Source organism: Flectobacillus rivi (genome assembly GCF_030056655.1).
In the GTDB taxonomy this organism is placed as follows: Bacteria; Bacteroidota; Bacteroidia; order Cytophagales; family Spirosomataceae; genus Flectobacillus; species Flectobacillus rivi.
The window spans coordinates 403,699-458,139 of the sequence record NZ_JASHIE010000003.1 but is presented as its reverse complement, the minus strand read 5'-3'; the positions used below and the strand labels follow the sequence as shown (position 1 = coordinate 458,139).

The following is a 54,441-nucleotide window of genomic DNA, read 5'->3' as shown; positions in this document are numbered from 1 at the left end:
TAAAGAACCCTAATTCCGATTTAGTTAATCTATCGTACAAAATCATCCGGGTGTTCTGTAAGCTTATAAAACAAAAGTAGTTTATAGTCAGAAAGTTATAAAAATCATCGGGTAGAGTAACTATAACTTATAACCTAAAGCCTATTAATTCAATTTTTGAGTATAAAGTATTGATATTTAAATTACAACTCATAATTCAGCACTAATACCTAATCACCGACAAAGTCACTCCAATAATATCCTGATAAACAGCTTTGTCGGCTCCTGACTTAGCAGCAACTCTAAGCCCTGAAATCGTATTAAATAGAAAACGAGCTAAGGCTTTTGCATCACTTTTTTGGTTGATTTCTCCTAAATCCTGTCCTTTTTTGACAAGAAGATAAAAAGCGTCTTCTATGTCCTGCATATTGTCTTTCACAATTTTCTGAATTTCAAGATCATGAGGTGCGAGTTCAATCGTACTATTTGTCATAAAACAGCCCTTGTGACAAACGGTATTTACACTTTCATTGGTCAACATTTCGAAAAGCTGTTCAATAGTTTGCAAGGGATGCGACGATTGCTTCGCCATGTTAATTAATGCACCCGCAGATTGTTTGCGATATTGCTCTAAGGCTGATATATACAATTTATGTTTGTCTCCAAAAGTATCATATATACTCGAACGACTCAAACCTAATGAATCGACTACATCTTGCATAGATGCCCCATTATAGCCTTTAAACCAGAATAAATCTATTGCTTTATCCAAGATTTCTGTTTCGTCAAATTCCTTTGTCCTCGCCATAATATGTATTGATTTAGTGTAGCAAAATAGCTTTGCTGAAAGATTTCCAACAAAGCTATCTAATCGGAACGTTTATTCCAAATTTGGATAAAAAAATTAGTTCAATATAGGGTTTACAGTCAAGCCTCCATCTATGACAAGTTCAGTTCCTGTGATAAATGAAGCATCTGAAGAAGCTAAGAATACGACAGCTTTACCAATTTCGTTGGCTTGTGCAAATCTGTTCAATAGGATTTTCTTGCCAAGTATTTCGCCAAAACCAGCTACTTCTTCGTGACCTAAACCTAATTTACCATAAAGAGGAGTTTCTACTGGACCAGGAGATATGGCATTTACACGAATTTTTCTTGGCGCTAATTCTGTAGCAAATACTCTGTTGAAGGCCAAAATCGTGGCTTTGCTACCAGCATACACACTAGAATTTGGCATACCAACATGGGCATTGATAGAGGTATTGAAAATAATCGAGGCACCGTCATTTAAGATAGGTAAGAATTTTTGGAGTGTGAAGAATACGCCTTTGACATTGACATCCATAATGCTATCATAGTGTTCTTCTGTGGCAAATTCCAAAGGTGCGAATGAGGCAACGCCAGCATTTAAGAAAATGATGTCGACTTTACCATAAGTAGCTTTTACTTCCTCTACCAATGCATCAATAGAGGTTAAGTCACCTTGATCTGCCACGATGGCTTTGGCTTGTAATTCTGAAGCAGCCGTTTCTAGCGAGGTTTTGTTTCTTCCTGTTATAATAACTGTTGCGCCTTCTGCACTTAATTCTTGAGCTGCTGCGTATCCGATACCGCTGTTACCACCTGTAACGATTGCGATTTTATTTGATAATTTGTTCATTTTATTCGTTGTTTTAGATTTTAAAATCCCTTATTGGAATGTTTGTTCCGTAAAGGTAATGTATTAGGAACGATTGTTCCAAATAAAATCGAAAAAAAAATGAAAAATATTTTTCTGCAACACATGAAGAGGAAAATGAAGACTGTATGCCGAATGAGAGATTATTACATTTCTTTCGAAAATAGAGGCATAACAATAGTCTCTTTTGATGAAAGGAAAGGCTTTTTGAAAGGAGCTATATCTTCACTGGATGATTGTTCAATGATGGTTCCGCCAGCATAATACCATTTGATGGTGGTTTCAAAAAGTAATTGTTTACGACTAAATAATTTTTGCCAGCTAGGTTTTTTGTTGAATTGCAAATAGGCAAAGCTCTGGCTTAGCAGTATTTCAAATGATTTTTTGTATTCTTCAGGACAGTTTTCGCTATAAATGATTTGTTCTGTATTTGCCAAAGAATCTAATCTGACCACCACGAACCAAGCGGTTTCCAGAATACGGTAATTGTTTTTGTTCATCAAATCATAGAGCGTTCTTCCAACCCATTGCTCCGAAGACTCAAAGTTTTCCATCACAGCATGTAATTGAAATACTAGCTGACTTTTCTCCGAATCAGGAAAGGCTAATTGTGCTTTTTGTTGCCATTTTTCTAAAGAAGTTTGAGCGGTCGAACCTTGAGCACATCCCCAAAATGAAGGAAGAGATAGTATGAGAAAAAGTTTAAAAGAATAAGACATAGACAGAGTTTTCAAAAGTAAAGGTATCTGCAAAGGTAAAGCTTGAATTTCCTCTCGCTCTTTTCAAAGCATGTAACCAGAAAAACGTCATCCTCCACAGGACGGTATCTTCACAAAGGTATCCTACATTTGTAAGATCATAACCATCTCTATCATGAATACCTTTATTTATAGAAACCTATTTTTCCTATTTTTAGGAATCAGTCTTAATTCATTTGGGCAAGTAAAACGAAATTCTACGACCGAACAAACGGTCTTATCCAACGGCAAAGTAAGCTTTACTTTTCAGCATAAAAATGCTGATGTAAGTGCTGTTTCGTATGTAAAGCATGACAATGTTTTAGGAAAAAATGGTCGTTTTTACCTGCTCGGACCAGGTTTTTCGATGGCTCCTAGTGAGTTTAGAGTAGTTAGGGAAAACTCTGATTTAGTCGAAATTGCTTTCAAACACGTTGCCAGTAATCATTTCACTTACGATTTACATTATATCCTCACCAAAGAGACTTCAGGGATTTATTGTTATTTGGTGCAATCTCATGCAAAAGGCGATTCTATAGCCGATTATGGACAAACTCGTTTTGGTATTCGAGCAGATGAGCAATTGTTTGATTATCATTTAGTTCGAGATGATATTCAAGGTAAAATGCCTCCTATGAGTGCGCTGACGCAAGAAATCCAAGATTGGACTTACCGCTTACCCGATAGCTCAGTTTATACAAAATATGATTTTAGCGACTATATCGATGGACGTTATGTGCATGGTATGGCTGGACAAAAGTCTGGTCTGGGAATGTTTATTATTCAGGCCTCACATGAATATCTCAATGGTGGTCCCACTAAGCAATATAATACCGTCCATAGTACGCCATTTTTGATGAATATGTTCAATTGTGGACATTATTTACTGGATAAAAGAAAAGGAGATAATCTTATCAAAGACAACTGGACGAAGCTCAATGGTCCCTTCTTGATTTATTTTAATGAGGGCAAAAATATCAAAGCTATTTGGGCTGACGCCAAAAAAAAGGCGGAGGAAGAAAAAGTAAAATGGCCTTATTCGTGGATGAGCGATAAAGAATATCCATTAGAACGTGGAGCTATAAAGGGGAGTGTGCAGATTAATGGAAAAGTTCAAGCCAATGCCAGAATCATTTTGGCAAATCCCAATTTTGATTGGCAGGCTCAATCTCAAGGGTATATTTTTGATACTCGAAGCCAAAAAGATGGATCGTTTTCGATCAATAATGTTCGTGCTGGAAAGTACACTTTGTATGTAGTTGCTGAAAATGTGATGGAGGAATTCCGACTTGACAACGTTAAAATAGAGGAGAACAAAACGCTTGATTTAGGGAAAGTCAGTTTTCAACCAAGTAATAGCGCCACGACTTTATGGCAAATTGGAACAGCAGACCGCACAACCAAAGGATTTGGTTTTAGCGAACGTAATCGCAACTATCAGACTTTTACCCAAACTCCTGAAAACCTTGATTTTTATATAGGAAAAAGTAAAATCAAGGATTGGTATTATGCCCAAACAAAAAATGGTTCATGGAATATTCATTTTGATTTGCCTGATTCACTTAGCAATACCAAAGGCGAATACGTGTTGACTATTGGAGTGGCGGGCGCTAGTAGAAATGCTAATCCAGAAGTGTTGATTAATGGTAATTTGATTGGAAAAAGAGCATTTGGAAACGATGCAAGTATTTATCGTTCAGCGATTTTGAGTGGTTATTACCAACAATGGGAAATACATTTTTCAGCAAAATATCTAAAGCAAAAAGGTAATACGCTTTCTTTTGTGATGAAAAATCTCAAACATGGGGCAGGAATCATGTACGATGCTATTCAGTTGGGAATTGCTCCGAAGCAAAAACTAGTTTTTCAAGATGATTTTTCCAGAAAAGAATTAGGCGAAAATTGGATTACCGAATGGGATAAAGCCAAAGGTTCTTCGTACGGTATAAAAGACGAAAAATTATGGGTGGATACCCAAGGCGGTATATCGGCTTGGCTGAATCAGAAACTCCCACAAAACGTACGAATTGAATGTACGAGAAATGTGGTTGTGGAGGGTAGACCCAACGACAGACTTTCAGATTTGAATTTCTTTTGGAGTTGCCAAGACCCTAAGTTCGAGCGTAAATCTGATGGTAATTTTGCGACGTATGATTCATTGGCTTTGTATTATGTTGGTATTGGAGGAAACTACAATTCAACTACCAGATTACGAAAATACGATGGGAGAGGAGAGCGAGTTTTGTGGCAGGAAAAAAATGATAAAGCACATTTGTTGACGGAAAACTCCGTTTATAAAATTGTTTTGGAAGTAAAGAAAGGACAGGTATCAGTATGGGTAAATGGAGAACCGTATTTTACTCAAAAAGACCCTAATCCACTAGGAGGAGGCTATTTCGCTATTCGCTCGACCAAATCACGCCAATGGATAGATGATATAAAAATCTATGAGTTATTGGACTGAGTTTATTCAAAAGACAAAAGGATACAGATTTAAGAATTGGAATCCTTAGAAATAACTCGTGCTGGCTAGGAAGCCAGCACGAGTTATAAAATTATACGACAGAAAGTTTTTTGTGGTTGACAAAAAGTGTATTTTTGTGTAAAACGTCAACTAATCGATTAACCCCATGAAAGAAATCGTATCTTCAAAAATCAAACAAGCTAGAATTCTTCAAGCTATGTCTTTACAAGATTTAGCTGATAGGATTGGTGTGTCGAAGCAAATGATTTCAAAATATGAAAAAGGAGATTCAATTCCTTCAAGTAAAATGCTTATTAAGCTGGCAAAAGCACTTGAAGTGAAGATGGATTATTTTTTCTTGTCATCAAGTGTTGAGTTAGGTGAGATTAATTTTCGAAAAAAGAATTCCTTTTCAATAAAGAAAATAAATTCCTTGAAGGAAAAAATTAAGATTGAACTATCTAATTATCTCGAAATTGAAAACATACTTCAAATCAATAATTCCTTTGAAAATCCTATAAAAAGGAGAAAGGTTAGTGCCACTAATGATATTGAAGAAATTGTATCAGATTTAAGAATCGAATGGGAAATTGGATTTGATCCCATACATAATATTATACAATTGTTGGAGGATAAGGAAATCAAAATTATAGAAATCAATGAACCTGAAAATAATTTTGATGGTCTAGCAACCATTATTAATGGAAAGTATCCCGTTGTAGTGCTAAACAAGACCTTTAGTGTTGAAAGAAAGCGTTTTACCCTGTTACATGAATTAGGACATTTATTATTAGAATTGCCTGAGTGTGATGTGAAATTTGAAGAAAATATATGTAATAGATTTGCGGCGGAATTTTTATTTCCCCAAAATTTAGTGATAAAAGAGTTTGGCAATAAAAGGGAGTCTATATCTTTTAGAGAGCTAGTGGAGGTGCAGAAAAAGTATGGAATTAGTATTCGAGCAATTATTTACAGATTAAAAGATGCAAATATTTTTAGTGAAAATAGACTTACTGAATTCTATAAAAAACTCAATTTTAATCCTGCCTTGAAAAAAGAAATTGATCAAGAAAGATTTCAATCATCAGAGGTTTCTCACCGCTATGAACAGCTTGTGTATCGAGCATTATCACAAGAGTTAATTTCGATAAACAAAGCCGCATCTTTACTAAATGTGAATGTAAATGAAGTATTAAAAAGTTCGATAATGTAGTAAATAGACCTAGATGAGAATAGTAATAAATGATGCAAACATTTTAATAGATTTGATTCATCTCGAATTGATTCACCTTCTATTTGAACTTAAACACTTAGAGTTAAAAACCACAGATTTTGTGTTTGAGGAATTGGAGGAACACCAAAGAGCGATTCTACAGATTTTTATTGATCAAGGGACTTTAGAGATAATTGAATCTGATGAAATGGATTTAGAGCGTATATATAACCTTTTGATTCAAACGAGTGGTTTAAGCTTTGAAGACTGTTCTGTGTGGTATTTTGCTAAAATTAACGATGGTATTCTTTTGACGGGAGATGGGAAGTTAAGAAAGCAATCTACTCAAGATGGAGTAGAGGTAAGAGGCATTCTATTTGTTTTTGACGTGCTATTAAAGACAGGTTTAATGAATTTTAGTTATGCCATTCTAAAATTGAATCAATTGTATCAAATCAATACTAGGTTACCTATCAAAGCTAAAAACGAACGAATTGAATTTTGGAGCCGTGAAGAGCATATTATTTACTAATTTCAACAGAATAATACTTGTAAAAGGACTCTAATTCATATTTAGTTGGATAGTGGTTAGAGAAATAACTCGTGCTGGCTTCCTAGCCAGCACGAGCGCAGGATTACCATTTAAAATGTAAAAACGAGACGCCTTGTCTTGGCAGTTTCATCTTGATTTGGGTCTCTCCATTTTTGGGGGTTATCCATTCTGGAGAAGTAAGTAATTGCAATTGTCCTGCTTTTTCGAGTATCGCAATTTGTTCTGCGGTGGGTTGTTTGGGCGAGCCCATCGTTTTCCAGACTTCGTAAGCATTACTATTTTCTTTGTCGATGCGATAGTGTAATAAAGCCACTTTTCCCGTAGGTAATCCTTTTACAGATATTTCTACTGTTGCGTCTGGGGCAGACACATTATCGTCATGATAATTCCAGACCATTACTCCCGCAGAGTTTGTACCCTTTGAAGCTAAAGCATTAATATCTGCAGCCTCTCTCACGCTTTGGTCTCTAACTTTCTTGAAATCATACGCTAAATTTTGCTTCACTTCCACACGATTTCCTTCCATCATTCCAAACATACGGAATACATTTAGTACAGGTTTATCGACACCATTCGTAGCTAAATCTCTGAATCCACGAAACCATGCTTGATCTTCAAATTCAAATGACCATGAAACTGCTCCCAACAAATTTACGCCTCTAGCTTCTGCCAATTCGTATTTTCTTGCGAAAGACGCCGCCGTATAACTTGAGTACATGGTTCCGTTACGATAGGCATTTTGGGGATGTAAATCTTCTGAACAAGCTGCACAGCCTTCGGGGTCTGATTCTCCAATGATAATCGGCAATTTCTTCAGCGTTGGATAGGAGGCTACAATCTCAAATCCTTTGTCAATATCACGGAGTTGCGTTCCCATATTCATTTGAACATGTCCGTTCACAATTTTGGGCGCACCCTTGGCATGATACGTAATAAAATCAATTGGTGAACCTGTTTTACCTGTAACATAGTTTTTACCTTTGGTAACATGGTCTAAAAATGTTTTCAAAAATGTAGCCGACTTATCCCAGTCTGGTCCAGTTACTTCTGGTCCACCGACTTTGGCGGTTGGTAAAGCACGCTTTACTGCATCTGCCGAGTAATCATACAATTTGATATACTCCTCCGTTGTGCCTTTCCAGTAACCAATGTTTGGTTCGTTCCAAAGTTCCCAATACCAGCTTTCCACCTCTTTTTGACCATATTTCGCCACCGAGTGTTTTACCCATTGATAAACCAATTCAGCCCATTTGTTATAATCTTTAGGTGGATACGCCCATCCTGTATAAATATCATAATAATTATCTCCTGGTTTCCAGTAGTGACGATATGGGGTCGGATGGCTCGAAAGCGCTTCTGGCATAAAACCAATTTGAGCGATAGGTTTCATGCCACGTTCGATATAAGTATCAAAAATTTTATCAACGATAGTCCAGTCATAAATAGGGTTTCCGTTGGCATCTTCTGTATAAGCGTTGGTAGAACCCCACTTCAAAGCGGCCGTTCCGTCGCCTGTCACCAATAAGCTGTGTGCCCTTACATAAACGGGTACTTTACTTAATTGCGAGATTTCCGTCAGTAATTTTTTGCCGTCTTTCATATAGGTATAGTTAGGTTCGTCGTAACCAAACCAAGCCCATATTGGCTTCATGGGAGCTTTTGTCTTAGACAAATCAACCTGAATTGACACAGGGGTTTGTTCCTGAGCAAATACTGGAACTGTCATCGCCATAAATTGGACTGCTAACAACAGTAAAAATGATGTTTTTTTCAAGTGCATTTTATTGATTTAGAAATGTGAGTATTTTCCTGATGTGGTTGTGTAGAATTCTAGACAATTCGGCTTTTGAGAGCTATAAAAAGCAGTAAAAAATAAGGGTTTGGGCTATACAAAAATATCTAAATAGTGTACTTCATCAGATATGGGCATAATACCGTGCTTTTGTAAACAGTTGAAATAGAGGCTATCACCTGTTTTTAGATGATAATCTATTTCACCGACAGTCATCTTCATTTCTCCACTAATGATATAAATGAATTCCTCTCCTTCGTGTTGCAAGAGGTGTGGTTTTACTTCTCCTTTTCGAGCCACAAACAACATCGGTTGCATTTTTTTCTGATGATATTCTTGTCCAAAAGGATAAAAGAAATATCCTTTTTCCGTCTGTCTGAGGTTATCTTCAGCTTTTTGTTTGGTCGTCAGAATGGCATTTAAAAAGGCTTCAGTTTCCAATAAACTGGAAATAGTCGTCCCCAAAGTATGGGCAATTTTAATCAGAGCCGCCACCGAAGGAACCGTTTTATTATTCTCGATTTTCGAAATCATACTTTTCGATAATTCACTGCCATCTGCTACCTCTTGTAGAGTTCTTTTTTGATTCGTCCTTAATATCCGAATGCGGTCTCCGATATTCATTGTATTTGTTTCCTCCGACGACATAAATTTCTACTCTGTTTACTATTTGTGTTATCTTGTTTATTTGTATTCAACTAAGTTGAATACAAATAAACAAGATAAACCATCAATAATGCAAGCAATTCTAGTATTATTTTACGTTTTCTGTCTGGATGTTGGTAAAAAGCATTCCTACGACTCAAAGTGAAGAAGAGAGTCTTGCTTGTTGGGATGTAAGGTATTTTATGTTTCCATAATCTTTTTGTTGCTGAAGTAGGCAATTGGGACAAGCGTAACGACTATTTAGGCAGTTTAAAGGGTATAAAAAAACCTGCGTTGTTGGCAGGTTTTAAGAGAATTCTAAATGTTAGGGATGGCATCTGATAGGGTATTACATAAGATTAAAATGCTATCGACCCTTGTTATTTTATCAGTCTTAGACGCATTAAAAACAAACTCATTGCGCGAAAATGTTTCTATAGTATCAATATATTCAAAATGCTCTGTTATTCTTTGAAGTAGAGGGTCAAGAACTGTTTCACCGTTTTCATTTATTCCTGTATATTGATAATCAAATCCTGATGAATTTACCTCATGTGCTAAATCTGGACGACTATTAGCAATCAATCTTTCGCAGAGCTTTATTTTTAAAGATTTCATTTTATTTTCCATCTCCTTCAATTCCGTTTCATTTTTTCGAATAAATTCTTCAATGCTTTTGTAATCATCATGAATTTCTTTGAATTGTTGAAAAAAAGAAATGAGTTCATCTGCTTCTCTTTTTTTACCCAGTAAGATGAATCCTTTATAGAGTTCCAAAATATTTATGTTCTCTAATTCTCGAAACGAATAATCATCATGGAAATTTATTTCAAACATTCTCAGACTCATACTTCCTCTTTTAATTTCAAGCCTATATTTTAAGTTAGGCAAATAAGTTGTACTCAGTCTTTGAAGGTGCCATTTGAACAAGTTTAGTTGAACTTTTATTTCTTCTTCATGTTTTCTTTTTTCAGTATTAACTTGATAAATCTGGATAATAATTGCCACTATAGCACCAATAAATGCAAGACCAGATAGGAATGCATTTAATGCCCCATACATATCTCCAAAAGTTCCTCTATTGAAATCACCTGACTCTTTCCCCTCTAGAGTTTCGAAAAGAAATTTTATCAATATTGGATAGACAAAAAATATCAAAATGATAAAACTGACTACAATCCACATAATGAATCTTGATAATTCTTGATGTGACTTAATGGCTTTTCTAATTAAGGCTACAGGACTTTCCATGAGTGAAATATTTAAAACGGTACACTAAAATTCATCTGATAAAGTTGGTTGTTAGTTCCCAGTTTTCTTACCTTGACCACATCCTTTCCAAAGATGTTTTGCAAGTCGTGTAGAGTAGCCTCTAGGGTTTGCATATTGCAGAACTCGGCAAGGTGCCAGTCTAGGTGTCGTTAAAGTGGAAGTAAAAACGGTTATCCTTCAGAATTTTCCTGTGATAATACGTATTTAATCCTAAAATCCAATAATCTTCCTGCTATCTCTGTTCAGGGCAGAAAAATTGCTTTGAAACTATGAACAATCCGAACCAACAGGCATTACACCCTCACAGATATACGCCCATACGTTTGGCGGTGTGAGCAGTCAAATGAAGTATTAAATATAATTTGTCTATTTTGCTCGTTTTGGTGTGGCTGCGCTTGATAGATGTTAATTCATCTGAATTGGTGAGTGCTGGCTAGGAAGCCAGCACTAGCGAGGAAAATCTAGTTATAGGTAAATATCAGGACATTTATAACTCATTAGTTCAGGAAGTACTCTATTATATATTTTCACAGACACCGAATCCAATTGCTCTGCTTCAATACATCCTTTTAACCATTTTATGTAGTCTTCATATCTAGAATCCTTACTATATTTCATCAATAATATTCTTCGCCCCAGAGTTTCTATGCTGAAAGCAGTACTAAAACCATTATGAATTTCTATTTGATCATAATCCCCAACATATCCAATACCTTCGTGATATGGGACGTCCATCTCATCGTATTTTCGATTTATTGATTGTACATCAGGGTAGGAGTTAAAAAAAGGAAGAAATTCATTTTCAAAATAATCTTTAAATGTAACTGCAAAGGAGTTAACCTGAATAATTTGGAAGAAATCTTTCTTGACATTTTTAGTTGGTCCAACTAATGTCACTTGCCCTTGAAATCGACTTTTTTGTAACGATTCACTCAAAAAAGGATAATATATATCCACACATGCTTTTTCTAAGCTTTTAACTTTAACAAAAGTAAATATATTATCCACGTGAACCGTACCCCAATTTGCAAACGTCAGTTGAATCAACCAAATCATATCTTTACTGGTTTTCTGGATAGTTCCATCTTGCTTTATTTTGAAACCAAAACCTGATAAATAAACACCCAAATGCCTATCCATTTCCTTTAAAAAATCTTTCTTTGTCATATATTTTGATAGTTCATTCTCTTTTTTGATACTGTTTTAATTGATATAGTAATCAGCAAGTATCAGTTCGGTATTTTAAAAAGTAACCTTGCATTAAGTTAAAGGATTAGAATCCTTTGAATTGGTGAGTACTGGCTAGGAAGCCAGCACTAGCGAGGGTAATTAAAAGAATGAACGTCTCTTGTAATTTACTCCTAATGGCTTTAAAATTCGTTCTTCAAATTTATTTCGTTGCTTGATAGAGTCAAAAAAACCGTAATCGTGATTGACATCTTTCCATTTTCCTAATTCAATACCATCATTTAGGCTTACAAGGGCAAATTGACAATGTTTGCGATCAACACCCCTTACCCATGTTGCAACAATTTGATTCTCTTTCTCATAATAAAAGTAACACATAATCCAATCATTCCCCTCGCCAATAAAACTATCGGTTAAACCTATTTTTGAGCTAATATCAAATGTTGGGTTGTTTGTCCTGAATTTTTTGATATTGCCAATCAGTAAAGGGCTACTAATATCCATTTCATAAACTTCAGCGTATGGGTATGAACCTGGACTGAATAAGCTACCTAACTTATAGAAACAAAATATTGTTATTGCCATTGTCATTAGAGTTATTATTATGTTCTTTTTCATTTTTTAGATGGTCTTGATGTAAAGCCGAGCGTACAACTTTTGATTTTTTAATTTCCAAATATGAAATAATTGAACTGTAAAATTGTCTTTTCCCACTAAATTATTTAATATTTCCTTCTAAATTTGCATGGCTATCCCACAGAACCCAACAGTTCTGTCATTTTTTTTACTTTTATTTGTGTCAAAATGACACATTTATTCCCAAGGTATTAACAAAACTTATGAAAAAAACTCTTATCACTGCGCTGACTTTATTGGCGAGTGTAACCTTTGCTCAACATAAAGCTGATTTTCATCAATGGGCGGCAACACCTCCAATGGGCTGGAATAGTTGGGATTGTTTTGGTCCGACAGTAACCGAGTCGGAGGTAAAAGCCAATACAGATTATATGTCCAAAAACCTCAAACAGTTTGGTTGGGAGTATGTCGTGGTGGATATTCGCTGGTATGTATCCAACGACAAAGCGCATGGCTATAACCAGACTGACCCTCAATATAATATCGATGAGTATGGTCGTTTGTTACCTGCCGAAAATCGTTTTCCGTCTACCAAAGGAGGAAAAGGTTTTAAGCCCTTAGCCGATTATATTCATAGCAAAGGACTCAAGTTTGGGATTCACATTATGCGTGGTGTGCCAATTGTGGCGGTCGAAAGAGGCTTGCCTATCAAAGGCACAAAAGTGACTGCTAAGGATATTTATTCTCCAGCAGACCAATGTCGTTGGTTGCGTGATATGTACACGATTGTGCCCGATAAAGTTGGTTCACAAGAATATTATAACTCTATTTTTGAGTTGTACGCTTCTTGGGGATTGGATTTTGTAAAGGTCGATGACCTTTCTTCTCCGATTTATTTCGAAAAAGAGGTCGAGATGATTCGTAAGGCAATTGACAGAACTGGTCGTAAAATTTTGCTAAGTACTTCACCAGGCGAAACTCCTATTGACCACGCAGACCATGTGCAAAAAAATGCCAATATGTGGCGTACTGTTGGCGATTTTTGGGATAGCTGGGAGCAACTCAAAGAGCATTTTGAAGTGTTTGAGCGCTGGAATAAATGGAGAGCCTTTGGGGCGTATCCTGACGGAGATATGTTGCCAATGGGTCGTATCGGTATCCGTGCTGAAAGAGGTAATCCTCGTATGAGCAACTTCACCAAGGATGAGCAATATACACTCATGACGCTATGGAGTATCTTCAAATCTCCCTTAATGTTTGGTGGGAATTTCCCTGATAATGATGCGTTTACGAATGCTTTAATTACTAATACTCGTGTGTTGGAGGTCTTGAAAAAAAGTACTAATAACAGACCTTTATTTACGAAAGAGGAAAGCGCTGCTTGGGTAGCTGATGCTCCTCAAAAAGGAGAAAAGTTCTTGGCGGTATTTAACAAAGCCGACCAGAAAATGGCAGTAGAAGAAAAGGCTGTATGGAAAAGTGGACTTATTTCAAGAGATACGCCAAATCAAAGTCAATCGTTGGATATTCCTTTGAAAGGGGCGAAGACGCTCTATTTGGTTACTACAAACGGAGGTGATAATACGGATTGGGATCATGGCGATTGGGCAAATCCAGTTTTGTACAATGATAAAAACTCTCTATCGCTTACAGAATTAACATGGAAAAAAGCTACTGCTGGTTGGGGTAAAGTTCGAGTAAATCAAGGTGTGTCGGGTAGTGATTTAGTGGTTAACAAGAATAAGGAAAAAGGGATAGGAACTCACGCCAACTCGGTCATTGAGTTTGATATTCCTGAAGGATATACGCATTTCAAAGCTTTGGTAGGGGTAGACAATGCTGCTGCTATGCAAAATGTGGGAGCTACTATGCAGTTTATGGTATTTACCGAGGATCCTGCTGGGCCAGTCGTTCCCGAAAAATCAGCGATTTCGATTGATTTGAAAGCGCTTGGGTTTATTGGAAAATGCCAAATCGTTGATTTATGGTCTGGAAAAAAAGTGGGTGTTTTTACAGGTACTTTTTCTCCAGAAATTAACCGCCACGGAGCAGGGATGTATAAAATTATTCCTGTCAAATAATCTTGATTTTAACCTTTAACCGAATATCAATTTTATGAAAAAACTACTTTTTCTCTTGTGCTTTTTTACGATAAAACTCTCAGCACAAACTATTAAGCAAGATTCTGTTTACCTTTTTTCTTATTGTTCCTTAAAAAATGATGGCAAAATTGGCTTACAACTTGCGTGGAGCACTGACAAAAATACATGGAACTCCATTGGAAGCGATTTTGGTGTATTGGGTTCTGATTATGGTACTTGGGGTGCTCAAAAAAGAATGTTAAGCCCATTTTTATGGATCGGTGCGGACGGACTTTGGCATTGTGTTTTTTCGGTAAATGAAAAGGATAATGCCTTGGCACATGCTAGTTCGGTCGACCTAATCGCTTGGGGACGTCAGAGTTATCCAGTGTTTACAGGAAGTGAAAACTGCTTGCTACCAGAGTTTACTTACGATACCAAAACGAAGCAATATCTTATTTCTTGGTTGAGTAAAAAAGGAGATATGACAGAGGTTTTTACCACAACAACCAAAGATTTTAGAAGCTATGGAAAAGAACAAAAAGCGTCTTTGTCGGCTCGTTTAAATCTTAGAACCGAAGTTAAATTAGGGGAAAAAACCGAAACAGGTTTGGTGTATAAAGTTTCTTCAGCAGTTGTCAATAAGCTCTTGAAGCATTTGGATACTGAAAAAGAAAGACAAAAGTTGTATCGTGAAAACTTGTATGAGGATACTGTAAAGCTAGCGAATTTAAAGCCATTATCGGCGCAAGTAAATGTTGATTTTCAGAAAAGAAAACCGATTAGTTCAACCTTGATGGGTATCTTTTTTGAGGATTTGAATTATGCAGCCGATGGTGGTCTCTATGCCGAATTAATTCAGAATAGAGATTTTGAATATAAACTTTCCGAAAAAGGAGGTAAAGATAAAACTTGGACGGCGACAAAAGCTTGGCATACAACGGGTCAAGCCAAACTGACTATAGACTCTATACGTCCAATTCATTACAACAATGCTCACTTTGCCGTATTGACTACCACACAAAAAGGCGATGCTTTAGTAGCAGAAGGTTATGAAGGGATTGCATTGAAGGCTGGAGAAGGTTATTATTTCTCTTTATTTGCCAAAAATATCAATGGAAAAAACAGCAAACTTTCGATTCAGTTGAAGGATGCATCGGGTAAAGTTTTCGCTGAAGGGGCTGTGAATGTGAAAGGAGATGTTTGGCAAAGGTATGAAATTAGTTTATTGGTCAAGGAGTCAACCGCCAATGCTGAGTTATCGATTGTTCCAGAAACCGCTGGGCAATATGCTTTAGATATGATTTCGCTTTTTCCGAAAAAAACCTTCAAAGGTCGTCGCAATGGACTTAGAGCGGATATTGCACAGGCTCTTGCCGACCTACATCCACGTTTTGTGAGATTCCCTGGAGGCTGTGTGGCACACGGCAATGGTTTGGATAATATTTACAAATGGAAAAATACGATTGGAAAGTTAGAAGAGCGCAAACCGATGTTTAACCTTTGGGGCTATCATCAAAGTATGGGTATTGGTTATGGTGAATATTTTCAGTTTTGTGAAGATATAGGAGCCCAACCTTTACCAGTGATTGCGGCAGGCGTTTGTTGCCAAAACTCAAGTGTGGGTGGCGCTGGACAACAAGGTGGTATCCCGATGGAACAAATGGATAGCTATATCCAAGATATTTTAGACTTAATTGAATGGGCGAATGGCGACTTGACTACCAAATGGGGTAAAGTGCGTGCCATGAATGGTCATATCAAGCCCTACAACTTGAAATACATCGGCATTGGAAACGAAGATTTGATTACAGATTTGTTTGAAGAGCGCTTCAGAATGATTTTCAAAGCCATCAAAGCAAAATATCCAGAAATCGTAGTAATCGGAACTGTTGGCCCTTGGTCGGAGGGAACTGATTATGTAGAAGGCTGGAAACTAGCGAATGAAATCAATATTCCGATGGTCGATGAGCATTATTATCAATCGCCAGGCTGGTTTATCAATAACCAAGATTATTATGACAACTATGACCGTAGTAAATCTAAAGTTTACTTGGGCGAATACGCAGCACATATCGGTGGAAGAGCCAATAATTTGCATACTTCCTTGGTTGAGGCACTTCATTTGAATAGTCTTGAGCGCAATGGCGATGTGGTAAGTATGTCGTCGTATGCACCGTTATTGGCAAAAGAAGGACATACCCAATGGAAACCTGACTTGATTTTCTTTAATAATACCGAAGTAAAAACTACGGTTGATTATGAAGTTCAAAAGCTATATGGCGTTCATGCTGGAGAAAGCTATATTGCGAGTCAGTTGGAGTTGTCGGATAATGATTCATATCTTAAAAAACGAATTTCTGTTTCGGTTGTTGAAGAGAGTGAAACCAAAGATTTGATTATCAAATTGGTGAATGTATTGCCAACTTCGGTTGATACTAAATTGAATTTGAAGGAATTCGATTATCTCCCAGAAGCACTTAAAATTACCCTTGCAGGCAATTTAAAAGATACCAAAGTAACGCCTGTGGAAAGTAAACAGTCGGTTGCTCAAAGTTTTTCAACCAATCTTCCCGCACATTCGTTGACGGTAATTCGTTTGAAAAGAAAAAGTAAATAATTGAAGATTTAGAAATAAGTCACACTTAATTATCAAGTACAAACATGAGTCATCCCTAATTTAGTGATTGAGCGCATGAGTGATTATTTTTAATAGGTATTTTATTCGTAGAGACGCAATGATTGCGTCTTAAGCCGAGTCATATCTAGCATGGTTTTATCAAAAAAGCGGTCGAAAAATATTTTCCGACCGCTTTTTTGATAAAACCTTGGAGAATAATCCCAATCCTAAAATTCTGGATGACTCATGTTTTATGATAGGTAATTAGGCAATTTATACTATTTGAGCGACATAAGGTGTTTTAACGCTGTCTTACCATAAAATAAAAATATCAAATAAGTGTTTGATTAATAGTTGCTTATGTGATACTTGCGGATGTTATAACTAAACTCTACAAGTAATGAAAGCGACAAGCATACCGGATCATGAAAGAACGTTTGCCTTAAATGGTATTGACAGTTCTGGGAAGAAGTTTAATTTTCAAGATTTGAACCTTCAAATTGGTAATACAAACCAAAGCATTGACTTCAAGGTTTGCAATTTGGAAGGTAATGTTGGAGATTTTTACTACAGGGAAGAGACGAATAAAAGAAAGATAGTTCTCCATTACACTATGGGGTATCTTAAAGGCGATATCGCAACTCTTACGGGAGCAGACCACGTGTCAGTCCCCTTTGTGGTTGCAAGAAATGGAACAATCTATAACTTATTTCCATCGAAATATTGGAGTTATCATTTAGGTCCTGGAGCTTCTGGAGGTAATACCCAAATGAGTAAAGAGAGTATTGGTATCGAAATATCAAATATTGGTCCATTAGTTTTGAATGGAAATAATTTAACCTCGGTCTACAGTAACTCTGATATTTATTGTAGTTTGAATGAAAAGCAATTTTATGTAGCTCAAAATCCAAGTGTTAAAAACTATGGATACTACGCTAGTTTTACAAATGCCCAATATATTTCAGTTATTAAGTTGGTGAAGTTTTTAATCGCAAAATATAATATTCCTGAGGTTGTAGTCAATGACCCTGCTGGACTAATGAATGATAATGATTTTGCTACCTTTAGTGGAATCGTAACTCATACAAACTGTCGTAAAGATAAAACAGATATTGGCCCTGCATTCGATTGGCAAAGATTTGAAGATGGATTAACGAATTTTTAGAAAAAATCACTTGTCTGTTGTGCTATTTAGTGAATCAAAAAGAAAATTGTCGTATTTAGGATAGTAGAAGAGATTTAAGTATTTTGCCAAAAATCAACATTCACATACTATGAAAAAATCGACGATAATCTACTGCTTAATATTGACGGGCTTATTTGTACGTTGTTCAAACTTTAAAGATAAAACTGAAGTAAGTAATGATGACGCTTTGAAAGCTGCTAATCTGGCTCTTAAACCCGTTTACGATGGTATTTATCGTGTAGAAGGCGACTCAGTAGTAATACCTAGTTTTGAAATTGAAGTTGAGTTGAGTCCAAAGGCTGAGGCTAAAATCGAAAAGGATAAGGAAAGCATAATCGTGTCTGCCTCTTTTTCAGGGATTCCGATTGACCCAAATTCTCCGAATATGCAAGAGTGGGCAGAAGGTGGAATTGCTGGAAAAGAAATAGAACTAATGGGTCAGCGAGTGGCTAGATTTGAAAATATTAAGGTGAAAAGAAGTATCTTAGATTCTATTATTGGAAAGGACTTGGAATTGCTCATCAATGTATACTCAGGTCGTAGAACAAACCCCGACAACTTGTTAGACTGTGGCATACTTTCTGAAAAAATGGCAAAGGTTCAAAATAAGAAATTTGTTCTAAAGGCTAAATTGATTTACGGAGAATAGGTGAGAAATAATTGAGTGAATTGAGATTGAGTGACTATTTTCATCTGTAGAGCCTCAATGTCTTACTTGTTTGTGTTTATTGGAAAAAGGTATCAAAATATTAGGCATTTATTAGCTATTAATTAAAAAAGGCGTTCAAGAAAGCCATTTCGAACGCCTTTTTTTATGCTATAATTTAGAATGATACATCATGAAACACAAAGTAAAGTGCCTCTAAGTATAAAATATAGATAAAAATAATCACTTAATTAGGGACAACACATTTTCAAACTTTATTTCCTCGTCGAACTCTGTCTAGTCATCAACTCTGTTTCCAGAATCACCTCATTGATTTTGGGGATACCATTATTTTTACGAATATCGTCAAAATAAACACGGGCTGCTCTGATACCTAATTCCTTACTTTTTTGATCAACAGAAGATAGAGAAGGATTCATAATAGCAGTGAAGGTTTCGTTGGCAAAACCAAAAATGCCCAAATCTTGGGGCACTCGGATACCCAGTGATTCTGCTTTTTGTAAGACAGCTACTGATTGATGGTCTGACACTGTAAAAATTGCATCTGGTCTATTGGTATCCTTTAAAAGCTGGTCTATCACTTCTGTAACAACACTCAAATCAAAAACATCATCAAACAATAGGGGGGCTTGTGCCGAAAAATCTGAATCTTCCCAAGCTTGCAGAAAACCATCACGACGTTGTTTGAAAGTAGTTAGGTGGGTAGGACCACCCAAAAAAGCAATGCGTTTATATCCTTGACCAAAAAGACTTTGCATGACATCATACGCTGCTTTTTTGTTGTCATTCAGAACTTTACAACTATTTAGTTGGTCGAGATAACGATCAATTTGAATTAAAGGAATGTTATGCTGCGCGATATTTTCCAAATGTTCGGTTGTGGTAGTTTCGGCTGCCACTGAGAGAATAATACAGTCTACATTTTGCCTAACCAAGGTGTCTACAGCCATACTTTCACGCTGGAAAGATTCATGCGTTTGACAAATTATAAGACTGTGATTATGTTCGAAACAGATTTCTTCAATTCCTGCAATAATTTCAGAGAAAAAACTCTGATTAATATGCGGTACAATTACACCAAGGGTTTTGGACGAACCTTGTCGCAAATTGGCGGCGTGCGAATTAAGCTTAAAATTCAATTCTTTGGCTTTTTTCTTTACCGCAGCCACTACTTCAGGATTGATAGAAGGGTGTTCATTTAGGGCTCTCGACACATAAGATGCCGAAATTCCCATGGCTCTTGCCAAATCATATATGGTGATTCTTCTCTGACTCATTTTCTAAAATAACAGGGTTTAGTACTGTTACATGGCTAATTACGAAGTAAAGTTACGTTTTATTCATATCTACCGAATACTTTTTGCTAAACAAACAAAAAGATAATAAAATATATGAATAATAATATTTCAAAATATTTGCTTTATCCTAATAACCTTTTTAACTTTGTTCATTATCATTTTTAATCAAGGCTGTCATCGACTTGCCTTTTATTTTACCTCTAAAAGTGTCAAATTGACACATTGTAAAAAAGACCGATTTATGTTAAAAAAAGTTGTTACCTCTTTTTTCCTATTTATAAACCTTTGGGCGACTGCACAAACAGAAAAAGCACAGAATCCAATTATTTTTGCAGATGTGCCCGACATGTCGATGATACGGGTAGGTGATACCTATTACATGAGTAGCACTACCATGCACATGGTACCAAATGTACCCATTATGAAATCCAAAGATTTAGTGAATTGGCAGTTGGTGAGTTATCCTATAGATACACTTGCCACTATTGATGAGCTGAATTTAACGAATGGGAAAAGTACCTACGGACGTGGTTCTTGGGCAAGTAGTCTAAGATTTCACCGAGGCACCTACTATGTAACCACGTTTGCTCAAACAACTAATAAAACTTACGTTTTTACTACAAAAAATATCGAAAAAGGACCTTGGAAAGTCCATTCTTTTTCACCATCCTATCATGATCATACCTTATTCTTTGACGATGACAAGGTGTATTTAATTTATGGTGGAGGAAAATTAAATATAATTGAACTTAAGAGTGATGCTTCTGGGGTGAAAGAAGGAGCTACTCCTCAGGTGCTAATCGAAAATGCAAGTGCTCCTGCTGGAACAGTGGGTTTACCTTCTGAGGGGTCACAATTATTCAAAGTAAATGGGAAATACTATTTGTTTAATATTGCGTGGCCGAAAGGTGGTATGCGAACGGTTGTAGTTCACCGTGCGGATAAAATTACAGGACCATGGGAAGGCAAAGTGGCCTTTCAAGACAAAGGCGTTGCGCAAGGAGGCTTGATTGATACTCCAGATGGAAAATGGTTCTCTTATTTGTTTAGAGATTACGGTGCCGTCGGTCGCATTCCTTATTGGGTACCTGTAACTTGGGAAAATGGCTGGCCAGTATTGGGCGAGAATGGTAAAGTTCCTGCTACACTCGATTTGCCAGCAAGCAAAGGATTAATTCCACATTTGGTAAACTCTGATGAGTTTACGCGTAAAAAAGGAGAACCCTCGTTGCCGCTAGTTTGGCAATGGAACCATAATCCTGAACACAAACTTTGGAGCCTTACCGAACGAAAAGGTTTTTTACGTCTCAAAACTGCTCGTATAGATACGTCGTATTTATTGGCAAGAAATACATTAACACAAAGAACTTTTGGTCCAACTTGTTCGGGTAGCGTTTTACTTGACGTTTCAAATATGAAAGAGGGCGACTTTGCTGGATTAAGTTTATTACAAAAGATTTTTGGACAAGTAGGGGTGAAAGTTAAGAATGGCAAAAAATCAATCATAATGGTAAGTGCCAATACAGGAAAGCCTGTTGAAATCGAAAATGTAGCTATTACTCAAAACCAAGTTTATCTAAAGGCTTCCTGTGATTTTACAGATCTGAAAGATATTGCGGTATTTTACTACAGTCTCGATGGAAAAAATTGGATTAAGATAGGCGAGCCTCTTAAGATGAAATATACCCTGCCGCATTTTATGGGTTATCGATTTGGCCTATTTAATTATGCCACCAAAGAAATAGGAGGTTATGCTGATTTTGACTATTTCAGAATTAGTAAAGACCTATAAAAATATGAGTGAAATAAGAGTTTTGAGGCGAGCAATTGTTTCGATTTCGGATGTTGGATTTCGGAAGTGTAAGCTTCTATATTTCTGTATTTCTGAAATCAAAAATCCTAAATCAGAAATAGTTAGAAATGCTTACTCACAACTCATAATTCAACACTCTGAACTAAAACAGTGTATTAATTATTTTGGATAGATAATGAATAGTTAAGATATGCTCCAAGAAATTCTTGGAGCATACTTTTTATAAAGGATTATAATGTCATTTTTAGCTGAATGAAATAAGTTATTACCCAAAGCTCCCAATGATTCGGGAAAAGTGTTCTTAAAGTAGTCATCGATTTTTGTAAGTGATTGGATACCGACTGTTTGTTGATATTCATCAAATCAGCAATTTCATCATGACTGAGTCCTTGGTAAAATTTAAGAAAAAGAACTTCTCGTTGGCGTTTTGGCAATAATTCAAGGGCTTTTCTAACACGTTGCTCGTTTTGAGAGTATATTTCAGTCGAAATCCATTGGTCTTCAACGTTGGTTTCGTCTGCGATATTGGCCTCCTCAGAGTCTACATCAGTACTAAAATCCTGCCATTTATTTTTACGCATTTGATAAAGCAAATTATTTCTAACCGCTCTAATCAAATAAATACTCATCACATTGATAGTACCAATGGTTGCCCGTTTTTCCCATAACTGAAGAAACAAATCTTGAATAGCATCTTTGATGGCTTCCTTGTCGGCAGTAAAGTTCAAAGCATAATTGAACAATAGACGATAATGTGCCTCGCATAATTTACTGAATGCTGCACGGTCACCTAGCTGAGTTTGTTCCCACAAGGATACATACAACTCGTTATTTTTTGATAGAGAGGCTGACTTTACCATAATTTTGCTTAATTGATTAAGCAAATGTAACAAAAAAAATAAATAATGATATATTTTTACGAAAAAACTTTAGCGATATTTCTAAAAATAAATAAGCACATTACTTTTTTACCAAAAAATGACAACTTGATTAAACGTTTAATGAAAATATATTTAGTCTTTATTAAGCGTAAATTTACCTTTTCTTGTTACTAAAATACATGTAGGCAAAGTCCACAAAAAAATATTTTAAAAAAAGAGTATCACAGGAGTATTCTCACATCTTATGATTGAAGAATAGAAAAAGTGCAATAAATCCTATGCAAGATTATAGACAATATAAGCCAACAGACTTTATTTCGGATGATTCTTTCCGAGCATGGGTTTTGGAAAATTCGGAAGGAGATACTGCCTTTTGGGAACAATGGATGCTATTAAATCCAGATAAAAGAGCTGATGTTTTGGAAAGCAAAGGCATTTTATTGTCGATTTACAAAGCTTTTGAAAATATAAATGATACAGAAGTCGCTTTTGAACTAGAAAAACTTAATGAACGATTGGATGAGTCTGAGGCTCAGAATAAGGTTGTTCGTTGGCCGTGGAACAAAATTTTCTATGCTGCTGCTTCTATTTTACTGATTTTAGGTCTATTCTGGTTGAATCAGCGTCATGAAGCCTCTCAGCAAATAGAAAATAATATTGCTTTGGCGCAAGGCTCAGCATTGAAATGGGTTACGAAGGAAAATACCACCAACAATCAGATGACTGTAAACTTGGAAGATGGAAGTACAATTGTTTTACAAAAAAATAGTAAGATTCTTTATCCAGAAAAGTTTGAAAAAGAACAACGGAAGGTAATATTGATAGGAGAGGCATTCTTTGAAGTCGCCAAAAATCCATCAAGACCATTCTATGTTTTTGCGAATAAATTAGTAACTAAAGTGCTGGGTACAAGTTTTTTAATACAAGCCAATGAAGCCGATAAAACGGTAAAAGTAGTGGTTAAAACAGGGAAAGTATCAGTTTTTGAAAATACGGTAAGCAATCTTGGTGAACACACAACCAATAAAAAATTACAAGGATTGGTGTTAACGCCTAACCAACAAGTGGTGTTTGATGAAACTGATAAAAGAATGATCAGAAGTCTGGTGGATTCTCCTAATTTACTAAAGGTGCCAATTCAGAATCAGGTATTTGAATTTAATAATGTACCAATTGCTGAAGTTTTCAAAACCTTGGAAAAAGCTTATGGAATTAATATTGTGTATGATGCTGAGGTCATGAAAAACTGTTATTTGACAGCTTCTTTAGACGATGAACCACTTTTTGAGAAACTTAATTTAATCGGTAAAACAATTGATGCCAAATACGAACAAGTAGATGCGCAAATTGTGATATACTCTAACGGTTGTTATTAAACGTCGAATGCTATCAATTTTTAGTATTAAAAAAGTAAACCTTATTATTATGTAAAAAACTCGGCTATTAGCCACAAAAAAGAAGCGAAGGTGTTCCCGCACCCTCGCTTCAAAACTCCCTATCTTCTTTGGCAATGATGATTCACACTCAAAAAGTGTGCTGGGGGAGTATTTGCCGATTCGAATACGACAAATCAAACAAAAGTATGAAAAACAAAGTACTATTTCAAAAAACAATCCTAAAAGTCATGAGGATAAGTTTCTATCAGGTGCTTATTGCGATGATCTGTACAACCATAGCCGAAGCCAGAGAAGGTGTGGCTCAGAGTGCGTTAAATCAGAGACTGAGTGTTCAAAGCAATAACCAATCGATTGTAAGCATTTTACATAAATTAGAAAAATTGTCGGATGTACGATTTATGTACAATCCACAAATTTTTGGTGGTGATGCCACCTCAAGCATTTCAGCAAAAAATGAAACACTAGATAATGTTTTGGAGCATTTGCTTAAACCTTTAAGGGTTGATTATGAGATGGTTGGCAATAAAATTATTCTGAAAAAGAATATGATGTTATCGACTATTGCTAACCTCGAAACTCGCATCAATACGACAATCATGCTCGGTGACCAGACAGTAAAAGGGAAGGTTGTAGATGAAAACGGACAGCCTATTCCTGGTGCAAGTGTCATCATTAAAGGGACTACTAAAGGAACTACCTCCGACGAAAAAGGAGAATTTAGTATCATGGCGCCAGAAGCTGGAGCGCTTATTATTTCGTCGGTAGGTTTCAGCAAAAAAGAAATCAATATAGCAAAACGTGTATCTATTAACGTTACTCTCGAGTCAGACGTAAAGTCCCTCAATGAAGTCGTAGTGGTAGGTTACGGTACTGCCAAAAAAGCAACATTAACGGGTTCGGTCGCAACAGTATCTGCTCAAACCTTTAAAGATCGTGGTCCAGTATCTAGCCCCTTAGCTGCTTTACAAGGTCAGGTTCCGGGTGTGACAGTTACCCGCAATTCAGCGCAGTCGGGGCGTGAAGGTTGGAATTTCCAAATCCGTGGAGCCGCTTCGGTCAATTCTACCGAACCTTTGGTCATTGTAGACGGCGTACCAGTGCCAAGTGTAGGTACATTGAACTCTTTTAACCCGAACGATATTGACAATATCTCTTTCTTGAAAGATGGTGCTGCGGCAATTTATGGTTCTAGAGCTGCGGGTGGAGTTGTTTTGATTACCACAAAAAGAGGTAAATCTGGTAAAGTGGTGATTGATTATAATGGTTCAACATCCATCAAACGTGTGGGTTTATTGCCTAAATTGGTTGATATCAACGGCTGGGCTCCGCTTGTGAAAGAGGCTCGTGCTACAGATGGTTTTCCGGTAACAGATATTTGGTATAACTACGGCTATGTGGCAGAAAAGGCTTTGGCAGCAGGAAAACAATGGTTGACTAAAGCCGAATACGATGCCATGAGCACCACTGGTTCGGGCTTATTTGGTGATGTAAAGGACTTCACTTTCTTCAATGGGACAGAGCAAGATATGCTTTGGGGTAATGCCACTTCTACCGAGCATCAACTAAGTATTTCAGGAAGTTCAGAAAAATCTGGCTATCGAATTTCGATGGGGTATTTGAGCGATGGAAGTTTATTAAAAGTAGGAAATAATTATTCTAACCGCTATAACTTTCGTTTGACACACGACTATAAATTTTCTAGCAAATTGGCGTTAGCAACGAACTTTTCATACGAAAAACAAGATATTATTCAACCTACCTATTTGGGTGATGTCTTGAATAATGGAAACCAGCCAGGAAAGCCTCTTAACGGAGAAACCATCAACGGAAAACCTTATGTTTGGGGCTCAGGACTTGGAAATGCTTCTGTCAACAAAATTGCTGATTTGGGAGGAGATAATAAAGAATATAACAATCGTTTGAATACCAACTTCAATTTGACTTATACGTTTAGCCCGAAACTCAAGGCAGTTGGTTATGCGGGATATTACAACTTGAATACAGATATTCGTACGCAAGGCAACTCAATTGGCTGGTATGATTATACGGGTACTGTGCTAATTTCGAATTTACCTTCAAGAAGCTTCTATCAACGTTCTTCTCGATTAGAAACCAATTATAACCTAAATGGATACTTAGAATACGAGAATGAACTGCTGAAAGATCATCATTTTAAAGCAGTGCTAGGAGCACAATACGAACGTTACGAAAACAATATTTATATCGCCAAAACCTTTGATGTATTAGCCAATGTACCGCCTTCATTGTCGTTGAGTACTGGCGACCCAACCTCTAAAACGGTAACTGAAAGTCAAACACATACGGCATTAGGAGGGTATTTTGCTCGTTTGAACTACAATATTGCAGATAAGTATTTTGTAGAAGGAAATGCAAGATATGATGGCTCTTCTAAATTTAGACCAGAAGACCGCTGGAAATTGTTTTATGGCGTATCTGGTGGTTGGAGAATCGGTCAAGAGAATTTTATCAAAGACTTAAACATTTTTGATGAACTAAAATTAAGAGGCTCTTATGGTGTAATGGGCAATCAAAGCGGTATTTCGAACTACGATTATATCCAATTTTTGAACCTTGCTTATTCTACTAGCTCAACAGACGCCAGCTATCCGATTATCGGAACAAGTCCAGTGGTGAGAGTATCACCTACCAGTACACTCGTGGCGTATGACCGTTCGTGGGAGCGCTTAGAAGCTAAAAATTTAGGACTTGACTTTACGGTTCTCAACCGAAGATTATCAGGTACTTTTGAATATTTCTGGAAACGCAACGGCAATATGTTACTAAGCCGTACTTACTCGGCAGTAATGGGTGCAAATGCACCGACTGGAAATAATGGAGATTTGAAAGTTTGGGGTTGGGATTTCTCTTTAAACTGGCGTGATAAAATTGGCGAACTAACTTATAATGTTGGTTTTAATCTTTCAGATAACCAAAATAAACTGGTCAATTTCGGAGGACAGACTTTGATAAGTAGCAACAACAGAGGTTTCAATGGTGCCGTAGAAGGTTATCCTATCAACTCTTACTTTGGTTTGGTGTATGACGGTCGAATCCAAAATCAGGAGCAGTTGACCGCCTATCGCAAATACATCACAGGCAATAACATTGGAATGCCGTCTGGAGCCGAAAATGCACAAGCTAACAACCGCTTGGCACTTGGCGACAATATGTACAAAGACGTGAATGGTGATGGTAAAATTACTTTTCCAGAAGATGCCGTTTATTTGGGTACAGACAACCCTCGCTATACTTATTCGTTCAACGCAGGCATTCAGTTTAAGGGTTTTGATTTTAATGCTATTTTCCAAGGTGTAGGAAAAAGAACCATCATTCGTGATGGCAACTGGAGAACTCCTGCGGCAGTAATCTTCCAAGCGCAAAACTCAGCATTCCTAAATCAATGGTGGACTCCTGATCATACAGATGCACGTTTGCCTCGTATTTCGTCTACTGGTACGATTAACAACTATAACTATTTCCCTTCTGACTGGGTAGCAGAGGATGGTTCTTATTTAAGGTTGAAAAATTTAGTGATTGGATACACCATTCCGAAAGCAATTACACAAAGAGCTAAAATAGAAAGACTTCGTGTGTATTTTTCAGGAAATGACTTGTTTGAATTTACCAAAATTAATGATGGCTGGGATCCTGAAGCACCAAGAACAGTATCAAATGCAGGCGATTCGAACAACCTGAATGTGAGTACTACAAGTCAAAGATTCCCTTTCTATCGCTATTTTACTTTTGGGGTAAATTTGACTTTCTAATAAAAATCTTCATGGTGTTGAGTACAATTATTTGATTATCAGAAATGTATAAAATTGAGAATTGTACTCATTTAAAATAGATAAAGAAAATGAAAAGTAAAAAGATATATATCAAAATAGCCCTAGCGGCGCTTTTATTTACGGGAGTAAGTTGCAACGACCTCGTAGATATGAAACCAATCAATGAAATTTCGGATGCAGATTATTGGAAAACACCAGATCAATTTAGACTAGCAGCCAACGAATTTTATACCTATTTAAGAAGCTTCTCAGACATTTTGAACGATATGCCTCATGCTGACCGTCGTTCCGACATCATGTATGTTTCTGGAGGCTCTACTTTTAGTAATGGTTCAAACACTGTTCCTTCTTCGGATGGTAATTGGAATACTGCTTATACTCGTATTAGAGCAACCAATTATCTTATTGAAAAGGCAAGTTCATATTCGCAACCCAATGATATTAAGACCTTTGTTGCTGAAGCGAAGTTTTTTAGAGCGTACACTTACTTTGATTTGTTACAACAATTTGGAGAAGTGCCAATTGTTACCAAAACGTTGACGACAACCTCCTCAGAACTAACTTCTCCCCAAAATTCTAGAGAAGAAGTAGTTAATTTAATTGTCCAAGACCTTGAAGCTGCTATTACAGATTTACCTCTTGAGAATGCGATTGCCGCTTCGGATAAAGGTAGAATTAGTAAAGGTGCTGCACAAGCTTTTTTGAGTAGAGTCGCGTTGTATGAAGGCACGTGGCAAAAGTTTCGTGGAAATACTGCTAGAGCAAACACTTTGTTAGACAAGGCTATATCAAATGGGGATGAGGTAATCAAAAGTACACAATATGAGCTTTTTGCACCTACAGCCTTAGGTGACTCAGCACAGAAGTATATGTTTATCCTAGAAAACCAGCAATCCAACCCAGCCAATATCACTAAAGCAGCTAATAAAGAGTATATTTTAGCCAATCGTTATGACTTTAACTTGCGTCAAATTCGCATGAACGTGACCAAAGCTACCCTTAACAATGTTTACTGGGTAACACGCAAATTTGCTAGTATGTACCTTTGTTCGGATGGTTTACCAATAGAAAAGTCTCCACAATTTCAAGGATACAAAACCACGACTTCTGAATATCAAAATCGTGATAATCGTATGCAATACACGATGATGGTCGATGGACGATATTATTGGAATAACCAAAACCCTGGCGCTCGTGTTACTTGGAAAGGTGATGCGATAGATATAGCCAACTCGAATGGTAAATATAAATCGAATTCAAACACAGGTTATGCTACCCAAAAATGGGCTACCGAAAGACGACTCGATGACAACCAAGAAGCTTACGACTATCCTGTAATCAGGTATGCAGAGGTATTATTAAATTATGCGGAGGCTGTATATGAGAGAAATGGAACAATTTCAGACTTAGATTTGAACCGCTCATTGAATGTAGTACGAAATCGTGTAAATAAATCAATGCCAAAACTTAGTAATGCATTCGTTGCAGCAAACGGTTTAGATATGCGTACCGAAATTCGTCGTGAAAGAACGATTGAGCTATACTTTGAAGGATTTAGAAGAGATGATTTGATTCGTTGGAAAACTGCCGAAATAGAGATGCCTATCGACATTCAAGGGATTCAATGGACAGGAACAGCCTACGAAACGTATTGGCCAAGTATCAAAAATAATGTGGTAAATGGCGTTTACAGAATAGAAACTGGAAGAAAATGGCAGGATAAAAACTACTTGTTGCCTATTCCTTCTCAACAAATACAATTGAATCCTAATTTGAAGCAGAACGCTGGCTGGTAATCCTGAATGATTTTATGACGTATAGGGTGTAAAGTAATGCCCTATACGTTATTCCTAACATGCCTAATCACTCCCTAATTTTGCCTTCTTGAAACGCCCTACACTTCTACTTAAAACCTCGAAATTTGATTTTCTAACATTTACTAAACGTTAACATGAAAACTTCTTTAACGTGGCAACTACGATTATTGTTTCTAATAATTGTAGGGTTGATGCCGTATGTCCATACTCAAGCACAAACCTTTACACATCCTGGAGTATCTCACAAAAAGTCTGACTTAGACAGGATGAAAGCCATGGTTGCTGCTGGAATTGAGCCATGGAAATCTTCCTTCAAATCACTTTCTCAAAGTCCTTATGCCAGTTATAGCTATGCTGTTCGAGGCAATGGTAGTACGACTTTAGCAACGGTTTCGACCATAACTGGTTTTAATTATGATGATATCAAATACGATGGACTAGCCGCCTACTGTAATGCCTTGATGTGGTATGTAACAGGAGATGAGCGTCATGCCAAAAAAGCAGTGGAGATATTCAATGCTTGGTCCTATCTGCAAATAATCAAAACGGGTGGTACTAGAAGTTTGGATGCTGGTCGTGTAATATGGAAATTGTTGGAAGGCGCCGAAATTATCAAGCATACCTACACTGGATGGAATGCGACCGACCTTGAAAGATTTAAGTCTATGCTAGTTTACCCAGGTTATTCGTCCACGGTAGAACCAACCGCTCAGATTAATAATGAAGAAGTGACCTTCTATTGGTTTATGTACAATGGTGATGCAGGTCGTCATGGCAATCAAGGAATTTTTGGGATGAGAGGTGTCGCTGCCATGGGTATCTTTTTGGATAATCGTGTGATGTACGAACGCTCTATTCGATACCTAAAAGGACTGCCTCACCGTGCTGATGACCTTCCTTATCCAGCTGGACCACCAATCAATGGGACAACTCCGACCAGTGCTTCAAATGAATATCAAGAGGTATATGCGTTGAACGGCTTTGATAATTCTGTTCCTGATTATGGGTATAATGAGTTAATTCAAAATTATGTTTGGGAAAATGGTCAATGTCAAGAAAGTGCCCGAGATCAAACTCACTCTTTGAATGGGGTAGGGAATATCTTGACCATTTGTGAAATGGCTTGGAATCAAGGCGATGATATCTATAGTTTTCTTGATAATCGATTGCTCAAGGGGATGGAGTACAGCTATCGTTACAATGTTTCGCTCAATTATCCTTATCCTGACCAGACAACTCCTTGGGAACCGACAGTTGAATCAGGTGAATTTATTAGTCGCCGTGATAGAACTGGTAGATGGCAATCGTTGAGAATGAATCCACTCAATGAAGGAAAAACCGCAACGACAAGAGCTACAGGGTTTAAATTTGACCGTGCACCAATTACCGAAATGGTATTGGGGCATTATCGAGATAGAATAGGAGTGAGTGCCAATAATTACAAATGGACACAACGTGCTTATGATATTTCGACACAAGAGTTAGGTGTTGAAAGCCAAGGTTTTGAAGTCGATTATCCAGGTTGGGGTGGTTTGACTTTTCACAGAACATCTCTTTCTCCTGGCGATGCTTGCTCTTTTGTGAATGGAAAACCTGTTTTTGCAATTCCCCATTTTCCTGCTACGATCGAAGCTGAAAACTTTGATTATATGCCTACCGATGGACAAAACAAAACATATTATGATTTAAGTAACTCAAATACTGGCGGTCAATTTCGTCCGAACGAAGCGGTTGACATTGAAAGTCGAACTAATGGAGGATACCACTTGACGTCTTTAGAGGCAGGAGAATGGGTAAACTATACGGTAAATGTGCCAACAGCAGGACGTTTTAAGATCAATATCAATGCTTTGGTTCTTGCAGCAGGAGGGAAAATCAAAATTGAGTTTGATGGAACAGATAAGACGGGCGAATTTGATATACGTGCAAATGGAAATTCTGCTTGGCAAACGATTACTGTTGCGCCACAAGTGAGCCTACATGCAGGTGTTCAAAGCATGCGAATCAAAATTGTGGGAGTTTCTAATGCCTTCAAGTTGGATAATATCGTGGTGGAATATCTTGGGGCCTTACCAACGCAAACAATCTCATTTCCTGCCATTGCTACAAAGTCATTTGGTGCGGCGAATTTCAATCCTAGTGCTAGTGCAAGTTCTGGGCTACCTGTAACTTATATGAGTTCCAATACTTCCGTAGCAACAATTGTCAATGGACTTGTGCAAATAGTTGGTGTAGGTTCTTGTCTGATTACAGCCTCTCAACAAGGGAATGATGATTATGCCGCAGCACAAAGCGTAAGTCGCACGCTATTAGTGACGGGTATCGCCGCTGGAGATTATCTTTCCTCTGGCAATATGAATTGGAATGGTGGAACTTGGAATATTTCAGATGGAAACGGTGGAATCGCAAGTTCAACCACGACAGCTCCGACTGCCAATACTAATGTTCATATTCTAACAGGACATACTGTTACCTTATCTACCGTAGCAGGTTCTTGCAAAAGTTTGACAGTCAATGCGCAAGCAACACTCACAGAAACAATTGCCCTCACAGTAGCCAATACCTTGATTATGGATGGCACGATGACACATACTGGTGCGATTACAGCAAATGGTGATGTTTTTGTGGGAGGTATTTGGACTGCCTCAAGTAATTTAACAGTAGCGAAGAATTTTTCTATTCAAAGTTCAGGCGTGTATAAATCTTCAACCGCACCAGGTGGGTCAGTTTTTAGTTTGACGGTCAATGGCAATGATGCTGTTGTTCGTGTAGATGGAACTTTAGGAGGAACTACCACAGGCAATAGCACCGTTGGAGAAGGAATCAGACTCTATCTTGGGGGAAGCGGTTCGCCAACGGTAACAGGTACAGGTATAGTAAATATTGCTCGTTTTCAACCAACTGGTAACAATATCCAAAATATCATTTTTGATATAGATATGAATTTTGGTAACAACAGTGTGCAATCGAGTGGGATAAATACCTTATCATTATTGGCAGGAACTTCTAATAAAACGCTGACTATTAATGCAGGAAAAACGGTAAAAATCTCTAATCCCAATGGCTCATTTCATTCCCCAACCAATGCGACAGAGGATAATACAGTAGCCGCCTTGAAATTAGGTGGAACGCAAAATTATGGAAATATGACCTACAATATTTTGGGAACTTTAGATGTAAGCCAAGCACATTTTGTCTTGTACTCCAACACCAGCACGTCCAATCCTTCAGCGGTTCAAACAATCGCCGTAAATGTAGGAACTCAAGGAATACTGAAATTGGGCTCTGATGTTAGAATGGCGAAGAATGCTGCCACTCAAAATATTTTTGTAAACGTAGCAGACGGAGGAATCATTGATGCTACTACGGCGCCTTTAAACTTAACCATAGCCCCAATTAGTGCCAATGGTCATACCACAAATGGTTCGGGTCAACTATGGTTTACCATGGCTCCTAACGCAGTCTACAAACAGGCTCTGAGTGCTGGAGTGGCAACGCCTCTTTGGGTGGGTGTGTCTAACACAAGTTACAATCCCGTTACAATTACCCCTAACGCTGCAACAGTGGTCGAAACAAGTCTTCAAACTGGCTTTGGCCCAAGTGGGTTGGAGACTCAAACTATCCAGCAAGCCGTTAATCGTACATGGAATTTGAAAACTTCTGATGCGGTGAGCAGTTCATTAAAGTTTGGATTCAACGCTTCTGATTTGAATGCAGGGGCAAGCGCCACTCAAGGAATGAAGCTTATTCGCTATAACTCCTCAACAAATACTTGGGAAAAAGTAGCCAATAGCACGCCACAATTAGGTCAAAATAACAGCTTTACTGTTTCTTATGATAATGTTTCACCACTGTCGAATTTTGTTCTGAGCAACAGATATTATGTGCCAGTGAATATTACGAATCTTAGTTCGTTTTACTGTAAAAATGCTCCTGCTGTAACACTAACAGGAACCCCTACAGGTGGGACTTTTACAGTAGATGGTAGTCCCGTAAGTGTATTCGATCCTGCAAGTTTATCTTCTGGAATGCACACAGTCATTTATGCTTTAGCAGATGGTGAAAATTCAGATACCTTGCAAGTGGAGGTAGGAGTCTCATTGATAGCTCCAAGTATTTCGGGTGCAGGAGTCTATTTTATGCCAAATCCAGTAACTCTAACTGCTTCTGGTTGTTCTGGTACCGTTCACTGGTCAAATAATACCTCAGGAAATACATTAACCATATCTGGTTTAGGAAGTTATTCATATACAGCTACTTGTGTTGTGAATGGTTGTGTTTCTCCTATCAGCGATGTGACAAATGTGGAAATCAAAAAGCTAGACCAGATGATTACCTTTGAGGAAATAACCAATAAGTACATCGACGAAGCAGACTTTACTCCAGTGGTTTCTTCTAATGCAGGTTTGGCTATTTCATTAGTAAGCTCAGACACAAGTATCGCCAAAATTTCTAATGGACTAATCAAATTAGTGGGCGTTGGGACTGTACAAATTACTGCTTCACAATCAGGAAATGGCAATTACAATCCTGCTGCTAATATCTCTAGGAGCTTTTCTATTTTAAGTTCTGTTAAAATAAAATATCAGAACGGAGATAATAGTACAACCAACAATCAAATTAAACCATTTTTGACCTTAGTAAACGAAAGTAATCATACAATCCCATACAACGAATTGACGGTGAAGTACTGGTTTACTCCAGAAAATTATACAGGTATCAATACATGGATTGACTATGCAGCACTTGGGAATTCGAATGTCAAAATGAGTTATTCTAATTTGCCTAATCCACGAAATAATGCCTTAGGATATGTAGAATACAGCTTTTTAGCTGCGGCAGGTAATCTGGGAGCAAATGCTAATTCAGGTGTAATTCAATCAAGATTTGCCAATACAGATTGGTCAGATTTGAATGAACAAAACGATTATTCATGGTCAAATACCAATTCCACTTTATTGGTGACTAACATTACGGTGTATAGAAATGGTAAATTGATTTGGGGACAAGAGCCGTCTTTGGTACCTGTCAACCAGTCGCTGAAAGTGTATGCAAATTCAAAGTCACAACCCAATTCAAACACTATTAGTACCTATTTAACCCTCAATAATGAAGGGAATAGCCCTGTAAACTACAAAGATGTGAAAGTTCGCTATTGGTTTACCAAAGATGGAAGTGCCAACTTAAACACCTTCTTTGACTATGTACAGATAGGTAATGCTCAGGTTAATGGAACTTTTGGCAGTGTTTCTAACAAACAAGGTGCAGATTCCTATTTTGATCTTGGTTTTAACGCCACAGCTGGAGTTCTTTATCCTTTATCAAATTCAGGAAATATCAATTTTAGAATTGCGAAAACTGATTGGAGTAACTTCAACCAAAATGATGACTATTCCTATATGAGTGTAAATGGAAATTCTTTGTTGTTAAATACCAAAATTTCAGTGTATTATCAGGGGAATCTAATATTCGGTTCTGAACCTAATACCTTGTCCAATAATGCAATAGGGAATAATCTGGCATTGATACAGTACAGTGTATATCCTAATCCTTCTTCTCAAAATAATGTCAAAGTAGCGTTGAAAAATGACATTAAGTTGGAAAATGATGTTCCAATTCGAGTATATAACAGCACTGGGATGCTTATTACTGAGAAGATAGTAGAGGCAGGTGAAACGAGAACAATAGAACTCAATTTACCAGACCAATTGACAACAGGTGTGTATTACATCCAATTAGGAAATATGCCATCTGTTAAGCTAATCCTTCAAAAATAGATCAGGTTTTTACAGATTCGAGAGTCTTTTTGAGGCTCTCGAATTTTATTTTATAGTTTCCAGTGTCTCTCGAAATGCTTGCTTACGAGCTTAACTTTTACCCTGTCAAAACTTTTTTACATATTTTTCTTCATAAAAGGGTATCAAATTCAAAAAGTGGCATCTTTTTATTGTGGACTACTTAGAAATTGCACTAAGAGTATATGATTCATTATAAAATCAATAATTTTTCATAGATTTTTAAGAAAGAGTAGAAATACAGTCTGTGGAGAGGATGGATGTTTTTTCAAAAACTAGGTTTTTTATGAGAATAATCGTTTAACTTGTATGCTACTTCCCGAAAAACTTAAAACGATTGTGTTTGTAGATGAAAAAAATGTCTATCAAAGAAGTGGCAAGCGCTCTTCAAATTTCTACTGCTACGGTTTCATATATCCTTAATGGAAAAGCCAAAGAAAAACGTATTAGTCCCGAATTAACAAAAAAAGTAACAGCTTTTATTGAAGAAAATAACTTCAGACCGAACCATTTGGCTAAGAGTCTCCGAACGGGCAAAACGAATGTGATTGGCTTGATTGTTGAAGATATTGCCGACCCTTTTTTTGCTAGTGTAGCAGGGCATATCGAAAATGTAGCTTATGAGAATGGCTACAAAATCATTTATAGTAGTACCAAAAACGACCCTAAAAAAGCTAAAGAGCTGATTGATACTTTCAGAGATCGTAATGTAGATGGGTATATCATTACGCCTACAGAAGGTATTGACAATGAAATTAAATATCTGATTGATAGTAAGTTGCCTGTGGTATTGTTTGATAGGAATTGTAATGATTTAGATATTAGTTATGTGGGAATGAACAATTTCGAAAGCTCATATCAAGCAGCGAAATACCTTATTTCACAGGATTATAAAAATATTGCATTTGTAACGCTCGACTCTGTTCAGCCCCAAATGATAGACCGTTTGCTTGGCTATGAAAGAGCGATTTATGAAAACCGTTTGACTTCTTTTGTCAAAAAAGTAGAGTATCGTGCTGCCAAAGAACATTTGATTATGGCGGAAATTGAGAATATGCTGAAAACAGAACCTCATATAGATGCGATTTTTTTTGCTACTAACTATTTAGCTATCACAGGAATAGAGTTGCTAAATCGCATGGGAGTAAAAATAGGAGAGGAGTTAGGCATGATGGTTTTTGATGACAACGATTTGTTCCGTATTCATCAGCCATCTATCTCAGCGATTGCTCAACCGATTCAGGAAATGTCTCAACAACTGATTAATGACTTGTTGGAACACATGCAAGATACCAACGAGTATACCAATAGAACAACCGTTTTGCCTGCACACCTTATTATCAGAGATTCGTCGAGTAAAATGCGCAAAAATGCTTAGATGAACCTATAAGGTGTAGATAGAAAAGTAATAATGCAAAATAAATTGCATTATTACGCTCTAGGTTAAAAGCATTAAGCACAGATATACCCTTTATTTCCACAAATAATATGTTTTAACTTTTAGCTTATGGCATAAAGCCCACAGCGCTAATATTTATCCCTTTTTTTAATTGATAGCTTAATCCTTTAAGCTAAGTGAATTGCTATGAAAAAAATATTGACTACTTGTATCGCTATTTGCTTGACTTGGAACGTAAATGCGCAGTTTAATCCTCAAAAAGAAATTGATTATTGTGCGACACAAGCCTTAAAAACTATCAACACTTTACCCGCCGATGGTCAAGGGAATAATATCCCAAGAAGTATCGAGAAGGATAAAACAGCTTGGCGACTTGTAGATTACAAAGATTGGTGCAGTGGTTTTTGGTCTGGCGCTTTATGGTATTTGTACGAGGGTACCAAGAATCCTCTTTTTAAAGAACAAGCCGAAAGATTTGATAAACAATTAAAACCTCTATCCCAAGAAAAGGCCTACGATCATGATCTTGGCTTTCAGATTTTTTGTAGTTATGGCAATGGGTATCGCTTAACGGCTAATTCTACCTATAAGAAGGTGATTCTCGCTACTGCCGATACATTGGCAACGCTTTATAATCCCAAAGTAGGGACGATTTTATCATGGCCTCGAGAAGTGAAAAAATTTGGTGCACACAATACCATCATCGACAATATGATTAATCTAGAGTTGTTGTTCTGGGCGGCTAAAAATGGAAAGAATAAAAAGCTCTACAAGATAGCCGAGCAACATGCACTAACTACTATGAAAAATCATTTTCGTGATGATTACACTTCGTATCATGTGGTGTTGTACGATTCGTTGACTGGGAAAAAAATCAAAGGAATGACCCATCAAGGTTATGCGGATCATACCATGTGGGCACGCGGACAATCTTGGGCAATTTATGGTTTTACCATGTGTTACCAATTCACTAAAAACCCTCAATTTTTAGATTTCGCTCAGAAAGTGACCGATGTGTATTTAAAAAATTTACCTGATAATACCTTGATTCCCTACTGGGACTTCAATACGCCAGAAATTCCGAATACAACCAGAGATGCCTCTGCGGCTGCCGTAACTGCATCGGCGTTATTTGACTTAGCCAACTATGTGAAAAGTCCACAAAAGAAGGCTTTGTATTTAGCCAAGGCTAAAAAAATGGTAGAAAGTTTATCGTCTGCCGAATATCAGAGTAGAAAAGTAAATAATGCATTTCTGTTACATTCCACAGGAAATAGACCAATTAATGGAGAGGTAGACGCTTCTATTATTTATGGAGATTATTATTATATCGAGTCCTTGTTGAAATACAAGAAATTGCTCAAACATCAATAAATCAATGTCACATAACCTCTGAATATACTTACTCATCTCGTCTATTGGGGTTTTAGATTTACACCTATTTGGATTGGATAGTTTTACCGAATAGACGGATGAGTAACAAACAAAAACAATCATTTCTAACATTATGATAAGAACTCTTACCATGACCCTGTGCCTGTTTTTAGGGTATTCTTTTGCCTTCGCACAGAAAGGGCTTATTCCTCAAACCCTTCAAACCATCAAATCACCTGATGGAAAATTAGTTTGTCAACTTTATCAAAAATTGGATAAAAAAGGGCATAAAGCAATTTTTTATACCCTTACCTACAATAGTACTCCAATTATCTTGGAGTCAGAGCTAGACATTCAGTTAGACAATCATTTATCTGAATTAGCTATGGCATTGAAGGTAGATAAAACTACCAAATGGTGTGAAGATATGGAGTTTCTCAGAGCGAGTTCATCCGAGGTAGATTCAGTTTGGAAGCCTTTGTATGGTGAACGTTCTGTAATAAAAAATCGCTATTCTGCTGCTACGATCGCTTTTCAAAAAAGTAGCAATCATGATTATAAAATGGATATTCAGGTGAGATTGTACAATGAAGGGCTAGCTCTTCGCTATTACTTCCCTGAAAATCCGAAAGGCTCTTATTACCAGATTACGGCTGAGAATACAGAGTTTTCGCTTCCTGCTGGGACAACGGCATTCTATACACAATGGGCACAAGGCAAATATCAAGAACTACCTTTAAAAGACTGGGTGGATTCGGGAGAAAGACCGATGTCATTGCGACTTGCGAATGGCTTGTGGGCGTGTTTGGCAGAAGCCGAAATGGTGAATTATGCTCGTGGAAAATTTGCTTTATCCAAAACCAAAAAGAATACTATTCAAACGAGCTTGTATGGGGGAGTAGATGCTATTACTTATTTTGGAACGCCTTGGCGAGTAATCATGGTAGCGGAATCGGAGGGGCAACTCATCGAAAATAATGATATTCTTTTGAACCTAAATCCTGCCAATAAAATTGCCAAAACAGATTGGATTAAGCCAGGGAAAATTATTCGTGAAATGACTTTGACTACACAAGGTGCCAAAGATGCGATTGATTTTGCTGCAAAAAATAACCTTCAATATATTCTGTTTGACTGGAAGTGGTATGGACCAGCCTTGACTTGGGATACTGATGCGGCCAAAGTGGTAGCACCTATTGATATGCCTGCTGTCGTGGAATACGGTAAGCAAAAAGGTGTTGGAATTTGGCTGTATGTAAATCTTCAATCTTTGGTTAAACAAGCCGATGAGATTTTCCCGCTTTACAAAAAATGGGGTATTAAAGGCATTAAGTTTGGGTTTGTTCAAGTGGGTTCTCAACATTGGACAACTTGGGTAGAGGAGGCCATAAAAAAATGTGCTGCCAATGATTTAATGGTAAACATACACGACGACTGGCGACCAACTGGTGAGATGCGAACTTATCCGAACCTCATGACCGCCGAGGGTATTAGAGGAAACGAAGAAATGCCAGATGCTTCTCATAATGTAATGCTTCCTTTTACCAGATATATTGGTGGCGCGGCTGATTATACGATTTGCTATTACACCAATCGAATTAAGACTACCCATGCCCATCAGTTAGCTATGGCAGCGGTTTACTACAGTCCAATTCAAACGCTGTTTTGGTACGATAAACCATCACAAAGTAAGGATGAACCTGAATTAGAGTTTTGGCGAAAAATCCCAACTACTTGGGATGAAACAAAAGTGGTAAATGGTAAAATTGGTGAATATATCACGATTGCTCGTAAGTCAGGAAATGATTGGTTTTTAGGATGTATGACTAACAACGCTGCCCGTAAGCTGACGATAGACTTTAGTTTTTTAACTGTAGGTAAAAAGTATAAAGCTCATCTCTATTTTGATGATGCAAACGTAAATACTACTACCAAAGTAGGGATGAAAACTATTAGCGTGGATTACACAAGCAAATTGGAGGTGGATTTGTTGGCATCGGGTGGATACGCCATCTGGTTTGAAGAGGAAAAATAGTTTAGAGAAACAGGTTAATTATGAAACATATAGGTGTTGATATTGGAGGCTCGCATATTACGGCAGCCCAAGTTGATTTACAAAAAGGAGAGGTCGTTGCTTCTACCTTATCAAGAGCAAAAGTTCATCCACATGGTAGTGCTGAAGAAATTTTGAGTATTTGGGCAGACACAATCAAGCGGGCATTACATGGCTCAGAAGATGGTCGAATTGGTATCGCGATGCCAGGTCCTTTTGACTACCTCACAGGGATTTGTTTGATGAAAAATGTCAATAAATACGAATCGCTGTATGGACTCAACATCAAACAAGAACTCTCAGATCGATTGGGGATTGATGTGCAAAATATCGTTTTTCGCAATGACTCAGAAGCTTTTTTGGCTGGCGAAATGCGTTTTGGAGCAGGCAAAGGGTTGGAAAAAGGAATAGGTATTACGCTTGGAACGGGGCTAGGTACTTCCATTTATCAAAATGGCGAAGCGCAGGATATGGCTTTAGGTATTAATTATCCTATGCTGGAGGGCGTAGCCGAAGATTATATATCCACTCGTTGGTTTGTGGATACTTATCAGTTAAAAACTCAAAATTCCATTGAAGGTGTCAAACAATTGGTACAATTATATCCTTCTGATGTGATTGCTCGTAAATTATTCGAGGATTTTGGTCAAAATCTATCTTCATTCATTCATGGTTTTATCAAACGATTCGAACCAGAAGTTATCATTATTGGAGGGAATATTGCCCACGCTTCAGAGAAGTTTTTCCCAACCATTATCCAACAATTAGCTGCATACAACCCAACGATTCAACTACATAAAACTATTCTAAACGAAGAAGCATCTCTTTTAGGTGCCATTAGCCATAAATGATTAATGCGTTAATCAAACATTATTGCTATCGGTTTCTGTCCTAAAGCACACCAAAATCATGTCTAAAATTAAAGCCTCTTTAACGGAGCGAAGGTACTTAGTTACCTTCGCTTTCGTTACCTCATTGTTTATGCTTTGGGGAATTGCACACGCTATGAGCGACGTGTTAAACAAACATTTTCAAAATGTACTTCAAGTAAGCAAAGCCCAATCTGGACTCATTCAATTATCCGTTTTTGGTGCTTATGCCATCATGAGTATTCCTGCTGGACTATTCATGAAGCGATTTGGGTATAAAGCTGGCGTATTGTTTGGCTTAGCCCTGTTTGCTTCGGGCACGTTCTTATTCGTTCCTGCTGCAAATGCCGAATCTTTCGGAATGTTTCGATTGGCTTTATTCATTTTAGGTTGTGGAATGGCGACGCTCGAAACGGTAGCACATCCCTTTGCAGCCGCTCTTGGCTCGCAAGAAACCTCAGACCAACGACTCAATTTATCCCAATCATTCAATGCCGTCGGAACGATCATTGGTCCTGCCATCGGATCCTATTTTCTATTGAGAGCTAGTGGAAATGAGGGAAATGATTTAGGTTCTGTAAAAAGTCTGTATGTTTCCATAGGAATAGCCATTTCTGTTGTTGCCGTATTATTCTCTTTTATTCAAGTGCCTAATTTAGAGGTTGCTCATCATGGTACTGAGTCAGATACTATGGAGGAAGAGACTCCATTATGGAAACAAAAACATTTTATCTGGGCAGTCGTCGCACAGTTTTTCAATGTTGCAGCCCAAGCAGGAACATGGTCATTCTTTATTAATTATGGACATGATGTCATGGGCTTTTCTGACGAACAAGCTGCCAATTACATGATTGTTTTTATGGCAATGATGGCGCTCGGTCGTTTTGTGGGGACTTTCTTGATGAAATTTATTGCTCCAAACAAGCTCTTAGGAATCTTCGCTACAGGTAGTATCATTGCTTGTCTGGTGGTAGCACAAGCTTGGGGTTGGATTTCTTACAGTGCCTTAATGATGATAAATTTCTTTTTCAGCATCATGTTTCCGACCATCTTTAGTTTAGGATTGAAGAGCCTAGGCAAACATACACAACAAGGCGCATCCTTTATTTCAATGGGCGTAGTCGGGGGTGCATTTTTCCCTCTTCTGATGGGATTAGTTGCCAACCAGAATGTTGCTCAGGCATATTATCTACCAATAATCTGCTATCTGGTTATTGCAGTTTTTGCATTTAGGTTATATAAAATAAAAAAATAATACAAATAGGGTATCTTAAGACCCGATTCATCTCCTTATCTCAGAAACTCAATTCTGAATATATCAAAATTACTTTTTCTATTTCAGAAAATTGATTTCCCTAAAGCAAGTAAACCTTCATCACTTGTTTAAGGGAAATTCTTGATATAACAATACTCGTCTTAATCTAAAATCAATGGATTCATTCAAAAACCTACTTTTCAAAATAACGCTATTGGGTGGCTTATGCTTTAACGATAAAGCACTTCTGGCACAAAAGCCATTTGTATCAAAAGCGTGGGTGGCCGATAACGGAGATGGTACTTACAAAAATCCTGTACTCCATGCCGACTATTCCGATCCTGATGCCATTCGTGTAGGAAATTATTATTACTTGGTTGCTTCCTCCTTCGAAAATATTCCAGGCTTACCGATTTTACGTTCCAGCGATTTAGTCAATTGGAAAATTATTGGAAATGCGTTGACAGTTCAAACGCCCAAAGAAGTTTTCGATACTCCACAACATGGAAAAGGGGTTTGGGCACCAGCCATTCGATATTATAAAGGTGAGTTCTTGATTTATTATCCCGGTCCTGATTATGGAATTTATGTAATTCGTTCGAAAAACCCAGCAGGGCCTTGGTCGACGCCAGTGTTGGTTGAGGCAGGTAAAGGATTGATTGACCCTTGCCCTTTTTGGGATGAGGATGGAAAGGCTTATTTAATTCATGGATTCGCGGGTAGTCGTGCAGGAATTAAGAGTTTTCTTGTCCTAAAATCATTGAGTGCTGATGGCTCAAAAGTACTGGATGCTGGTAAAATTATCATTGATGGACATGAAACAGACCCAACTTTAGAAGGACCTAAAATCTATAAACGAAATGGTTTTTATTACGTATTTGCTCCTGCGGGTGGCGTGGCTACAGGTTGGCAATTGGTATTTCGTTCCAAAAATATTTATGGACCCTACGAAAGAAAAGTTGTGATGGATCAAGGTAAAACGGCAATCAATGGTCCACATCAGGGTGCTTGGGTGAGTACACCAACTGGCGAAGATTGGTTTTTACATTTTCAAGACAAAGGCGTATTTGGACGAGTGGTACATTTACAACCCATGAGCTTTAAGCATGATTGGCCAGTTATTGGCATTGATCCCGATCAAGACGGCAAAGGTGAACCTGTATTGACTTATAAAAAACCGAAAAGTGCTATCCCTTCGGTCATTGAAACGCCTCAGGATTCTGATGAATTCAATACGCTTGACTTGGGTTTGCAATGGCAGTGGAATGCCAATCCAAAGGTCACTTGGGCATTTATGTATCCTAGCAAAGGTTCTCTTCGCTTGTTTACTGATAAAATTCCAACTGGAGAAAACCTGTGGTGGACGCCTAATGTACTTCTGCAAAAGTTTCCTGCTCCTGCTTTTACGGTTACGACCAAGTTGCAATTTACCCCATGTGAAAGATTAATTAATGAAAAAGTAGGCTTGACTATTTTGGGTTTTAGCTATGCCAATATTGCCCTAAAATCGGCAAAAGATGGTGTTTGGCTCACCTACACTACTTGCAAGGATGCTGACAACCACAAACCAGAAATAGAAACCAAAATCAAATTGGTCGATTCCAAGCAGGCTATTTATTTGAGGCTTGCCGTGAAAGAGGATGGATCATGCAAGTTTAGCTACAGTCAAGACAATCAGAATTTTACAGAAGTAGGGGAGGCGTTCCAATCAGAAGTTGGACGTTGGATAGGTGCTAAATTTGGGTTGTTCGCAACGCGTGAAGATACCATTAATGATGCAGGATTTGCTGATTTTGATTGGATAAGGGTTGAAAAATAGAACACTAACTAAACATTTTTCTTGAGTAAAATAGATGAAGCATTATAAAAGATTATTTTTCCTTTTCTTCCTCAGTACGCTGATGGGAGTGAGTGCTTTGGCACAAAAGCATCAAAAATTGTTTTTTACGCCAGAACGCATTACGTTCTTAAAAAAACGAATTGAAACTGATGCGGAGGTTCGTAAAAACTGGGAAGAAGCACTGGCAGTCGCTAAGCATCAACTTGAAAAGCCTGACTTGGATAAAATTGATTATTTGAGTCTTGCTTACCTCATGACGGGTGAGCAAGTTTATGCTGACAAAGTAAAAGAACAACTTTTGAAACTTTGTACCAAAAGCACATGGTCGAATCCTGAAATGTTGAAACGTCAACCAGCTTGGTCGTCCGATTTGCGAACAGCAGGTAATTGCTGGATTGTGACAATGGGCTTAGAGGGCGTCTATGACCAATTGTCGAAGGACGATAGAAAAACTATTGTTTCAGGCTTGATGCGCATGGGTATTCGTCCTGCTTTGGACGAGTGGTTTTTACCTGAAAAAAGAATCCATACGCTCAACTCTATGGGTCATAACTGGTGGTCATCTTGTGTATATATGGCTGGTGTAGCGTTGCTTTCTGTGAAGGATGATGTTCCTGAATCTGCTCAATGGCTCAAAGATTTGAGTGCTTCTGCCGAAGAATGGTTTGGTTTTGCAGGAGATCAATTACAGCATAAAGTCAAAACTTGGGATGCGAAAGGTGGAATGTATGAAAGTGTAAATTACGCTTCTTTCGGCGTTTCAGAGTATCTTTTATTTCGTTTGGCTTTTCAAAATGTTTTGCCTAAAGTAAAACAACCTGATATTCCTTTGCTCAAAAATATTCCCTCCTTTTTTATGAATGTGGGTTATCCTCGTGATGGAATGATGTATTCTCTGACTTTTGGGGATAGTCATAAAAATATCGTAGGCGAACGACCAGTCAAATTGTTATGGGCATTGGGCTACCAAGATCCCAATGCTTTATGGTATTTGAATAATATCGAAACGGGGCAGCATCGTGAAGGTCTGGCAAAAAATGCGCCGATGGGCTTGATTTTTCATCCTGACTTTTCTAAATCGCCTGAATTACCCAATCTTCCAACTTCGCAATTATATGAAGATATGGATTGGGCAACGCTCAGGGATTCTTGGAAGAAAAATTCGACATTGTTGGCAGTAAAATCTGGTCATACTTGGAATCACTCTCATGCCGATGTCAACTCTTTTTTGCTTTTTCACAAAGGCGAATTTGTTATCAAAGATGCAGGGCATAGCTGGTATGCCTCCAAAGAATATCCTGCCTATTTTTTTCAAAGTCCTGCTCACAACGTCTTGACTTTTAATGGAAAATATCAACCAACAGAACAACAATATCATGGAGCACCGCTTCGTGGCGAAATGTCAGAACTGTTAGACGCTGGTGATATTAAATATGTGATGTCGAACGGTACTGGACCTACGTCGTGGATTTACTCTCGAAATTTTCGCCATTTCCTATGGATAGGTAAAGTCATTTTAGTCATTGACGACGTGAAAGCGCATGAAACAGGAAAGTTTGAATGGCTATTGCATCCTGCTGGCGAATCTCAAAAAGTGCGTGGAGATATTAGTATTGTCAACAAAAAAGGAGCTGTATTGGTCAGACCACTTTTTCCTGAAACCTTAGTTGAAACAGGTTTTAACCATGATTTTCCTGAAAAAATGACGCTTAATGAAATCCTTGCCCCGAATGAAGAAAATGTAAAGGAGCAAGAAAAGTATTACAGTATTGGTTATCCAGAACAAGTGCGTCAAACCAAATTTATTACCGCTATTATTCTTAAAGATTCCATCAACGATACCAATATTCCAGTAATTGAAAGAATGACAGGAGAGGATATGATTGGGGTGAAAATCAAGCAAGATGGTAAAGTCACAGACGTGTATTTGAATCTCAAAGCTGATGGTAGGTTGATGCATCTCAATAGTATCAAAACATTTGGAGGATACACAACTGACGCCTATTTAACAGCAATTTCGTATCCTGAAAAGGCGCCTAACACCATTTCAAACTATTTTATTGGATACGGAAGCTTTTTAAGAAAGGATACTACCAGCTTGTTTAGTTCATTATCTAAATTGTCATTAGTGGTCAAAGAAAAGGATGCTAGATATGACATTCAGGTGACTGGACAGCCATTGATTCGTGCCACATTTTCGGCTTCTGAAAAACCCATAAATTTAAGTGTAAATGGGCAAATGCAGAAAGTAGACTTTCAAAAAGGAAATTTTTCTATAAATTTACAGAAATAGAAGTGTTAAAAGTTTCTTTTGATGAGGGGTATTCTGTGAGTATTTCAAAACAAAAGAAACTTTTACCAATGTGAAAAACTCCATTTTTATAAATTAAGCCTATGAATTAATAAAGATTGATAAACCAAAACTATGAATGTCTAAACTTTAACTATTTTCTATGAAAGTGAATGAAAATATACCTCGTGATGAAGCTCTTTTAAGTGAATTATGGTTGCGATTTAAACAGGGAGATGGAGAGGCTTTTGACCAAATTTTTGCTTTACGCTATCGCGAGCTTTTTAATTACGCCACTCGCTTCACCAAAGACCATGAGTTTATTAAAGATTGCTTACAAGATTTGTTTCTCGAAATGTGGTCGCATCGTGAAGGATTAGTTGAAAATCCTTACGTGACGGTCTATTTGATTAAGGCGCTTCGAAATAATTTGTTTCGAAAACTGAAGCTAGAGAAACGACTTGGTGCACCCACAGACCTCAATGACGAACTTTACTTTTTAAGTGATGGTCAATCTATGGAATCAGAATGGATAGCCGCCGAGTTGTTGGATGAAAATGAACAAAGTATTCGTCAGGCGATTTCACAACTCTCGAAGCGACAGCAAGAAGTAATTTTTCTGAAGTACTACAAAGGGCTTTCCAACGAGGAAATAGCCACAATTATGGATATTGAAAGACAAACTGTTGCTAACTTTTTGCATCGTTCGCTCACGAATCTCAAACGCAGTTTGTTAATGGTGGCAGAGTTTTTACTACTTCCATTTATCAAGTTTTTATATCTAGAATTTTAACCTAATTACATTTCTTTGACTTTACACGCTTGCAGTGTAACCTCCTCCTTATGTCTTTTTGTTGACCGAAGCTTTGCTTTGGTTATTGTCGTTTTAGCTAGTTTCATCAAAGAAACCCTTGATGTTAGACTGAGTCGTGAACGTAAAAAGCACTACTTACGATTCAGTAAGGGTACTTTTTATAGCCTACCAACAGTAAAAGGAGATTAATAATTTATAAGGTCAATTTTTTTACAAAAAAAATCATTACAAAAGGGTATCAATAATTCAATAGCTACTATATCATACAAGAAAGGCTAATAACACAATTTTATCTATGCAGAATTATATAGAATTTACGGTAAAAGATTTCATGTTAGATGATGCCTTTTGTCGATGGGTAATACAGAACTCAGAAACGGATAATCATTTTTGGAACAACTGGTTACTTGAAAATCCACACCAAATCAAAAATGTAGAGACTGCCAAAGAAATTATTAAGAAGATACGTGCCGCCCATGAAGAAATTTCAGAAAGCGATTTGAATGTTGAAATTAGAAGATTTTCCGATAGTCGAAAACTGTTGTCTGTGACACCTCAAATAGATTCACCAAAAGGACGTTTGATCGATTTTACCAAATTATGGAAAGTAGCTGCCGTATTTTTAGTAGGAGTTTTTGGGGTAATATATCTGTCCAAGCAGTCAGGTTTTGATGAGTTTAGTTTTCAGAAAACCGCATATAAAAAACGAACTGACGACAAGAAAGAGGTATTAGAAGAAGTCATTAACGACTCCGAGAATACAAAACTTGTGGATTTACCTGATGGCAGTCAGGTAACGCTATCAAAGCATAGTCGTGTTAGTTATCCCAAGGCTTTTTCGACCACACAACGAGAAGTTTACTTGAGCGGAGAGGCTTTTTTTGAAGTAACCAAAAATCCTCATAAACCTTTTGTGGTTTATGCCAATGAGCTAGCTACAAGGGTTTTAGGGACTAGTTTTACAATTAGTTCTTATGATAAAGAAGAAGAGGTAAAAGTGATCGTCAAAACAGGAAAAGTAGCAGTTTTTCCTTTGAATAACGAAGATGAAGTATTAGAAAAAAAGCCAGAGGTAATGCTTACTCCCAATCAGAAGGTGGTTTTCAACCGAGTGGATAACCAAATGAAACGGTCGATTGTCGCAACTCCTGAGCCTCTCAAAAGTATCGTGCCAACTAGTAAATACTTGGTATTCGAAAATACACCTGTTACACAAGTTTTTGAAAAACTGTATGAACTGTATAACATTCCAATGGTGTACGATAATACATTAATGGTCAATTGCCGAATCACGGCAGAACTTGGAAATCAACCATTATTTGAAAAGCTCGATTTGATTTGCAGAGCAATCGATGCCAAATATGAAGTGATAGATGGACAGATCGTGATTCATGGAAAAAAATGTAACTAGCCTTCAAATAGTTCTATACCAGTTTCATTACCCATTTCAACAAAAAAGTCGAAGGTGTAGCAGCACCTTCGACTGCGGTTTCCCTACATGTTGCGCTAACAACTTCCGACCTACGCTAATAGGTTGGGCAGGGATTTTTTTGCTAAAACTTAACAAAAGACAAAACAAGTTATGAAAAAATTTACGAAACAAATTAAGATTTTGTTGAAAATCATGCGCTTTTCTCTTTATCAAGTTCTGTTAATACTCTTTTGTACAACCTTTGCGATTGCACACAAGAATCATGGGCAAGAGTGTTTGAACCAAAAAATTGTTCTTCATTTGGAGAATAAACCTTTGGATATGGCTTTACGTCAAATCAAAAAAAATGCGCCTGTGAGTTTTATCTATAGTCCTCAATTGATTGGTTCTGAACGAAATGTAACAATTGTGGCACAGAATGAATCCATTAAAAATGTGCTGTTTAAACTCCTTGCACCCCTAGGCATCGATTATGAAGTTTCTGGAAACACCATTATATTGAGTAAGGCAAATAAGGCTCTCTTTACCTCAATGCTTTCGTTGAGACCTATGTTGATTGATTATATTTATGAAAAATCAGTAACAGGCTTGATCTTGGATGAAAAGAACCAACCAATGCCTGGTGTAAATATCTCGATTAAAGGAACTTCAAAGGGAGTATCTTCAGATGCAGACGGTAAGTTTTCGATACAAGTACCCAATAGCAGTGCTGTGTTGGTGTTTTCGTTTGTGGGCTACAAAACGCAAGAAGTTTCGGTGGGCAGTCGCTCAAAAGTTGAGGTCATAATGCAAGTCAACAACCAAGCGCTAGACGAGGTTGTAGTGGTAGGTTATGGGGAGCAAAAAAAGGAGAGTGTAGTCGGGGCTATTACTACGGTGAAAATGGCTGACATTAAATCTGCCGCTCCACGCTCCTTGAATAATGCTTTAGCAGGTAAAGTAGCAGGGGTAATCGCAGTTCAACGAAGTGGCGAGCCTGGCTATGATGACGCCCAATTTTGGGTACGCGGTATCAGTACTTTTGGTGCTGGTGCTTCGCCACTGGTATTGGTAGATGGGGTAGAAAGACCTATTAATAATATCGAACCAGAAGAAATAGAGTCTTTTTCAGTCTTGAAAGATGCCTCGGCAACGGCAGTTTATGGTATTAGAGGTGCCAATGGTGTAATCTTAGTGACTACTCGTAGGGGAACAAATGATAAGCCTTCCATTAGTTTTAAGTATGAGACAGGCTCAAATTCGCCAACGATGCTACCACAAATGGTGGATGGACCAACGTATTTGAATCTTTATAACGAAGCTCAGTTAGCTTCTAACCCTAATTTTGTCACACCATATACTCCTGAGATTATTGCCAAATACGCTTCTGGTGCTGATCCTTATCTTTATCCTAATGTAAACTGGATAGATTTATTGGTGAAAAAAAATACACCTACCAAACGTGCCAATTTGAATATTTCGGGTGGTTCGCCGAATGCTAAATACTTTGTGTCGGCAACATACTACGATGAGGAGGGAATCTGGAAGGGTGATAATCTTAACCGTTACAATACCAATGCAGGATTGAAACGCTATAATTTTAGAGCAAATACCGATGTGAAGTTGGGTAAAACTACTGAATTAAAACTTGGCTTGGGTGGTATTTTAGTAACCTCTAATTACCCAGGAGCCTCGGCTGGTTCTATTTGGGGCGACGCACTATTCAACACACCCGTAGGATACTCACCAACTTATCCATACAACAATCCCGCAGGATTTGTATATGGGGGTGTAAATGGCATCACGAATCCTTATCAATCATTGACTGGTAAAGGTTTTGCCACAGAATGGCGCAATAACATTCAATCTGATTTGACCTTGGTACAAGACCTATCGGATATCACTCAGGGTTTAAAAGTATCTGGAAAGTTTGCCTTTGATGGATATAACTATCATTTTATTCAAAGGTATCGTTCGGCAGTAGATACTTATACCGCTCCAACCAGAGACGCCAATGGTAACTTATTACTGACTAAGTTGGTGAATGGAAACGCTGATTTGGGCTTTGCAAAATCTTCTGGTGGAAATAGACGTATATACATGCAAGCTAACTTGAACTATGACCGAACCTTTGGCGGACATACGGTAAGTGGATTGATTTTGTATAATCAGCAAGATTATCAAAATGCCGATGCTACCGATGCTATTAGCTCTTTGCCGTTTAGGTTGCAAGGTTTGGTAGGTCGCTTGTCTTATAGCTATCAATCAAGATACTTTCTGGAATTTAACGCAGGGTATAATGGTTCGGAAAACTTTGCCAAAGGACATAGATTTGGGTTTTTCCCTGCTGTAGCAGCTGGTTGGGTTGTTTCACAAGAACCTTTTTTCAAAGACAATGATGCTATTCAGTATCTCAAAGTGAGAGGGTCCTACGGACTTAAAGGAAATGATCAAATTGGCGGACGCCGATTTGCTTATCTCACTACAGTAGGCGGTGGAAATGGAGGCTATACTTTTGGACAAGATGTCAATAATGGTTTTGGAGGTAGAGGAGAAGACCAATGGGGGGCAGATTTGACATGGGAACAAGAAACTGAAACTAACATCGGTCTCGAACTACGCTTCCTCAGAGGTTTTTACCTACAAGCAGATGTTTTTAAGAGAATCAGAACGGGCATTTTTATGCAAAGAAATTCATTGCCAGCTATTTTAGGACTTCAAAATAACCCATGGGGAAATATCGGCGAGTTTGAAAATAAAGGAATTGACGCCAATATGGAATACAACAAAAAAATTGGCAAACTCAACCTTGGCCTGAAAGCAAATGTAACTTATGTGAAAAATACACTCCTCAATGACGATGCTCCCGACTATAAATATACCTATCAAAATAGAAGAGGAAAGAGGTATCAACAACCATTTGGTTTGATAGCAGAAGGATTGTTTAAAAGTGAGGACGAAATTACAACTTCTCCTAAGCAAACTTTTGGACCAGTTAGAGTTGGAGATATCAAGTATAAAGACGTCAATGGTGACGGATTAATAGATTCGTATGATGAAGTAGCCATCGGAAATCCTCCAACGCCACAATTGGTTTACGGTTTCGGAACAACACTTGGTTTTAAAGGCTTTGATGTTTCTGCATTTTTTCAAGGTGCAGGTACTATGAGCTTTATGTTGGGTGGTGTTGGTTTTTACCCTTTTGCTGAAGGTGGTTTAAGAGGTAACGTTAACGTAAATGCTTTGAGCCGCTGGACGCCAGAAAATCCAAGCCAAGATGTAGTTTTTCCTAGACTATCTTTTGGCACAAACTCTAACAATTTCCGTTCGTCATCATGGTGGTTGAGAGATGCGACGTATCTACGCCTAAAGACAGTCGAAATAGGATACACGATTCCGAAAAAACTTACTAAAAAACTGAAAGTGAATACTTTACGCTTTTATGTTGCAGGGTTAAACCTATTGACTTGGAGTGGATTTGATTATTGGGATCCAGAGTTGGGTAACGGTCGCGGAGCTGTGTACCCGATTCAAAAAAATATCAATGTTGGAGTAAATATCAGTTTGTAGGCTATTACAGACCACAAATGAAAAAAACAATTTGTTCCAAATCTAATGCTAAAACTCATTCATGATAAGTAGTAGGGAGGATTAAAATAATAGTATGTCTGTGGTGTAATCTAGTCGTAATGTTTTGATTATGAATTGCTTCAGAAAAAGAATTACTATTAACAACTTCTTACTTGGCTAAATTTTATCGAAATATCATTATGAAAAGAATCTCTATATTTCTTCTATTGGTCATAAGCGCATTGTGCATTTCGTGCGATGATTTTTTGGATAAACAACCCGATGATATGCTTACAATCGATGCGGTATTTACCACCCGATTGGAAGTAGAAAAGTACCTTGCCAATGTGTACAGCTATCTGCCCGATCCTGCCGACCCTTATGCAAACTTTACACCTGTTTCTGATGAGGGAGATTTTGTGTGGACTACCATTGGCGCCAACTCTATCAATACAGGAAACTGGGGACCTACGTCAATCCCTTATGACCGTTATGCCTATTATTACAAAGGAATTCGAGCCGCTTCGGTTTATATTAATTCAGTAGAAAAATGTGCCGAGTGCGAAGGTGTAACCGCTGGTATCAATGTCCGCACGAAGGCAGAGGCAAGAGCATTGCGTGCATATTACTACTTTTTGTTGCTAAATCAATATGGACCTGTAGTTTTACTACCCAATATTATACCTGTAGATGCCTCCTTAGCTGAGACAACCAAGCCTCGTAATTCTTACGAAGAGTGCGTAAAATATATTGTTGATGAATTAGATTTGGCAGCGAAAGATTTACCAACTGTTACTGAGAGTGTAATTGATTATGGTAGAATGGATAAAAGGGCTACTATGGCAATTAAAGCTCGTGTGTTGCTGTATGCAGCGAGTCCTTTATTTAATGGAGATAACCAAGATTACGCTAGTTTCAAGAATACAGATGGCAAAGCCTTGATTACGAATACGTATGATGCCAATAAATGGAAATTAGCTGCTGATGCAGCTAAGGCGGTGATTGATTTAATGCCAAATGGTTTGTACAAAAAGCTTGACGCTTCGGGTAAATTAGACCCTTATGCTTCATACAGAGACGTATTTATTGATCGTTGGAATAGTGAAGTGATTTGGGGACGTCCGAGTGCTAATACCAACAAATGGACAGTGCATGCTGCGCCAAGACAAATGAAAGGTTGGAACGGTTTGGGTGTAACCCAACAAATGATAGATGCCTATCACATGGCCAATGGCAAACGTATTGATGAAGCTGGCTCAGGATATGTAGAAACGGGTTTGTCTACAACAGACACTAAATATACCAAGGCACTGGACTGGAATATGTATCTCAATCGTGAACCAAGATTTTACGTAAGCATACTTTATAACCACGATACATGGGTGTTTACAGGTGCATCTAGTACACCAATACAGTTATACGCAACAGGAGCTTCTGGAAAAAATGGCTCGCATGACCATACTGAAACAGGCTACTTGTTGACCAAGTTTGTGAGTCCTAATAGTGATGTGCCCAACAACAGATATACAACCCAATCTTGGATTTATTTTAGATTGGCCGAAATGTACCTGAACTATGCGGAGGCATTAAACGAATACAGTCCAAACAATACAGATATTGCTAAATATGTCAATCTGGTGCGTGAGCGTGCAGGTATTCCAGCCTTGCCAACGGGATTGTCCCAAGCGGATATGCGTGAGCGTATTCGTCACGAACGCCGTATTGAACTAGCTTTTGAAGAACATCGCCTATTTGACGTGCGTCGTTGGAAAACCGCGGATAACACTCAAGGTGGACCTATGTATGGGATGAATGTCAGTAAAGGCACAAGTTTTACGGACACAGAATTTTACCAGAGAGCAATATTCGAAACTCGTGTATTTGAGAAAAAACACTATTTCTGGCCAATTCCACAATCGGAAATAGACCGAAATAAGCAAATGGTTCAAAACCCAGGCTGGTAAGAAAAAGTATTCAATTAAGAAATACGAATTAAGTTAGCGGCAAAATTAACTTTGTCAATTATATAACATCGATAAGCCTGTTTATTAGGATTTTTACAGAACCCAATCTTTTATCAGCTCCGTAGGAGTGACAGTTTGGTA

The 54,441-nt window shown here is 37.7% G+C and carries 33 protein-coding genes; 23 read left to right on the top strand and 10 right to left on the bottom strand.

The genetic code is table 11. The features are described 5' to 3' along the window. Positions 1-202: 202 nt before the first annotated feature. From QM481_RS06170 to QM481_RS06160, 3 genes are all read right to left on the bottom strand, one after another. Complete coding sequence (locus tag QM481_RS06170; protein WP_283381094.1) at positions 203-787, bottom strand: TetR/AcrR family transcriptional regulator; 585 nt, start codon at positions 785-787, stop codon at positions 203-205. Between the two features lie 96 nt (positions 788-883). Beyond that, positions 884-1,639: an SDR family oxidoreductase gene (locus QM481_RS06165; protein WP_283381093.1), complete on the bottom strand. Its 756-nt coding sequence runs from the start codon at positions 1,637-1,639 to the stop codon at positions 884-886. Between the two features lie 164 nt (positions 1,640-1,803). Then, complete coding sequence (locus QM481_RS06160) at positions 1,804-2,376, bottom strand: hypothetical protein (protein WP_283381092.1); 573 nt, start codon at positions 2,374-2,376, stop codon at positions 1,804-1,806. Positions 2,377-2,530: 154 nt separating this feature from the next. Between QM481_RS06160 and QM481_RS06155 the strand changes: the two genes are divergently transcribed. From QM481_RS06155 to QM481_RS06145, 3 genes are all read left to right on the top strand, one after another. Continuing rightward, entirely contained in the window at positions 2,531-4,858 is a 2,328-nt protein-coding gene (locus QM481_RS06155) for a DUF6250 domain-containing protein (protein ID WP_283381091.1), read from the top strand. A 166-nt stretch (positions 4,859-5,024) separates the two neighbouring features. Next, positions 5,025-6,071 (top strand): helix-turn-helix domain-containing protein, encoded by a 1,047-nt coding sequence (locus QM481_RS06150; RefSeq protein WP_283381090.1) that lies wholly within the window; start codon positions 5,025-5,027, stop codon positions 6,069-6,071. A 13-nt stretch (positions 6,072-6,084) separates the two neighbouring features. Then, on the top strand, positions 6,085-6,603 hold the full coding sequence (locus QM481_RS06145) for a PIN domain-containing protein (protein WP_283381089.1): 519 nt from the start codon (positions 6,085-6,087) through the stop codon (positions 6,601-6,603). Positions 6,604-6,706: 103 nt separating this feature from the next. On the opposite strand, the gene QM481_RS06140 is transcribed toward QM481_RS06145, so the two are convergent. The 5 genes from QM481_RS06140 to QM481_RS06120 all read right to left on the bottom strand — a co-directional run bounded on the left by QM481_RS06140 (position 6,707) and on the right by QM481_RS06120 (position 12,139). Next, positions 6,707-8,404, bottom strand: coding sequence for a GH39 family glycosyl hydrolase (locus QM481_RS06140; protein ID WP_374760875.1), 1,698 nt, complete (start codon positions 8,402-8,404; stop codon positions 6,707-6,709). A gap of 105 nt (positions 8,405-8,509) precedes the next feature. After that, positions 8,510-9,040 (bottom strand): helix-turn-helix domain-containing protein, encoded by a 531-nt coding sequence (locus QM481_RS06135; protein ID WP_283346203.1) that lies wholly within the window; start codon positions 9,038-9,040, stop codon positions 8,510-8,512. Positions 9,041-9,379: 339 nt separating this feature from the next. Next, positions 9,380-10,312 (bottom strand): hypothetical protein, encoded by a 933-nt coding sequence (locus QM481_RS06130; RefSeq protein ID WP_283381088.1) that lies wholly within the window; start codon positions 10,310-10,312, stop codon positions 9,380-9,382. 486 nt (positions 10,313-10,798) lie between these two features. Continuing rightward, complete coding sequence (locus tag QM481_RS06125; protein WP_283381087.1) at positions 10,799-11,500, bottom strand: hypothetical protein; 702 nt, start codon at positions 11,498-11,500, stop codon at positions 10,799-10,801. Between the two features lie 162 nt (positions 11,501-11,662). Continuing rightward, a complete protein-coding gene (locus QM481_RS06120) occupies positions 11,663-12,139 on the bottom strand; it encodes a hypothetical protein (RefSeq protein ID WP_283381086.1) in 477 nt (158 codons plus the stop codon). Between the two features lie 221 nt (positions 12,140-12,360). Here QM481_RS06120 and QM481_RS06115 point away from each other — a divergent pair, with 221 nt between their 5' ends. The 4 genes from QM481_RS06115 (at position 12,361) to QM481_RS06100 (ending at position 18,633) form a co-directional block, all read left to right on the top strand. Continuing rightward, entirely contained in the window at positions 12,361-14,178 is a 1,818-nt protein-coding gene (locus QM481_RS06115; RefSeq protein WP_283381085.1) for a beta-L-arabinopyranosidase, read from the top strand. A gap of 34 nt (positions 14,179-14,212) precedes the next feature. Next, a complete protein-coding gene (locus tag QM481_RS06110) occupies positions 14,213-16,798 on the top strand; it encodes an alpha-L-arabinofuranosidase family protein (RefSeq protein WP_283381084.1) in 2,586 nt (861 codons plus the stop codon). A 400-nt stretch (positions 16,799-17,198) separates the two neighbouring features. Beyond that, positions 17,199-17,963, top strand: coding sequence for an N-acetylmuramoyl-L-alanine amidase (locus QM481_RS06105; protein WP_283381083.1), 765 nt, complete (start codon positions 17,199-17,201; stop codon positions 17,961-17,963). 109 nt (positions 17,964-18,072) lie between these two features. Then, positions 18,073-18,633, top strand: a complete 561-nt coding sequence (locus QM481_RS06100; protein WP_283381082.1) for a hypothetical protein — start codon at positions 18,073-18,075, stop codon at positions 18,631-18,633. A gap of 272 nt (positions 18,634-18,905) precedes the next feature. On the opposite strand, the gene QM481_RS06095 is transcribed toward QM481_RS06100, so the two are convergent. Next, positions 18,906-19,928: a LacI family DNA-binding transcriptional regulator gene (locus QM481_RS06095; protein ID WP_283381081.1), complete on the bottom strand. Its 1,023-nt coding sequence runs from the start codon at positions 19,926-19,928 to the stop codon at positions 18,906-18,908. A 262-nt stretch (positions 19,929-20,190) separates the two neighbouring features. Here QM481_RS06095 and QM481_RS06090 point away from each other — a divergent pair, with 262 nt between their 5' ends. Further along, positions 20,191-21,741: a glycoside hydrolase family 43 protein gene (locus tag QM481_RS06090; protein ID WP_283381080.1), complete on the top strand. Its 1,551-nt coding sequence runs from the start codon at positions 20,191-20,193 to the stop codon at positions 21,739-21,741. Positions 21,742-21,992: 251 nt separating this feature from the next. Here the strand turns inward: QM481_RS06090 and QM481_RS06085 are convergent, their stop codons facing one another. Beyond that, a complete protein-coding gene (locus QM481_RS06085) occupies positions 21,993-22,622 on the bottom strand; it encodes an RNA polymerase sigma factor (RefSeq protein WP_283381079.1) in 630 nt (209 codons plus the stop codon). 299 nt (positions 22,623-22,921) lie between these two features. On the opposite strand from QM481_RS06085, the gene QM481_RS06080 reads away from it, so the two are divergent. From QM481_RS06080 to QM481_RS06010, 15 genes are all read left to right on the top strand, one after another. Beyond that, the gene (locus QM481_RS06080) at positions 22,922-24,019 is read left to right on the top strand and encodes a FecR family protein (protein WP_283381078.1); all 1,098 of its coding nucleotides are present in this window, start codon (positions 22,922-22,924) and stop codon (positions 24,017-24,019) included. 206 nt (positions 24,020-24,225) lie between these two features. Continuing rightward, positions 24,226-27,828, top strand: coding sequence for a TonB-dependent receptor (locus QM481_RS06075; RefSeq protein WP_283381077.1), 3,603 nt, complete (start codon positions 24,226-24,228; stop codon positions 27,826-27,828). A gap of 89 nt (positions 27,829-27,917) precedes the next feature. Then, a complete protein-coding gene (locus QM481_RS06070; protein WP_283381076.1) occupies positions 27,918-29,645 on the top strand; it encodes a RagB/SusD family nutrient uptake outer membrane protein in 1,728 nt (575 codons plus the stop codon). Between the two features lie 155 nt (positions 29,646-29,800). Beyond that, the gene (locus QM481_RS06065; protein ID WP_283381075.1) at positions 29,801-35,443 is read left to right on the top strand and encodes a cellulose binding domain-containing protein; all 5,643 of its coding nucleotides are present in this window, start codon (positions 29,801-29,803) and stop codon (positions 35,441-35,443) included. A gap of 367 nt (positions 35,444-35,810) precedes the next feature. Beyond that, a complete protein-coding gene (locus QM481_RS06060; protein WP_283381074.1) occupies positions 35,811-36,839 on the top strand; it encodes a LacI family DNA-binding transcriptional regulator in 1,029 nt (342 codons plus the stop codon). A gap of 207 nt (positions 36,840-37,046) precedes the next feature. Beyond that, positions 37,047-38,234, top strand: a complete 1,188-nt coding sequence (locus tag QM481_RS06055; RefSeq protein ID WP_283381073.1) for a glycoside hydrolase family 88 protein — start codon at positions 37,047-37,049, stop codon at positions 38,232-38,234. Positions 38,235-38,367: 133 nt separating this feature from the next. After that, positions 38,368-40,269, top strand: a complete 1,902-nt coding sequence (locus QM481_RS06050; RefSeq protein ID WP_283381072.1) for a glycoside hydrolase family 97 protein — start codon at positions 38,368-38,370, stop codon at positions 40,267-40,269. A 20-nt stretch (positions 40,270-40,289) separates the two neighbouring features. Continuing rightward, positions 40,290-41,138: an ROK family protein gene (locus tag QM481_RS06045; RefSeq protein ID WP_283381071.1), complete on the top strand. Its 849-nt coding sequence runs from the start codon at positions 40,290-40,292 to the stop codon at positions 41,136-41,138. Between the two features lie 58 nt (positions 41,139-41,196). Then, positions 41,197-42,411: a sugar MFS transporter gene (locus tag QM481_RS06040; protein ID WP_283381070.1), complete on the top strand. Its 1,215-nt coding sequence runs from the start codon at positions 41,197-41,199 to the stop codon at positions 42,409-42,411. A gap of 175 nt (positions 42,412-42,586) precedes the next feature. Further along, positions 42,587-44,230, top strand: coding sequence for a glycoside hydrolase family 43 protein (locus QM481_RS06035; protein ID WP_283381069.1), 1,644 nt, complete (start codon positions 42,587-42,589; stop codon positions 44,228-44,230). A 34-nt stretch (positions 44,231-44,264) separates the two neighbouring features. Next, entirely contained in the window at positions 44,265-46,544 is a 2,280-nt protein-coding gene (locus QM481_RS06030; RefSeq protein ID WP_283381068.1) for a heparinase II/III domain-containing protein, read from the top strand. A 160-nt stretch (positions 46,545-46,704) separates the two neighbouring features. Then, positions 46,705-47,334: an RNA polymerase sigma factor gene (locus QM481_RS06025; RefSeq protein WP_283381067.1), complete on the top strand. Its 630-nt coding sequence runs from the start codon at positions 46,705-46,707 to the stop codon at positions 47,332-47,334. A gap of 316 nt (positions 47,335-47,650) precedes the next feature. Continuing rightward, on the top strand, positions 47,651-48,766 hold the full coding sequence (locus tag QM481_RS06020; RefSeq protein WP_283381066.1) for a FecR family protein: 1,116 nt from the start codon (positions 47,651-47,653) through the stop codon (positions 48,764-48,766). Positions 48,767-48,937: 171 nt separating this feature from the next. Continuing rightward, the gene (locus tag QM481_RS06015) at positions 48,938-52,336 is read left to right on the top strand and encodes a TonB-dependent receptor (protein WP_283381065.1); all 3,399 of its coding nucleotides are present in this window, start codon (positions 48,938-48,940) and stop codon (positions 52,334-52,336) included. Between the two features lie 200 nt (positions 52,337-52,536). Then, entirely contained in the window at positions 52,537-54,300 is a 1,764-nt protein-coding gene (locus QM481_RS06010; protein WP_283381064.1) for a RagB/SusD family nutrient uptake outer membrane protein, read from the top strand. Positions 54,301-54,441 lie beyond the last annotated feature (141 nt).

Excerpts from the sequence above, each read along its gene's own strand:
- QM481_RS06055 (WP_283381073.1), top strand. The coding sequence starts at position 37,047 with ATGAAAAAAATATTGACTACTTGTATCGCTATTTGCTTGACTTGGAAC.
- QM481_RS06100 (WP_283381082.1), top strand. The coding sequence starts at position 18,073 with ATGAAAAAATCGACGATAATCTACTGCTTAATATTGACGGGCTTATTT.
- QM481_RS06105 (WP_283381083.1), top strand. The coding sequence starts at position 17,199 with ATGAAAGCGACAAGCATACCGGATCATGAAAGAACGTTTGCCTTAAAT.
- QM481_RS06155 (WP_283381091.1), top strand. The coding sequence starts at position 2,531 with ATGAATACCTTTATTTATAGAAACCTATTTTTCCTATTTTTAGGAATC.
- QM481_RS06065 (WP_283381075.1), top strand. The coding sequence starts at position 29,801 with ATGAAAACTTCTTTAACGTGGCAACTACGATTATTGTTTCTAATAATT.
- QM481_RS06110 (WP_283381084.1), top strand. The coding sequence starts at position 14,213 with ATGAAAAAACTACTTTTTCTCTTGTGCTTTTTTACGATAAAACTCTCA.
- QM481_RS06160 (WP_283381092.1), bottom strand. The coding sequence starts at position 2,376 with ATGTCTTATTCTTTTAAACTTTTTCTCATACTATCTCTTCCTTCATTT.
- QM481_RS06035 (WP_283381069.1), top strand. The coding sequence starts at position 42,587 with ATGGATTCATTCAAAAACCTACTTTTCAAAATAACGCTATTGGGTGGC.
- QM481_RS06150 (WP_283381090.1), top strand. The coding sequence starts at position 5,025 with ATGAAAGAAATCGTATCTTCAAAAATCAAACAAGCTAGAATTCTTCAA.
- QM481_RS06135 (WP_283346203.1), bottom strand. The coding sequence starts at position 9,040 with ATGAATATCGGAGACCGCATTCGGATATTAAGGACGAATCAAAAAAGA.
- QM481_RS06165 (WP_283381093.1), bottom strand. The coding sequence starts at position 1,639 with ATGAACAAATTATCAAATAAAATCGCAATCGTTACAGGTGGTAACAGC.
- QM481_RS06075 (WP_283381077.1), top strand. The coding sequence starts at position 24,226 with ATGAAAAACAAAGTACTATTTCAAAAAACAATCCTAAAAGTCATGAGG.
- QM481_RS06060 (WP_283381074.1), top strand. The coding sequence starts at position 35,811 with ATGAAAAAAATGTCTATCAAAGAAGTGGCAAGCGCTCTTCAAATTTCT.
- QM481_RS06030 (WP_283381068.1), top strand. The coding sequence starts at position 44,265 with ATGAAGCATTATAAAAGATTATTTTTCCTTTTCTTCCTCAGTACGCTG.
- QM481_RS06125 (WP_283381087.1), bottom strand. The coding sequence starts at position 11,500 with ATGACAAAGAAAGATTTTTTAAAGGAAATGGATAGGCATTTGGGTGTT.
- QM481_RS06025 (WP_283381067.1), top strand. The coding sequence starts at position 46,705 with ATGAAAGTGAATGAAAATATACCTCGTGATGAAGCTCTTTTAAGTGAA.
- QM481_RS06120 (WP_283381086.1), bottom strand. The coding sequence starts at position 12,139 with ATGAAAAAGAACATAATAATAACTCTAATGACAATGGCAATAACAATA.
- QM481_RS06085 (WP_283381079.1), bottom strand. The coding sequence starts at position 22,622 with ATGGTAAAGTCAGCCTCTCTATCAAAAAATAACGAGTTGTATGTATCC.
- QM481_RS06145 (WP_283381089.1), top strand. The coding sequence starts at position 6,085 with ATGAGAATAGTAATAAATGATGCAAACATTTTAATAGATTTGATTCAT.
- QM481_RS06045 (WP_283381071.1), top strand. The coding sequence starts at position 40,290 with ATGAAACATATAGGTGTTGATATTGGAGGCTCGCATATTACGGCAGCC.
- QM481_RS06050 (WP_283381072.1), top strand. The coding sequence starts at position 38,368 with ATGATAAGAACTCTTACCATGACCCTGTGCCTGTTTTTAGGGTATTCT.
- QM481_RS06080 (WP_283381078.1), top strand. The coding sequence starts at position 22,922 with ATGCAAGATTATAGACAATATAAGCCAACAGACTTTATTTCGGATGAT.
- QM481_RS06170 (WP_283381094.1), bottom strand. The coding sequence starts at position 787 with ATGGCGAGGACAAAGGAATTTGACGAAACAGAAATCTTGGATAAAGCA.
- QM481_RS06095 (WP_283381081.1), bottom strand. The coding sequence starts at position 19,928 with ATGAGTCAGAGAAGAATCACCATATATGATTTGGCAAGAGCCATGGGA.
- QM481_RS06040 (WP_283381070.1), top strand. The coding sequence starts at position 41,197 with ATGTCTAAAATTAAAGCCTCTTTAACGGAGCGAAGGTACTTAGTTACC.
- QM481_RS06140 (WP_374760875.1), bottom strand. The coding sequence starts at position 8,404 with ATGCACTTGAAAAAAACATCATTTTTACTGTTGTTAGCAGTCCAATTT.
- QM481_RS06020 (WP_283381066.1), top strand. The coding sequence starts at position 47,651 with ATGCAGAATTATATAGAATTTACGGTAAAAGATTTCATGTTAGATGAT.
- QM481_RS06070 (WP_283381076.1), top strand. The coding sequence starts at position 27,918 with ATGAAAAGTAAAAAGATATATATCAAAATAGCCCTAGCGGCGCTTTTA.
- QM481_RS06010 (WP_283381064.1), top strand. The coding sequence starts at position 52,537 with ATGAAAAGAATCTCTATATTTCTTCTATTGGTCATAAGCGCATTGTGC.
- QM481_RS06115 (WP_283381085.1), top strand. The coding sequence starts at position 12,361 with ATGAAAAAAACTCTTATCACTGCGCTGACTTTATTGGCGAGTGTAACC.
- QM481_RS06015 (WP_283381065.1), top strand. The coding sequence starts at position 48,938 with ATGAAAAAATTTACGAAACAAATTAAGATTTTGTTGAAAATCATGCGC.
- QM481_RS06130 (WP_283381088.1), bottom strand. The coding sequence starts at position 10,312 with ATGGAAAGTCCTGTAGCCTTAATTAGAAAAGCCATTAAGTCACATCAA.
- QM481_RS06090 (WP_283381080.1), top strand. The coding sequence starts at position 20,191 with ATGTTAAAAAAAGTTGTTACCTCTTTTTTCCTATTTATAAACCTTTGG.